Consider the following 56172-nt stretch of genomic DNA (forward strand, 5'->3'; position numbering starts at 1 on the left):
GCACCGCCGCCCTGCGGCTTCATGCAGTTCCAGAAGAAGGTGTGGTTCCAGATCTGCGCGGCGTTGTTGTAGATGCCGCCGCTGGCCTTCTTGACGATCTCTTCCAGCGTCAGGGCTTCGAACTCGGTGCCTTTTTGCAGGTTGTTGAGATTCACGACGTAAGCGTTGTGGTGCTTGCCGTAGTGGTACTCGAGGGTTTCCTTCGAATACTCGGGTGCCAGTGCGTCGAGCGCATACGGCAGGGGTGGGAGCACATGTTCCATGGTTTTCTCGTGGTTTGGTTGTGGGGAAACAGGGATTCTAGGAATTAATCATCGAGACCGCGTCGGACGCTTTCCCGTTGCGTCGCCCGGCGTGACGGTCAGACCGACCTCGCCGTCGGCAAGCCGAGCAGTGACAGCGTCACCCGGCGCCAGCTGCCCCGCGCTGACGATCGCTCGACCGTCCGTATCTGTGAGCCAAGCGTAGCCGCGCTGCAGGACCAATGCAGGATCGAGCAGGCGCAGGCGCGAAGCCACGCGCTCGAGGCGCTCGCGACGCTGCGTCAGTGCGCGTTCGAACTTCAAGGGAAAGTCGGCAGCGATCGAACGCGGCACTTGCGCCAAGCGTTCGCGCCTCGACAGCAGGGCGTACTGAAGACGCTGCGCATGGTGTGCCAGGCGAAGCTGCTGGCGCGCCACTAGGCTCGAGGGGCGGCCAAGACGCGTCGCCGCCTGGTCGAGGCGCTGCCCCAGCGCATCGAGGCGGCCACCCAGCGCATCGCTCAGCCGCTCGTCGAGCAGACCGAGCGCGCCGAGCCACAAGTCACGCGGTGCGCTGACAAGTTCCGCCGCGGCCGTGGGCGTGGGCGCACGCAAGTCGGCACAGAAATCGGCGATCGTGAAGTCAGTCTCGTGCCCGACGCCGCTGATGACAGGCACCGGGCTTTGCACGATGGTGCGCGCCAGGGTCTCGTCGTTGAAGGCCCACAGGTCCTCGATCGAGCCGCCGCCGCGCACCAGCAGGATGACGTCGACGGCGGGCTCCAGGTCATAGAGCGACTGCAGCGCACGCACCAGTTCCGCCGGTGCATTGGCACCCTGCACTGCCGCCGGCGCAACCACGACCGGAATGTGCGGAACCCGCCGCCGCAGCGCCGTTACCACGTCGTGCAGGGCCGCGGCGCCCAGCGAGGTGACGACCCCGACCGCACGCGGCATCGTCGGCAATGCTCGCTTGCGCGCCGGGTCGAACAGCCCTTCGGCCTCGAGCCGTGCCTTGCGCTGCATGAACTGCTCGAACAAGGCGCCCTGCCCGGCACGCCGCAGGCTCTCGACCACCAGTTGCAAGTCGCCGCGCGGCTCGTAGATTGCGAGGCGCCCCCGCACCTCGACCTGGTCGCCGTCACGCGGCGAAAAGTCGAGGAGGCCGGCCGCGCGGCGGAACATCGCGCAGCGCAACTGCCCGGACTCGTCCTTGAGCGAGAAATAACAGTGTCCGCTGGAGGCCCGAGAAAAGCCGGAAATCTCGCCCCGAACCGAGACGGGATTGAAGCGTGCGTCGAGCGCATCACCGACGGCGCGGCACAAGGCGCCGACGGCCCACACGCGCGGTCCGGGCGCGGAATTCACGTCACGCAAGCTCACGCGCGACACGCAGGGCCTGAAGCCACTCTTCCACAACACGCTGCCGGGGAGTTGCACGCGGCCCACACAGCGGAACAGGCGCACGGGTTCTCGTGCAAGCCGTTGATTTCATTGAAAAAAGTGCTGCTCAAAATTCAGTCGTTTCAGCGAAAAGGCCGCCCCATGCGGGTTTGGACGCGTTACGCAGCAGGTTAGTCACAAAGTTATCCACAGAATCTGTGCGTCTCTGCCGACACCCAAACAAGGCACATGCCGATGGTGGGCTCAGTGGATAATCGCCGCGCATTTGCAGTCTACGGACCGGAGGATTTTTCTTGTTTTCCATCATAGTTGCCGCGGGTTGGCCCATCTGGCCATTGCTCGCCTGTTCAGTCATTGCGCTCGCGCTGGTTATAGAACGTTTCACGAGTCTGAAGACCGTGAGGGTGTTTCCGCCCAAGCTGCTGGACGAAACCATCACCGTGTCGCACACCGCCATTCCGGGACCTGAGGTGGTGACCAAGCTGGAACGCAACTCGATGCTCGGCCAGGTCCTGGCCGCCGGACTGCGCGCGCTCAACGCCAACCCGCGTTGCTCCGAAGACGACCTGCGCGCCGCCATGGAAGCCGCGGGCCGCACCGTGGCGCACAAGCTGGAACGCTACCTCCCTGCCCTGGCCACCATCGCCTCGGCAGCGCCGCTGCTGGGCCTGCTGGGCACGGTGATCGGCATGATCGAGATCTTCGGCTCGCAATCGCCGGGCAGTGGCGCCGTCGGCGCGGGCAACCCAGCGCAACTGGCGCACGGCATCTCGATTGCGCTGTACAACACGGCCTTCGGCCTGATGGTGGCCATTCCGACGTTGATCTTCTGGCGCTACTTCCGCAGCCGCGTCGACGGTTACCTGCTGAACCTCGAGCTTTCCGGCGAGCGCTTCGCGCGGCATCTGAACGCCCTGCGCAAATGACGACCTCGACGCTTGCCACTGCGTGTGCTGCGCGCTCCCCCGCGGGGGCAGCCGCCTCCTCGGGGCAACACGCCGGAGGCTTTTCATGACCCGCGGCCGCATGCAGTTCCGCCACGGCGCGCGCGACGAGCCGGAGATCAACCTGATCCCGTTCATCGACGTGCTGCTGGTGATTCTGATCTTTCTGATGCTGTCGACCACCTACAGCAAGTTCACCGAGATGCAACTGCGGCTGCCGACTGCGGACGTCGACGCGCAGCGCGACTACCCCAAGGAAGTGATCGTGGCGGTCTCGGCCGACGGCCGTTACTCGATCAACAAGACCGCCTTGCCCGACCGCAGCGTGGAGACGGTGGCCGCAGCGCTCGCGGCCGCGGCCACCGGCGGCAAGGACAGTGTGGTGATCATCAGCGCCGACGCCACAAGCCCGCACCAGGCCGTGGTCACCGTCATGGAGGCCGCGCGTCGCGCCGGCCTGATGCAGATCACCTTCGCCGCCCAGTCGACGGCGCAAGCCGGGCGCTGAGTGCATCCTTCCGAAGGCAGCAGCGGCGCAGCGCCAGCCTCGCGGCTGCAAAGTGCGTGGCTGCGGCGCGGGCCCTTGGCATGCCTGCTGTGGCCGCTGTCGCAGCTGTATGCAGCGCTCTTCGCCGTTCGAGGCTGGATGTATCGCTTCGGTTGGCTGCCGACCGAGCGCGTGCCGGTGCCGGTGATCGTGGTCGGCAACGTGATCGCCGGCGGCGCGGGCAAGACGCCGGTGGTGATGGCCGTGGTGGAGCACCTTCGCGCGCTCGGGCTGCAGGTGGGCGTGGTGTCGCGCGGCTACGGCCGGCGCACGGACGACTGCCGTGAAGTGCTCGCCGACAGCGACCCGCTGGACGTCGGCGACGAACCCGCGCTGATTCACCACGCGACCCAGGCGCCTGTGTTCGTGGCACGCAGGCGTGTCGAGGCAGCACGCGCACTGCTCGCCCGGCACCCCGCCACGCAGGTGATCGTCAGCGACGACGGCCTGCAGCACCTGGCGCTGGCACGCGACATCGAAATCTGCGTGTTCGACGACCGGGGCATCGGAAACGGCTGGCGCTTGCCCGCCGGCCCCTTGCGCGAAGCCTGGCCGCGCGCCTGCGACTTGGTGCTCCACAGCGGCGCACACCCTGCCTTCGCCGGGGGCTACACCGCCACGCGCCGCCTCGCGCAGGACGCCCTGACCCATGACGGCAAGCGCGTGCCATTGGGCACGCTCGTCGGCTGGCCATTGATTGCCACAGCGGCGATTGCACGGCCGGAGTCCTTTTTCGACATGCTGCGCGCGCGCGGCCTCACGCTTGCCAAGACCGTGCCGCTGCCGGATCACTACGACTTCGAAAATTGGCAACGGCCGGACGCAGCCGAACGAACGCTGGTCTGCACCGAAAAAGACGCCGTGAAGCTGTGGCGCAAAGCCCCCGATGCCCTGGCGGTGCCGCTGGAGTTCACGCCCTCCGCAGAATTCTTCACCGCACTCGACGCAAAGCTATCATCGCTCGATGGATACCAAGCTGCTTGAACTGCTCGTCTGCCCCGTCACCAAAGGTCCGCTGACCTGGAACCCCGAGAAGCAGGAGCTCTGCTCGCGCAGCGCACGCCTCGCCTACCCGGTGCGCGACGGCATTCCGGTGCTGCTGGAGAACGAAGCTCGCACGCTGTCTGACGAAGAGCTCGGGCTGTGAGCTTCACCGTCCTGGTGCCGGCGCGCCTGGCGTCCACGCGGCTTCCCAACAAACCCCTGGCCGACATCGCCGGCGTGCCCATGGTGGTGCGCGTGGCCCGGCGTGCCAGCGAATCCGGCGCCTCGCGCGTGGTGGTCGCCGGCGACGACCCCTCCATCGTTTCGGCATGCAAGGCGCATGGCGTCGAGGCCATCCTGACCCGCCAGGACCATCCCAGCGGCACCGACCGGCTGGCCGAAGCCTGCGAGCAACTGGGACTGGACGGCGACGATATCGTGGTGAACGTCCAGGGCGACGAACCGCTGATCGACCCTGCGCTGATCGATGCCGTGGCGTCCACGCTGGCCAGCCACGCCGAAGCCGACATGAGCACCGCGGCCCACGCGATCGATTCGATCTCCGATTTCATGAACCCGAACGTGGTGAAGGCCGTGCTCGATGCGCAAGGCAACGCCATGTACTTCAGCCGCGCGCCCGTTCCATGGTGGCGCGACGGCTCCGCCAGCGGCGCAGCGCCGAGCGTGGTGCCCACCCCGGCGCCATTGCGGCACATCGGCATCTACGGCTACCGCGCGGCCTTCGTGCGCAAGTTTCCGTTGCTTGCGCCCGCGCCCGTCGAGGCGACCGAGGCGCTGGAGCAACTGCGCGCGCTGTGGCACGGTCACCGCATTGCGGTGCATGTGAGCGATGTCGCGCCCGGTCCGGGCATCGACACGCCCGAAGACCTGGCGCGGGTCCGTGCCGTGTTTGCCGCAGGCCCCACCGCCTGAGAAAACCGCCGCCCCGGTGGGAAACGCGGGGATTTCTAGAGGGGCACGCATGCTATCCTCGAAGCAATTCCGCCTTGCCAAGCCCTCGGGCCGACGCTTGGTGCGACACAAAATCTAAGAACCGTCCGAGGACACCATGAGACTAATTTTGCTGGGCGCGCCCGGGGCGGGCAAAGGCACGCAGGCGGCCTTCATTTGCCAGAAATACAGCATTCCCCAAATCTCGACTGGCGACATGCTGCGCGCCGCCGTCAAGGCAGGCACGCCGCTGGGGCAACAGGCCAAGGCCATCATGGATGCGGGCGCACTGGTCAGCGACGACCTGATCATCAATCTGGTGAAGGAACGCATTGCCCAAGACGACTGCGCCAGCGGATTCCTGTTCGACGGCTTCCCGCGCACCATTCCTCAGGCCGACGCCATGAAGGCAGCCGGCGTCAAGCTTGACTACGTGCTTGAGATCGACGTGCCCTTCAGCGACATCATCGAACGCATGAGCGGCCGTCGCTCGCACCCGGCATCGGGGCGCACCTACCACGTCAAATTCAACCCGCCCAAGGTGGAAGGCAAGGACGACGTGACGGGAGAAGACCTGATCCAGCGCGAAGACGACAAGGAAGAAACCGTGGGCAAGCGACTGGACGTGTACAGCCAGCAGACGCGCCCCCTGGTGGACTACTACTCGGCCTGGGCCAAGGCCGACCCCGCCGCCGCGCCGAAGTATCGCGCCATCAAGGGCGTGGGCACGGTCGATGAAATCACCCAGCGTGCGCTGGCCGCACTGAGCAGCTGATTTCGCAGCCGCCCCCGGCCATTTGCACGGGGCGGCTTTCTCTCTTACCCGAGCAGTTCGAGCATCAGCGCGATGCGCGCCTTCACCGGCGTCAACGCGCCTGCGTCGCGGAGTTGATCGCCTGCTTTCGGCAGGATGCGTCCGTTCACGCATCGCGTGGCACGAATCACCGCCACACCTTCGGCCTGAGCCTTCAGCGCGGCGTGTTCGAGCGAGTGGTGCAGCGTGCCGTTGCCGGTTGCCGCGAGCACCAGTCCTCGCAGCGGCTCAGCACCGTTCGACTGGACAAGCGCATCGATCAGCGCGCCACTGGCACCTGCATAGCTCATGACGATCTCGACGCGAGGCCACCGCAAGCCGCTGGCGTCGAAGATCTTCGCCCTGCGAGACACAGCCGCTTCGGGCCATGCCCGGACCAGGCGCACTTCCCCTTCCTCCACATAGCCCACCGGCCCGGCATCGCCTGACGCAAAGGCTTCCAGCCGGTAGGTGTGGGTCTTCTGGATGTCCAGACCGCTGTGGATGGTTCCAGCGCACACCGCCGTCACACCCCGCGCGCCTGCAGTGACAGCAACGCCGAGGGCGTCCCTGACGTTCTGGGGTCCATCGGGCGCCAGCGCGGTCGCGGGTCGCATCGCGCAAGTCAGCACGATCGGCTTGGTCGCCGCCAGCACACTGTGCAGGAAGAAGGCCGTTTCCTCGAGCGTGTCCGTGCCGTGCGTGATCACAATGCCCGCCACGTCCGGTTGCGCGAGCCAATGCGCGCAGCGCTGAGCCAGCTTCTGCCAGACCTCGAACGACATGTCCTTGCTGTCGAGTTGCGCCACCTGCTCTGCGACCAGCGTCACTCCTGCGGGTGGCTCGATGCCGCCCAGCAGGTCGGCCACGCCCACCTGCCCTGCGGTGTAGCCGATGTTGTCACCGCTGCTGGCAGCCTTGCCAGCGATGGTGCCGCCGGTACCCAGCACCACCACGCGGCGCACGTCAGGCAAAGGGGAATTGACCATGACTTGTCAACTTTTAAAAACTGGTTAAAAATACAGCTACTGGATATCTACCCAGTGCCGCAAGGAACCACATATGCAGTTCGCCGTGAAGCTTACAGCCCGCCAGCAGCAGATCCTGGACTTGATCCAGAGTGCCATCGCACGCACCGGTGCGCCACCCACGCGCGCCGAAATCGCCAATGAGCTGGGGTTCAAGTCGGCCAATGCCGCCGAAGAACACCTCCAGGCGCTGGCCCGCAAGGGCGTGATCGAACTCGTCAGCGGCACCTCGCGCGGCATTCGCCTCAAGGGCGACGCCCTGCGCTCGCTCAACGAAACGCGCCACCGCGAAGGCGGCCAGTTCTCGCTCTCGCTGCCTGGCATGGCCCAGCTGGCGCTGCCGCTCATCGGCCGTGTCGCAGCCGGCTCTCCCATCCTGGCGCAAGAGCATGTCGACCAGACCTACTACGTCGAGAACACGCTGTTCCAGCGCCAGCCCGACTACCTGCTGAAGGTGCGCGGCATGTCGATGCGCGACGCCGGCATCATGGACGGCGACCTGCTCGCCGTGCAGGCCACCAAGGAAGCGCGCAACGGGCAAATCGTGGTTGCGCGGCTGGGCGAAGAAGTGACCGTCAAGCGCCTCAAGCGCAACAAGCAGGTCATCGAGCTGCACGCCGAAAATCCCGACTACCCGACCATCATCGTGCAGCCGGGCGAGCCCTTCGAAATAGAAGGACTCGCGGTCGGGCTCATCCGCAACACCATGCTCATGTAGGCCCATGGCCTGCTGGCAACAGCACCTCATCCGGCCGCGACAGGTGGCGGGCGTATGGCGCGAAGTCGCCATCACCCTGTCGCGGCCGATTCAAGAAATCCTGCCTGTGTTCAACCTCATACTTTTTTGGAGTTCACATGGGAATCGCCCTCCTCGCCATCGCTGATTTCTGGATGCCGCTGCAATCGCTGGCCAACCGCCTGATTCCGGCGCGCCGCCCCCACGCCAGGGATCGGCTCGACGCCAACGACACGTCCGCCGGATTGCGCTACGTGGCCGTGCGCCCCGCTTGCACCACCCGCGTCGGCGGCAACGCCACGGCGCCCGAGGTCGCCACGGCCCCTGCACGTCCCCTGCGCGTGGTTCGCGTGGTCGACGGCAAAGGCCAGCAGCGCAACAACCGCGTCGTGATCTCCGGGCGCATGGCCGACGTGTGCGACGAGCTCGACCGGCTGGCCGCGCTCGAAGCCGCAGAAACCCTGGCCACGGTCCACCGCTCGACGCGGCTGCACTGACGCAAAACGCCCCTGCGGAGGGGCCCGGAAGCCGCCGCGGGCCGGGTATCCAAACGTTCACTGGTGCGACATGCCAATGCTGCGAGGCACAATGGCACGCCATGAACATTGTGATCCTCGACGACTACCAGGACGCGGTGCGCAAATTGCGCTGCGCCGCCAAGCTGGACGCGTACGCGGCCAAGGTCTACACCAACACGGTGAAAGGCATCGGGCAACTGTCGGTTCGCCTCAAGGACGCCGATGTGATCGTGCTGATTCGCGAGCGCTCCCAGATTTCTCGCCAGCTCATCGAAAAGCTGCCCAAGCTCAAGCTCATTTCGCAGACCGGGCGCGTCGCCGGCCACATCGACGTCGCGGCATGTACCGAGCGCGGCGTGGCAGTGGCCGAGGGTTCCGGCTCTCCGCAAGCGCCTGCCGAACTCACCTGGGCACTCATCATGGCCGCCATGCGCCGGCTGCCGCAGTACATCAGCAACCTCAAGCACGGCGCGTGGCAGCAATCCGGGCTCAAGTCGGCGTCGATGCCACCCAATTTCGGACTCGGCTCCGTGCTCAAGGGCAAGACGCTGTGCATCTGGGGCTATGGCCGCATCGGCCAACTCGTGGCGCGCTACGGGCAGGCGTTCGGCATGCAGGTCGTGATCTGGGGGCGTGAAGCCAGCTGCGCCAAGGCCCGATCCGACGGCTTCCAGGTCGCACAGAATCGCCATGAATTCTTCGCCGCCGCCGACGTGCTGTCGGTGCATCTGCGGCTCAACGAAGAGACCAACGGCCTCATCACGCTGGAAGACCTCTCCCGCATGAAGCCGACGGCGCTGTTCGTCAACACCTCGCGCGCCGAACTGGTCGAAGCCGACGCCCTGCTCGCCGCGCTCAACCGCGGCCGCCCGGGACTGGCCGCCATCGACGTGTTCGAGAGCGAGCCGCCGCTGCAGGGCCACGCGCTGCTTCGGCTGGAGAACTGCATCTGCACGCCGCACATCGGCTACGTGGAGCAGGAAAGCTACGAGAGCTACTTCGGCCAGGCGTTCGACAACGTCGTGAGCTACATCAACGGCAATCCCACCAACATCGTGAATCCGGGCGCGCTGCAGGTCCGCCGGTGAGTCCGGTCGCGCCGCAGCGCACGTCGCAACGTGCGCTCTGGGCGCTGCTCGCCGGCAACTTCGTGATCGGCACCGGCGTGATGGTGGTGCCGGGCACGCTCAATGAAATCAGCACGTCGCTGTCGGTCGGCGTTGCCACCGCCGGGCAACTGATCACGGCCGCCGCGGTGGTGATGTGCATCGGCGCGCCGCTGCTGGCCGCCGCGGTCGCGGGCTGGGACCGGCGCCAGCTGCTGGCCCTCACCATGCTCTGGTACGCCGCCGGGCACCTGCTCGCGGCCTGGATGCCGAGCTTCGGCGCCCTCCTGCCGGTACGCATGCTCACGGTCATTGCGCCGGCCATCTTCACCCCGCAGGCCGCGGCGTGCGTTGGCATGCTGGTGCCGGCGGAGCAGCGCGGGCGCGCCGTGACCTTCGTCTTTCTGGGCTGGTCCATGGCCTCGGTGCTGGGCCTGCCCATCGGCGCGTTGATCGGCGGACATCTGGGCTGGCGCATGGCATTCACGGCCATCGCCGCCCTCAGCGTCGCGAGCGCCGCATCGATCTGGCTGACCTTGCCGAACGGCATTCGTCCCGCCGTGCTGACGGCGGCGGCCTGGTCGCGTGTGCTGCGCAGCCCGGTGCTGATGGGCATCGTCTCGGTCACGGCGCTGCAGGGCGCGGGCCAGTTCGTGCTGTCCAGCTATTTCGGCCCGATCCTCAAGCAGAGCTACGGCGCCGATGCGACCGCGCTCAGCGTGATATGGGCACTGTTCGGCATCTTCGGCCTGATCGGCAACATGGTGGTCAGCCGGTACATCGACCGTGTCGGCGCCGGGCGCATGGTGCTCATCACCAGCGCATTGATCGCCGTGAGCCTGCTGCTGTGGCCGCTGGCTTCCACGCTCGCCTGGCTGGCCGTGGTGCTGGTGCCCTGGGGGTTGGGCTGCTTTGCGACCAATTCGGCCCAGCAAGCGCGCCTGGTGGGCCTTGCACCTGCCCTCGCGCCGGGCTCGGTGGCGCTGAACAGCTCGGGCATCTACACGGGCCAGGCGGTGGGCGCCGCGCTCGGCGGCTGGCTGCTGGCCAACGACGCAGGGGCCTGGATGAGCTGGCTCGGCCTCGCCGTGCTGGTGCTGGCCATGGCGCTGAGCGTGGCCATCGACCGAAGCGGCCGGCCGGCCTGACTGTTCGAAGGCCTGCCCGCAGAAAAAGGCCTCCGCGTAAAACCCGTCACGTCACTTGCGCGCGGCGCTGCAAAATCGGAGCCTTCGACAGCGCGCCCGCGGCAACTGCCCCATCGCCTGCGCGGCGGGCCCGGAACCCATCCAACCATTGAAGACTTCCAGCAAATGACAGTGAACTACACCCGAATCGGCGTCGTCGGCGCCGGGGCCATGGGTCGCGGCATCGCGCAGATTGCCGCCCAGGCAGGCAGCGACGTGCTGCTGCTCGACAGCTTCGCCGGCGCCGCCGAGCGCGGGCGCGAAGCCCTGGTCGCCCAGTGGAACAAGCTGCACGAGAAAAACAAGATCGACGCCGCCACGCGCGATGCCTACATCGCCCGTGTGAAGGCCGTCGATGCGCTGCAGGCGCTGGCCGACTGCGACCTGGTGGTCGAGGCGGTGATCGAAGACCTCGAGGTCAAGCGCAAGCTTTTCCGCGAGCTCGAGGGCGTGGTCGCCGACACCGCCACGCTGGTCACCAACACCTCTTCGCTCTCCGTGACGGCCATCGCGGCCGGGCTCCAGCGCCCTGAGCGCTTCGCGGGCTTCCACTTCTTCAACCCCGTGCCGCTGATGAAGGTGGTCGAGGTGGTGGCCGGCTTCAAGACCGCGGCCGGGGTGTGCACGCAACTGGCGGGGTATGCCAGGCAGATGGGCCACAGCGCAGTGCAGGCGCAGGACACGCCCGGCTTCATCGTGAACCACGCCGGCCGCGGCTACGGCACTGAGGCGCTGCGCATCGTGGGCGAAGGTGTGGCCGACTTCGCGACGATCGACCGCATCCTGAAGGACCAGGCCGGCTTTCGCCTCGGCCCGTTCGAGCTGCTGGACCTGACCGCGCTCGACGTGTCGCACCCGGTGATGGAGTCGATCTACCACCAGTACTTCGAGGAACCGCGCTTCCGCCCGAGCGTGATCACCGCACAGCGCCTGGCTGCGGGCGTGCTCGGCCGCAAGACCGGCGAAGGCTTCTACCGCTACACCGACGGCGTGATGCAGCAGACGCCCGAGGCCGCCCCCCCGGTGGCCGAAGGCACGCCCTCGGTGTGGGTGTCGCCGCGCGCCGCGCGGCGCGCCGAGCTGCTGCGCCTGGTGAACACGCTGGGCGCGCAGATCGACAGCGGCGCCGCGCCTGCCGCGCATTCGCTGATCCTGGTGGCGCCGCTGGGCTTCGACGTGACCACGGTGGCCGCGGTCGAGCGCCTGGATGCCACGCGCACCGTCGGCATCGACATGCTGATCGACGACGCCGCCACCAAGCGCCGCGTGCTCGCCACCAACCCGGCCACGCGCCGCGACATGCGCGACACCGCGCACGCCCTGTTCGCGCGAGACGGCAAGGCCGTGAGCGTGATCCGCGACAGCGGCGGCTTCGTCACGCAGCGCGTGGTCGGCGCCATCGTCAACATCGCGGCCGACATGTGCCAGCAGCGCGTGTGCACGCCGGCCGACCTCGAAACCGCCGTGCAGCTGGGCCTGGGCTACCCGCGCGGCCCGCTCGCCATGGGCAACCTCTACGGCCCGACCAACATGCTCGAGGTGCTGTTCAACCTGCAGACCGTGTACGGCGACCCGCGCTATCGCCCGAGCCCGTGGCTGCGCCGCCGCGGCGCGCTGGGCCTGAGCCTGCTGCACGAAGAAGAATAAAAAGCCGGAGACACGCAATGACCGCCGAACTCAAGAGCACGAGCGAAGGCAGCACCATGGTGCTGACGATCGCCAACCCCGCCCAGCGCAACGCCCTGGGCCCAGAGATCTACGCCGCGGGCATCGAGGCGCTCAACGGCGCCGAGGGCAGCGCGGAGATCCGCAGCGTGGTCATCGTGGGCGAAGGCGCCTGGTTCTGCGCCGGCGGCTCGCTGCAGCGGCTGCTGACCAACCGCCAGCTCGACCGCTCGGTGCAGGCAGAGAGCATCGAGGGCCTGCACAACTGGATCGATTCGATCCGCACCTTCCCCAAGCCGATCATCGCGGCGGTCGAAGGGGCGGCCGCCGGCGCGGGCTTCTCGCTCGCGCTGGCCTGCGACTTCGTGGTGGCGGCACGCGACGCGGTGTTCGCGGCCTCGTACAGCAACGTGGCGCTGTCGCCCGACGGCGGCCTGAGCTGGCATCTGGGGCGGCAGTTGCCACGGCAACTGGCGAGCGAATGGCTCATGAACGGCGAGCGCATCGACGCGGCGCGCCTGCATGCGCATGGCCTCGTCAACGAACTCACGGAAAGCGGACAGGCGCTCGCAGGCGCACTGGCCCTGGCCACCAGGCTCAATGCACGCGCGCCGAACTCGCTGGCCAGCATCAAGGAGCTGCTGAGCGATGCGCGCGGCGCCACGCTCGCGTCGCAGCTCTCGCAGGAGCGCGACCACTTCGTGCGCAACCTCCACCATGCGAACGCGGGCATCGGCATTGCCGCGTTCCTCGACAAGAAACCGCCCCGGTACGAGTGACGCAGCGCTGCGTCGCTCCCGTGACACCCCCCGCCTTTTCAGTCGCCGAGAGGACAGACCAATGGACGACCCCATTCTTACTATCGAAGAACGTGAAGCGATCAACAGTGGTCGCTGGTTTTCTTCCCTATCTCCATCGCTACGGCACGACATCCTCCGATGTGCTTTCGTCAAACGCTACAAGGACGGCGACCTGATCGCCGCCCGCGGCGACCCGCCCGAACACTGGATTGCCTGCGCCAAGGGCGCAGTGCGCGTGAGTTCGACGGCTGTCTCCGGCAAGCAGGTGACGCTGACCTACGTGGAGCCGGGCATCTGGTTCGGCGACGTGGCGATGTTCGACGGGGACCGGCGCACGCACGACGCCTATGCGCATGGGGACAGCACCATCCTGTGCGTGGCGCGGGCCGACTTCCAGAAGATCCTGACCGCGCACGTGGAACTGTACGAAGCGCTGATGCGGCTGCAGGCGCGCCGCATCCGCACGCTGTTCGGGCTGGTGGAAGACTTGAACACCCTGCCCCTGCGCGCCCGGCTGGCCAAGCAGCTGGTTCACCTGGTGCGCAGCTACGGCGTACCGAACCTGGACGACGGCAGCCAGATGCGCATCGGCCTGCAACTGGCGCAGGAGGAGCTGGCGCAGCTGCTGGGCGCCTCGCGCCAGCGGGTCAACCAGGAGCTCAAGACCATGGAGCGCGAGGGCACCATCCGCATCGAGACCAGCGGCCTCGTGATCCTGGACCGCGCGGCATTGATGCGCGTCTCGGAAGCCGAAAACTAGAACGCAAGACACAACCGACATGAGCCAGGACTTCTCCAACTTCATCGGCACCCGTGCCGTCTCGCAACAGCATGCCTTCGACGTCGATGCGCTTGCGGCCTGGCTCGAGAAAAACCTCGAGGGGTTCAAGGGTCCGCTCACGGTCGAGATGTTCAAGGGCGGCCAGTCGAACCCGACCTACAAACTCCTCACGCCGTCGCAGAGCTATGTGATGCGCGCCAAGCCGGGCCCGGTCGCCAAGCTGCTGCCCTCGGCCCATGCGGTGGAACGCGAGTTCAAGGTCATGCGCGGCCTCGCGGGCACCGACGTGCCGGTGCCGCGCATGCACTGCCTGTGCGAAGACGAAGCCATCATCGGCCGCGCCTTCTACGTCATGGAATTCATGCAGGGCCGCGTGCTCTGGGATCAGTCGCTGCCGGGCTTCAGCAACGCCGAGCGGGCCGCCTACTACGACGAGATGAACCGCGTGATCGCAGCGCTGCACACGGTCGATTTCGCCGCCCGCGGCCTGGCCGACTACGGCAAGCCCGGCAACTACTTCGAACGCCAGATCGGCCGCTGGAGCAAGCAGTACAAGGCTTCGGCGGACGGCGCGGGCGAACTCTCGCAGCCGATCGAGGCCATGGAGCGGCTGATCGACTGGCTGCCCGCCCACATGCCGGCAAGCGCACGCGACGAGAGCAAGGTGTCGATCGTCCATGGCGACTACCGCCTGGACAACGTCATGTTCCACCCCACCGAGCCGCGCATCATCGCGGTGCTCGACTGGGAGCTTTCCACGTTGGGCCATCCGCTGGCCGACTTCAGCTACCACTGCATGTCGTGGCACATGCCCCCCACCACGGGACGCGGCATCGGCGGCGTGGACCTTGTCTCGCTGGGCATCCCGACCGAGAGCGAGTACATCCGCCGGTACTGCGAACGTACCCGCATCAGCACGCCCGAGGCGCTGGCGCCCGACTGGAACTTCTACCAGGCCTACAACCTGTTCCGCATGGCCGCGATCCTGCAAGGCATTGCCAAGCGGGTCGAGGCCGGCACGGCATCGAGTGAACAAGCCGTGGCTTCGGCCCGCGGCGCGCGCCCCATGGCCGAAATGGCCTGGCAGTTTGCCCAAAAGGCGTAACCCGCCCCTACACCCACCAGGAGACGAAGATGGATTTCGAATATTCGGCCAAGACCAAGGATCTGCAGAAGCGCGTCAAGGCGTTCATGGACGAGAACATCTACCCGGCCGAAGCCGAGTACAGCGCCGAGCTTGCCGCCAACACGGTCGCCGGCAAGCGCTGGAGCGCGCTGAAGACGGTCGAGAAGGTCAAGGACAAGGCCAAGGCCCAGGGCCTGTGGAACCTGTTCCTGCCGGTCGACAGCGCCTCTGCCTCCGGCTACGCGGGCGCCGGCCTGACCAACCAGGAATACGCACCCCTGGCCGAGATCATGGGCGCGGTGCCGTGGGCGAGCGAGGCGTTCAACTGCTCGGCGCCCGACACCGGCAACATGGAAACCATCGCGCGCTACGGCTCGGAAGAAATCAAGGCCCGCTGGCTCAAGCCGCTGCTCGAAGGCGAAATTCGCTCGGCCTTCGCCATGACCGAGCCCGACGTGGCCTCCAGCGACGCCACCAACATTGCGACGCGCATCGAACGCCAGGGCGACGAGTACGTGATCAACGGCCACAAGTGGTGGATTTCCGGCGCGGCCGATCCGCGCTGCGCGGTGTTCATCACCATGGGCAAGACCGACCCCGACGCACCCCGCCATTCGCAGCAGAGCATGGTCATCGTGCCGGCGGACGCCAAGGGCATCCGCATCGTGCGCCCGCTCAACGTGATGGGCTACGACGATGCGCCGCACGGCCACGTCGAGATGTACTTCGAGAACGTCCGCGTGCCGGTGGGCAACATCCTGCTCGGCGAAGGCCGCGGCTTCGAGATCGCCCAAGGCCGCCTCGGCCCGGGACGCATCCACCACTGCATGCGCCTGATCGGCCTGGCCGAGCGCGCGCTCGAGCTGATGTGCAAGCGCGCCTCGTCGCGCGTGGCCTTCGGCAAGACCGTGGCGTCGCAGACCGTGACGCAGGAACGCATCGCCGAAGCGCGCTGCAAGATCGACATGGCGCGCCTGCTCACGCTCAAGGCCGCCTGGCTGATGGACGTGGCCGGCAACAAGGTCGCCAAGAACGAGATCGCCATGATCAAGGTGGTCGCGCCCACCATGGCCTGCCAGGTGATCGACTGGGCCATGCAGGTGCACGGCGGCGGCGGCATGTGCGACGACTTCCCACTCGCCAACGCCTATGCGCATGCGCGCACGCTGCGCTTCGCGGACGGCCCGGACGAAGTGCACCGCAACGCGATCGCCAAGTGGGAACTGGGCAAGTACGCGCCGAACAAGGCCGACGCCGACATGCCGGTGACGCGCTTCTGATGTGACCTGCGCCCTCTCTCCTTGGGGAGAGGGCCGCGGCAAGGGCCGGGGCGACGAATTCGCCTTGGCCCTTTTTCTTTTCAGAGTTTCTTGTGCAGGAAGATGGCGTGGCCGAAGGCCGGGTCGAGCTGATAGCCCTCGAACCCTTCGCGCTCGTACGCGCGCAGGGCCGGCGCATTGCCCGACAGCACTTCGAGCGTGAGCTTGCAGGCGCCGCGCCGGCGCGCCTCCTGCTCCACCAGCGCGAACATCTTCTGCGCCACGCGCTGGCCGCGATGGCTGGCCAGCACCGCCATGTCGTGCACATTGACCAGCGGCTTGCAGGCGAAAGTCGAAAAGCCTTCCATGCAATTGACCAAGCCCACAGGCTGCGCGCCGTCGTACGCCAGCACGCTGAAAGCCTGGGGACGCGCAGCCAGCGCCGCGGGCAGGCCCTTGCGCACCGCCGCGTCGAGCGGCGTGCCACCGCCCGCCGGGTCGCTGGCATAGGTGTCGAGCAGGTCGACCAACGCCGCGGCCTGCACCGCGTCGCGGTAGTCGACCATGCGGACTTCGATCCGCGTCGTCATTGGCCGGGCTCCAGCGTGGCCGCGAGGCGTTTCGCGCACGACTCTGCCTGCGCCGCATCGCGCGCCTCGACCATCACGCGCACCAGCGGCTCGGTGCCGCTTGCACGGATCAGCACGCGGCCTGCATCGCCAAGCTCGGCCTCGATGCGCTCGGTTTCGCTGGCCAGCGCCTGGTTGTCCTTCCAGTTCTGGTCAGGCGAGATGCGCACGTTGATGAGCGTCTGCGGGAACAGCACGACGCCTTCCAGCAATTGCGCCACGGTCTTGCCGCTGCGCACGCAGGCCTGCAGCACCTGCAACGCACTCACGATGCCGTCACCGGTGGTGTGGCGGTCGAGTGCCAGCAGGTGGCCGGAGCCCTCGCCGCCCAGGATCCAGCCGCGCTTGTCGAGCTCCTCGAGCACGTAGCGGTCGCCGACCTTCGCGCGCACGAACTCGATGCCCTGCTTGCGCAGCGCCACTTCCACGGCCTTGTTGGTCATGAGCGTGCCGACCACGCCCACCGGCTTCTCGCCGCGCTCGATGCGCTCGGCCACCATCAGGTAGAGCAGCTCGTCGCCGTTGAACAGCCGCCCGCTGGCATCGACCAGCTGCAACCGGTCGGCGTCGCCGTCGAGGGCGATGCCGTAGTCGGCCTTCTGCGCCGTCACTGCGGCGACCAGCGCCTGGGGATGCGTGGCACCGACGTCCTTGTTGATGTTCAGGCCGTCCGGCGATACACCGATGCTGGTCACTTCCGCGCCAAGTTCATGGAACACGTTGGGCGCCACTTGGTAGGCCGCGCCATGCGCAGCGTCGACCACCAGCTTCATGTTGCGCAACGTCAGGTCGTTGGCAAAGGTGCTCTTGCAGAACTCGATGTAGCGCCCGGGCGCATCGTTGAGCCGGCGTGCCTTGCCGAGGTTGACCGAATCGACCCACACCGGGGCTTCTTCGAGCGCGGCTTCCACCGCCAGTTCCCACGCGTCGTCGAGCTTGGTGCCCTGGGCGCTGAAGAACTTGATACCGTTGTCCGGATAGGCGTTGTGGCTGGCGCTGATCACCACACCGAGGCTGGCGCGCTGCGCGCGCGTGAGGTACGCCACGCCGGGCGTGGGCAGCGGGCCGAGCAGCACCACGTCGACACCGGCCGAATTGAAGCCTGATTCCAGCGCCGACTCGAGCATGTAGCCCGAAATGCGGGTGTCCTTGCCGATCAGCACCGTGGGGCGGGCCTGGGTCTTCTTGAGCACGCGGCCCACGGCATGTGCGAGGCGCAGCACGAAGTCAGGGGTGATGGGGGCTTGGCCGACGGTGCCGCGGATGCCGTCGGTACCGAAATATTTGCGGGTCATGGTTGTTGCTTCTGTTCTTGTGTTTGTGTTGTGGGGTCGGGTTCCTGTTCGCGCATGGCGCGCCATACGGCGAGCGCCGCCACGGTGTCGCGCACGTCGTGCACGCGCACCACGGCAGCACCACGGTCGACCGCCAGCACCGCCGCAGCAACACTGGGCACGATGCGTTCGCCGGCCGCCTCGATGCCCGTGACCGCCCCGATCGACGACTTGCGCGACCAGCCCAGCAGCAGCGGGAGCCCGCCTGCGAGGAGTTCGTGCTGGCGCGCCAGCAGGGCGAAATTCTGCGCCACGGTCTTGCCGAAACCAACGCCGGGGTCGAGCGTGATCCGGGACAAATCCACGCCCAGCGCCTGCAGAAGCTGCAGTTGTGCCGCCAGGAAGGACAGCACGTCGGGAATCACGTCGCCCGCCATCGGCACGGCCTGCATGGTCTGCGGGTCGCGATGCATGTGCATCAGGCAGACGCCGCACGTGGGGTGCGCCGCCACCGCGTCGCGCGCGCCGGGTTGGCGCAGCGCCCAGATGTCGTTGACGATGTCCGCACCCAGCCCGAGCACCGCGCGCATCACCTCGGGCTTGTAGGTGTCGACAGAGATCGGCACGCCGAGCTTTACCGCTTCGCGCACCACGGGCAGCACGCGTGCCAACTCGTCCTCGAGCGGCACCGCAGGGCTGCCGGGGCGGGTCGATTCGCCGCCGATGTCGAGGATGTCGGCGCCCTCTTTCAGCAATTGCTCGCAGTGCTTCAGTGCCATGCTGGCTGACGCATGCGCACCGCCATCGGAAAAAGAGTCTGGCGTGACATTGACGATGCCCATCACGCGCGGCTGCGAGAGATCGATCCTGAAGCGCGAGGTCTGCCACACCGTGCTGGGCACGGCGCCATGAAAAACGGGGCCAGAGGCCCCGTTGTTGCTTGATTGCAAGCCCACCTCAAGCGGCGGTCGGCGCCGGGTCGGTATTCACGGCCGGCGTGCCGCCACTGCCACCGCTGCCCGAGGGAGGGGTGCGCGGCGTCCAGTCCTTGGGCGGACGCGGTGCGCGGCCGGCCATGATGTCGTCGAGCTGCTCGGAGTCGATGGTTTCCCATTCGAGCAGCGCCTTCGCCATGGCGTGCATCTTGTCGCTGTTCGCCTCGATCAGGCCACGCGCCAGGGCGTATTGCTCGTCGATGATGCGGCGCACCTCGCCGTCGACCTTTTCCATGGTCTGCTCGCTCATGTTGGTCGTCTTGGTGACCGAGCGGCCCAGGAACACTTCGCCTTCGTTCTCGGCGTAGACCATCGGGCCCAGCGCATCGGTCATGCCGTAGCGCGTGACCATGTCGCGGGCGATGGAGGTCGCGCGCTCGAAGTCGTTGCTGGCACCGGTGGTCATCTGGTGCATGAACACTTCTTCGGCGATACGGCCACCGAAGAGCATGCTGATCTGGTTCAGCATGTATTCGCGGTCATAGCTGTAACGGTCTTGCGCCGGCAGGCTCATGGTCACGCCCAGGGCGCGGCCACGCGGAATGATCGTGACCTTGTGGACCGGGTCGCACTTGGGCAGCAGCTTGCCGATGAGGGCGTGGCCGGACTCGTGGTAGGCCGTGTTGCGGCGCTCTTCCTCGGGCATGACCATGCTCTTGCGCTCGGGGCCCATGAAGATCTTGTCCTTGGCCTTCTCGAAGTCCTGCATCTCGACCACGCGCGCATTGCGGCGGGCAGCCATCAGGGCGGCTTCGTTGCACAGGTTGGCGAGGTCGGCACCGGACATGCCGGGAGTGCCGCGGGCGATCACGCTCGGGTTCACGTCCTGGCCCAGCGGGACCTTGCGCATGTGCACACCGAGAATTTGTTCGCGGCCGCGGATGTCCGGCAGCGTGACGTACACCTGGCGGTCGAAACGACCCGGGCGCAGCAAGGCGGCGTCAAGGATGTCAGGGCGGTTGGTGGCAGCCACCACGATCACGCCGAGGTTGGTTTCGAAACCGTCCATCTCGACCAGCATCTGGTTCAAGGTCTGTTCGCGTTCGTCGTTGCCGCCACCGAGACCGGCGCCGCGCTGACGACCCACGGCATCGATTTCGTCGATGAAGATGATGCAGGGTGCGTTCTTCTTGGCGTTCTCGAACATGTCGCGCACACGGGCCGCACCCACGCCGACGAACATTTCAACGAAATCGGAACCCGAAATCGAGAAGAAAGGGACCTTGGCTTCGCCAGCGATCGACTTGGCCAGAAGGGTCTTGCCGGTGCCCGGAGGGCCGACCAGCAACAGGCCGCGCGGAATACGGCCGCCGAGCTTCTGGAAGCGCTGCGGGTCTTTCAGGAAGTCGACGACTTCACGGACTTCTTCCTTGGCCTCGTCGCAGCCCGCAACGTCGGCGAAGGTGACCGTGTTGTTGTTCTCGTCCATCATGCGGGCCTTGCTCTTGCCGAAGCTGAACGCCCCGCCCTTGCCGCCGCCCTGCATCTGGCGCATGAAGTAGATCCAGACACCGATCAGCAGCAGCATCGGGCCCCAGCTGACCAGCAGCGTCATGAGGAGGGACCCCTCTTCGCGCGGCTTGACGTCGAACTTGACGTTGTGGTCGATCAGGTCGCCCACGAGGCCGCGGTCGAGGACCGTGGCAGTCGTGCGGATCTTGCGATCGTCGTTGGTGACGGCGATGATCTCGCCGCCGCCGGCACCTTCGGGGATGACGGCACTCTTGACCTGGTTATTCCGGACCTGGTCCAGAAACTCGGAGTAGCTGACTGCTCCCGAGCCGACGCCACCGCGGGTGTCGAACTGCTTGAACACAGTGAACAACACCATGGCAATGACGAGCCATACGGCAACTTTGGAAAACCACTGATTGTTCAAACGAAGCTCCAGTCGAAAGCGCGTGACGAGGATATGAAAAAACGCGCTATGGGTACGCAATTGCGCCCCATTTTAGGCTTTTCAAGCTGCGAAAAGCGGGCATTTCCCTAATGCAGCCATAGGCTGACAGGGGTTTGCGCCTTGAACGCACCCTTTGCCGACGTTCTTCGGCAAGGTATCAAGGCGTATCCAGGGCCTTCAGGCCCATGCCGACAAGGAATGTCTCGGACGATTTGTCGCGCGAAGCCTTGGGCTTGAAGGGCTTCACGGTGCGGAAATTCGCCTTGAAGAGCTTGACCAGTTCGTCGTAACCACTGCCGTGGAACACCTTGGCCACCAGAGCCCCCTCGGGTTTGAGGTGGTGTTGCGAAAAATCGATGGCCAGTTCGATCAGGTGCGCCACACGGGCGGCATCCGCCGAATGGATGCCCGACAGGTTGGGCGCCATGTCCGACACCACCAGGTCGGCCTTGCGACCGGCCAGCACCCCCAGCAACTGTTGCAGAAGCGCGTCTTCGCGGAAATCCCCCTGCAGGAAGGTCACGCCTTCGATGGGATCCATGGCCAGCATGTCGAGCGCGACGATGGTGCCGTTCAGCGAGCCAGCCGCAGCGCCGTCGGGGGACATGCGCCGGCGCAGGTATTGGCTCCAGGCACCGGGCGTGGAGCCCAGGTCCACCACCAGCTGGCCTGGTTTGACAAGCCCGAACGACTCGTCGATTTCCTTGAGTTTGTAGGCGGCGCGCGCCCGGTAACCCTCCCGCGTGGCGAGTTTCACGTAGGGGTCGTTGATATGGTCGTGAAGCCACGCTTTATTGACTTTTTTGCTTTTGGCTTTAGTGCTCATGAGGGTCTTCGTGTACGCGTCGATAATACGGGGATGCCCGCCATTCAACTTACCCCTGCCGAGCGCAAGGTGCACCGCGCCGAAGCTCACCACCTGGATCCGATCGTCATGGTCGGTGGAGACGGGCTCACCCCTGCCGTAAAAAAAGAGGCCGACGCGGCGCTCAAGGCCCATGGCCTGATCAAGGTTCGCGTTTTCTCCGACGACCGCCTCGCCCGCGACGCCATGCTGCGAGAACTGTCCGACGAACTGAACGCCGCCCCGATCCAGCACATCGGCAAGCTGCTGGTGCTCTGGCGCCCGATCCCCGAAAAGGAACGCACGGTCGATGAAGACCGCATGCCCGGCCCGCGCGACGTGAAGATCGTCAAGTACAGCAAGCGCGGCGGCCAGCGCCCCGAAATCAAGACCCTGCGCGTCCTGGGCAACCAGCGCCTGACCCCCGGCGGCAACATCAAGCGCGCCAAGGCGAAGCGGCCGCTCTCGGCCAAGAAGCGCAACCAGGCGGATTGAGCTTGGCGCCAGCGCAAGGCGCCCAGCGCCATATCCTCTGCATGAAGTGGGGCACGAAATATGGCCCCGAATACGTCAACCGGCTCTACGCGATGGTGCGCCGCAACCTCAGCGGCGACTTCAAGTTCGTCTGCATGACGGACGACGGCAACGGCATCCGCCCCGAAGTGACGTGCCTGCCGATCCCTCCGCTCAACCTGCAATTGGCTCCCGGCCAGCGCGACGGCGCCTGGAAGAAGCTCACGACCTTCGAGCAGGACCTGCACGGCCTGCGCGGCACCGCCCTCTTCCTCGACCTCGATGTCGTGGTGGTGGGCCCGCTGGACGCCTTCTTCGAGCAACCCGGCGAGTTCCTGATCATTCACGACTACGCCCGCCCCTGGCGGCGCGAGCGCATCACCGGGAATTCGTCGGTCTATCGTTTCGAGCTGGGCGCCCATGCCGACGTGCTGGCGTACTTTCGCGCCAACATGGACAAGGTGCAGGCGGAGTACCGCAACGAGCAGGCCTACCTGTCGGACGTGCTCCACCAGCAGGGCAAGCTGGCGTACTGGCCCGAGGCCTGGTGCCCGAGCTTCAAGTACCACGGCATTCCGACCTGGCCGGCCAACTACTGGGAAGAGCCCTTCGTGCCCGAGGGCGCACGCATCATGGTGTTCCATGGCGAGTGCAACCCGCCGGACGCATTGGCGGGCCGCCGCAACCGCGCCTTCCGGTACATCCGTCCGGCGCGCTGGGTCGCGAAATACTGGAAAGAGTAAGGGCGAGGCGGCCGTTGCCGCCTCTGCCGTTCAGCCCGGCTTGCGGGCGCCCATGCGCCACAGCAGCACGCCGGCGCAAATCCACTGCACAAGATACATGCCGCTTCCCACGGCATGCCATAACTTGAGGTTTTCGCGCGCCAGGATGTGCGGCGCCACGGCGTACTGCTGCAGCAACGCCAGCAGCAGCGCGGCCAGGATCAGGAACATGGACGTCATGACCGGCCCATCCATGCGCTCGTCCGCCTTGGTCCTGAAATGGATCAGCAGGATCAGCCCGCAGGCGATTGCAATCCAGCTCTGCGCCTCGAACAGCTGACCGGCAAAGTTGCCCGCCACCGACGGATTGCCGAGCCTGGCGAACAGCATCGGCACCACCAGAAAGCCGATCGTGGTGAGGCTGCCCCACCAGAAGGCAGCCAGCATCAGCGCCACGCGGTCTTTCATCGAACGGACGATCAGATGTAGTGGACGGCGACGATCTCGTAGCGCTTCAGGCCGCCCGGAGCCTGCACTTCGGCGGTGTCGCCCTCTTCCTTGCCGATCAACGCGCGCGCGATGGGGCTGGAGATGTTGATCAGGCCGAGCTTCAGGTCGGCTTCGTCTTCGCCGACGATCTGGTACTTCACGGCCTCGCCCGACTCTTCTTCCTCGAGATCGACGGTCGAGCCGAACACCACCTTGCCGCCGGCATCGAGCTCGCTAGGGTCGATGATCTGGGCAGCCGACAGCTTGCCTTCGACTTCCTGGATGCGGCCTTCGATGAAGCCCTGGCGGTCCTTGGCGACCTCGTACTCGGCGTTCTCGCTCAGGTCGCCCTGGGCACGCGCTTCGGAAATCGCATTGATGACCCAGGGACGGTCCACCGTCTTGAGTTGATGCAGTTCGGCGCGCAGTTTTTCAGCGCCGCGCTTGGTGACTGGTACGGTTGCCATGTTGTGGGTTCTCCATAAAGCGAAACCGCCGAACGCTGCCGTTCGGCGGTCGAGTGAGGACAGGATCAGACGAGTGTGCGTCCGGTCAGCCGGCTCAGGATGGCGAGCGGGCTCGACCCGGGATTGTATTGCTTCGATGCGGCCAGATGAAGGGTCTGCTCGAGCATGTACTGGCCGGCCATCACGGCGTGCGAGGTCTGGTCGGAGAAGCACACCCACACCGAACCCGGCGGGAACTTGGCGGTTTCCTGCGGCGAGCTTTCCTGGTACGCCATGTCCGACTTCATGCCGTCGTGCAGCTGCAGCATCAGGTGGTCGTACTCGCTGCGGAACGACTTGGTCACGTGCAGCGCCTGCAGCAGCCTGGCCTGCCAGCGAGCATAGGGCTTCGCACGTGGCAGGAAGCGTTTGGCGATGTCCTCGAAAGGCTCGCCGACACGCCACACGCGCGGCGCGCCTTCGGGGTTGACGTTGGTGAACACGCGCAGGATGCGCTCGCCGTAGTTGGGCCGCGACGGGAACGCATCGACGTGCAGGCGCCGGTCGTCCGCACGCCATGACTGCACGCGCGTCTCGACCTGGGCCGGCCGGTAGCTGGTGGGCGCCAGCCGCAGGGCCGGCGTGTAGTGCGGCAGCAGCCCGTGAATGAGCTGCTGCGACTGCGCGCGAAAGCGCCCCACCATCGCGGCCGCCGTGCGTTGCACCGCCTCGTCGCCGACGACGCCCTTGAGCTTGCCGTTGGCGTCGAGGCTGATGTTGCGCACGTCGGGCGACAGCAGGCTGGGCGTCAGCAGGCTGCGTTCTTCAGGCAGCAGCTCGAAGCCCAGGCGCGGAAAGTACAACACCTTGCCCGCTTCGAGCGCCGCGATCCACGCCTCGTTGGGCGTGGCCGCGTTCCAGTCCGCCAGGCCGAGTTCGACGAGCTGCGTGTCCATGGCGCCCAGGCTCAGGCCAACGCCGTCAGTTGCGCGTGCATTTCCTGCACCGAGATCACGCCCAGCTCGTCCATGAAGCCCATGCCCTCGACAGCGGCTTCGGCGCCGAAGATCGTGGTGAACGTGGTCACGCGCGCCAGCAGCGCCGAGGTGCGGATCTGCCGCGAATCGGTGATTGCGTTGCGACGCTCTTCCACCGTGTTGATGACCAGCGCAATCTCGTTGTTCTTGATCATGTCCACGATGTGCGGACGGCCTTCGGTCACCTTGTTCACCGTGGCGCACTCGATGCCCGCGGCGCTGATGGCGGCGGCCGTGCCCTTGGTGGCCGTCAGCACGAAGCCGAGCTTCACCAGGCCGCGCGCCACTTCCACGGCACGCGCCTTGTCGTTGTTCTTCACCGAGATGAAGACCTTGCCCGACTTCGGCAGCAGCGTGCCTGCGCCCAGCTGCGACTTCACGAAGGCTTCGCCGAAGGTCTTGCCCACGCCCATCACTTCGCCGGTCGACTTCATCTCGGGGCCGAGGATGGTGTCCACGCCCGGGAACTTGACGAACGGGAACACGGCCTCCTTCACGCTGAAATACGGCGGCGTGACTTCCTTGGTCACGCCCTGCGACGCCAGCGACTGGCCGGCCATGCAGCGTGCCGCCACCTTGGCGAGCTGGATGCCGGTGGCCTTGCTCACGTACGGCACGGTGCGCGATGCACGCGGGTTCACTTCGAGCACGTAGATGACGTCCTTGCCGTCCTTCTGCTGGATGGCGAACTGCACGTTCATCAGGCCGACCACGTTCAGGGCCTTGGCCATCGCGGCGCTCTGGCGCTTCAGTTCGGCGATGGTGTCGGCGTTCAGGCTGTAGGGCGGCAGCGAGCAGGCGGAGTCGCCCGAATGCACGCCGGCCTGTTCGATGTGCTCCATCACGCCGCCGATCAGCGTGCCGCCTTCGGCGTCGCGGATGCAGTCGACGTCGCACTCGACGGCGTCGTTCAGGAAGCGGTCGAGCAGCACCGGCGAGTCGTTGCTCACCTTGACCGCTTCGCGCATGTAGCGCTCGAGGTCGCGCTGCTCATGCACGATTTCCATCGCGCGGCCGCCGAGCACGTAGCTCGGGCGCACCACCAGCGGATAGCCGAGGGCCGCGGCCTTTTCAAGCGCTTCGGGTTCGGTGCGCGCGGTGGCGTTCGGCGGCTGGCGCAGGCCCAGTTCGTGCAGCAGCTTCTGGAAGCGCTCGCGGTCTTCGGCCGCGTCGATCATGTCGGGCGAGGTGCCGATGATCGGCACGCCGTTCGCTTCGAGGTCGAGTGCAAGCTTGAGCGGCGTCTGGCCGCCGTACTGCACGATCACGCCGAGGGGCTTTTCCTTGTCGACGATTTCCAGCACGTCTTCGAGCGTCAGCGGCTCGAAGTACAGGCGGTCGGACGTGTCGTAGTCGGTCGACACGGTCTCGGGGTTGCAGTTGACCATGATGGTCTCGTAGCCGTCCTCGCGCATGGCGAGCGCGGCGTGCACGCAGCAGTAGTCGAACTCGATGCCCTGGCCGATGCGGTTGGGACCGCCACCGAGCACCATGATCTTCTTCTTGTCCGTCGGGTCGGCTTCGCACTCGTCTTCATACGTCGAGTACATGTAGGCCGTGTTGGTCGCGAACTCGGCCGCGCAGGTGTCCACGCGCTTATAGACCGGGCGCACGCCCAGGGCGCGGCGCTTCTCGCGGATCGCGGTGTCGGTGGTCTTGAGCTGCTTGGCGAGGCGACGGTCGGAGAAGCCTTTTTTCTTCAGCGCGAGCAGCGTGTCCTTGTCGATCTCGTCCAGCGACTTGGTTTCCAGCTCGAGCTCGATCTTCACGATCTCCTCGATCTGCACCAGGAACCACGGATCGATCTTGGTCAGCGCGAACACTTCTTCCACGCTCAGGCCCATGGCGAAGGCATCGCCCACGTACCAGATGCGCTCGGGGCCGGGCTCGCCCAGTTCCTTCTCGAGCACTTCGCGGTCCTGCGTCTTCTCGTTCAGGCCGTCGACGCCCACTTCGAGGCCGCGCAACGCCTTCTGGAACGATTCCTGGAAGGTGCGGCCCATGGCCATCACCTCGCCCACCGACTTCATCTGCGTGGTCAGGCGCGAGTCGGCCTGCGGGAATTTCTCGAAGGCGAAACGCGGGATCTTGGTGACCACGTAGTCGATCGACGGTTCGAACGACGCGGGCGTGGCACCGCCGGTGATTTCGTTGCGCAGTTCGTCGAGCGTGTAGCCCACCGCCAGCTTGGCCGCGACCTTGGCGATCGGGAAGCCCGTGGCCTTGGAGGCCAGCGCCGAGGAGCGCGACACGCGCGGGTTCATCTCGATGACGACCATGCGGCCGTCCTTCGGGTTGATGGAGAACTGCACGTTCGAGCCACCGGTGTCCACGCCGATTTCGCGCAGCACGGCCAGCGAGGCATTGCGCAGGATCTGGTATTCCTTGTCGGAGAGCGTTTGCGCCGGAGCCACGGTGATCGAGTCGCCGGTGTGCACGCCCATGGGGTCGAGGTTTTCGATCGAGCAGACGATGATGCAGTTGTCGGCCTTGTCGCGCACGACTTCCATCTCGTACTCTTTCCAGCCGAGCAGCGATTCTTCGATCAGCAGCTCGTTGGTGGGCGAGGCTTCGATGCCGCGCTTGCAGATGGTCTCGAACTCGTCGGGGTTGTAGGCGATGCCGCCGCCGGTGCCGCCCAGCGTGAAGCTGGGGCGGATCACGGTCGGGAAGCCGAGCGTCTTCTGCACGGCCCAGGCTTCGTCCATCGTGTGCGCGATGCCCGAGCGCGCCGAACCGAGACCGATCTTGGTCATCGCGTCCTTGAACTTCAGGCGGTCCTCGGCCTTGTCGATCGCTTCGGGCGTGGCGCCGATGAGCTCAACCGGCTTGTTGGTGGACGCGCCCGTGTACTTGTCGAGCACGCCGTTGCGCCAGAGGTCGAGCGCGCAGTTCAGCGCGGTCTGGCCACCCATGGTGGGAAGGATCGCGTCGGGGCGTTCCTTGGCGATGATCTTTTCGACCGTCTGCCAGGTGATGGGCTCGATGTAGGTGACGTCGGCCGTGGCCGGGTCGGTCATGATCGTCGCGGGATTGCTGTTGATCAGGATGACCTTGTAGCCCTCTTCGCGCAGCGCCTTGCAGGCCTGCACGCCGGAGTAGTCGAACTCGCAGGCCTGGCCGATGATGATCGGGCCGGCGCCGATGATGAGGATCGATTTGAGGTCTGTGCGCTTAGGCATTCTTGCTCTCCGTCTTTTCCGTCTTGTGCTTTTCCATGAGTGCCGTGAAGCGATCGAACAGGTAGCCGATGTCGTGCGGGCCGGGCGAGGCTTCAGGGTGGCCCTGGAAGCAGAACGCGGGCTTGTCGGTGCGGGCCAGGCCCTGCAGCGTGTTGTCGAACAGGCTGATGTGGGTGGGACGCAGGTTGGCCGGCAGCGACTTCTCGTCGACCGCGAAGCCGTGGTTCTGGCTGGTGATGCTCACGCGGCCGTTGTCGAGGTCCTTCACCGGATGGTTCGCGCCGTGGTGGCCGAACTTCATCTTGAAGGTCTTCGCACCCGAGGCCAGCGCCATGATCTGGTGGCCGAGGCAGATGCCGAAGGTGGGAATGCCGGTCTCGATCAGTTCCTTGACGGCGCTGATGGCGTAGTCGCAAGGCTCCGGGTCGCCCGGGCCGTTGGCCAGGAAGATGCCGTCGGGCTTCAGCTTGAGCACATCGGCCGCGGGCGTTTGCGCCGGCACCACGGTGATGCGCGCGCCGCGCTGGGCGATCATGCGCAGGATGTTCTTCTTCACACCGTAGTCGAACGCGACGACATGGAATCGGGGCGTGATCTGCACGCCGTAGCCCGGTTTGCCGTTCAGGTTGACGAGCTTCCACTCGGTCTCGGTCCACTCGTAGGTCTGCGTGACCGACACCACTTTGGCGAGGTCGAGGCCAGCCATGCTGGGCGCGGCCTTGGCGGCGGCGATGGCCTTGTCGATCAGCGCCTGCGTCACGGCTTCGCCCGCAGCCAGGCCCAGGATGCAGCCGTTCTGCGCGCCGTGGCTGCGCAGGTGACGCGTGAGCTTGCGGGTGTCGATGTTGGCGATGGCCACCGTCTTGCCGGCCACGAGGTATTCGCTCAGCGTGGCGGTCTGGCGGAAGTTGGAGGCGACGAGGGGCAGGTCCTTGATGATCAGGCCCGCGGCATGGATCTTGTCGGCTTCGATGTCTTCCCCGTTGACGCCGTAGTTGCCGATGTGCGGATACGTGAGCGTCACGATCTGCTGGCAGTAGCTCGGGTCGGTGAGGATTTCCTGGTAACCGGTCATGGCGGTGTTGAACACCACCTCACCGGTCGTGGAGCCGGCGGCTCCGATCGAGTTGCCTTGAAAGACCGTGCCGTCTGCGAGCGCCAGGATGGCGGGCGGGAAGTTTCCCTTGAGAGACAAAAGCACTGGGTTCTCCGAATGGTTACGGTCGCCCGGAGCCCCAGGCGCGTTGCCTGCGGACTGCTGCTTAAGGGGATTTTGGCGTTGTAGGCGGCCGGGCGACGCTATTGCGAGTAAGCCCCCGATTGTAGCTCGGACTGGGTGTGCTATTGAGCCTGAAGGGCCGCCCCGCTGGCGTGCAGGCAAATCGCGGCGGCAGCCGCCACGTTGAGCGACTCTTCGCCGCCGGGCTGCGCAATGCGGATGTGGTGCGTGGCCCTCGCCTCCAGCGCGGGCGACACGCCCTGCCCTTCATGCCCCATCAACCACGCGCAGGGATGCGGCAGTTCGGCCTTGTGCAACCAGTCGCCGTGGTGCGAGCTCGTGGCGACCAGCGGCACCCGCAGGCTGTCGAGCGCGTCGGCGTCCACGCCTTCGATCAGCCGCAGGCCGAAATGGGCCCCCATGCCCGCGCGCAGCACCTTCGGCGCCCACAGTGCAGCCGTGCCCTTCAGCGCGATCACCTGGGTGAAGCCGAAGGCGGCGGCGCTGCGCAGGATGGAGCCCGCGTTGCCCGCGTCCTGCAGGCGGTCGAGCACGACGCTGGGGGCGTCGGGAATCAGTTCGGGGCGGGACGGCAGCTCGAGCACGAAACCCATGGGCGCCGGCGATTCGAGCCCGCTGACACCGCGCAGCAGGTCATCGGCGACGACTACCGTTTTGATAGCACCATTCGTCCATTCGACGGGCGCATTGGGCCAAAAAGACTCTGAAAACACAGCGATGGCCGGCTTCACGCCGCGCGCCAGTGCCGCACGGCACAGGTGGTCGCCCTCGAGCCAGATCCGGCCCAGCTTGCGGTAGGCGCCCGGGTCTTGCGCGAGCTTGCGCAGGTCCTTGAGCAGCGGGTTGTCGCGCGAGCTGATGTGGCTGGCGCCGGTGTCGGAGGTCATGAGGGAGGGTTCAGGGCGCGGGGCGCAGGTCCAGGCGCACGGTCTCGGCGACACCGATGACCATCGCAGGCTGCTCGGCGTCCACGGGCAGCACCACGTTCATGACACCGCCGGTGCGGGCCAGCGCAGCAGCCACCGGGCTGAACGACCTGCGGTGGTGCACGCAGGCGCCGTGGCGCTGCAAGGCTTCGAGGTGCTCCGGCGTGCCGTAGCCCTTGTGGCCGGCAAAGCCGTAGTGCGGGAATTCGGCGTGCAACTGCTCGCAGAGCCGATCTCTGTGCACCTTCGCCAGGATCGACGCGGCAGAAATCGCCTTGACCCGGGAATCGCCCTTGACGATGGCCTCGGCCAGCACGTCGAGCGTCGGCAGGCGGTTGCCGTCGACCAGCACCTTCACGGGCTTCAGGCGCAGCCCTTCGACCGCGCGCCGCATCGCGATCATGGTGGCCTGCAGGATGTTGTGGGTGTCGATCTCTTCCACCGTGGCCTGCGCGATCGAGCAGCACAGCGCCTGGGCCAGGATCTGGTCATGCAAGCGCTCCCTTTGCAGGGCCGTGAGCGTCTTGGAGTCCGCGAGGCCGCGGATCGGGCGCAGGTCGTCCAGGATCACCGCGGCCGCGACCACGGGGCCGGCCAGCGGCCCGCGGCCCGCCTCGTCGACGCCCGCCATCAGGCCCGGTGCGTCCCACACCAGCGGCGCCTGCTCAGCCTTCAAGAACTTTCTGGATCGCATCGGCGCAAAGTGTCGGCGTATCGCGCTGCAATTGCACATGCAGCTCTGAAAATTTGTGTTGCAGGGCCTGCGTTTTCTCCGGCGCATCGAGCCATTCCAGCGTAGCCCGGGCCAGCGCCTCGGGCGTGGCGGCCTCCTGCAGCAACTCGGGCACCACGAAATCGCGGCACAGGATGTTGGGCAGGCCCACCCAGGGCTGCAACTGCTTGCGCTGCATGAGGCGCCACGACAGCGCATTCATGTTGTAGGCGATGACCATCGGGCGCTTGAACAGCGCCGCCTCGAGCGTGGCAGTGCCGCTGGCGATCAGCGTGGCGTCGCAGGCGGCGAGCGCGGCGTGCGACTGCCCATCGAGCAGCTTCACGCGGCCGGTCATGCCGCTGGCCTGCAGCAGGCCCTCGACCTCGGCGCGCAGGCCGGGCAGGATCGGGGCCACGAACTGGATGCCGGGCCGCTGCTTGTGCATCAGCGCGGCGGCGGCGAAGAAGCGGGCGGCCAGGTAGCGCACTTCCGATCGGCGGCTACCGGGCAGCAAGGCGACGACCTGTGCGTCGGGCGCCAGGCCCAGCGCGGCGCGGGCGCCGACGCGATCGGGTGTCATCGGGATCACATTGGCCAGCGGGTGGCCCACGTAGCTGCCCGAGACGCCGTGCTCCGCCAGCAACGCCGGCTCGAACGGGAAGATGCACAGCACGTGGTCGGCCGCGGCCCGGACCTTCTCGATGCGCTCCGGCCGCCAGGCCCAGATCGACGGGCAGATGAAATGCACCGTCTTCATGCCGCGGCTGCGCAAGCCGGCTTCGAGATCGAGATTGAAATCGGGCGCGTCGACGCCAATGAACAACTCCGCCCATTCCCGCAGCAGCCTAGCCTTGAGCTGGCGGCGAATGCCGGCGATTTCGGCATAGTGCCGCAGCACCTCGACATAGCCGCGCACCGCGAGTTTTTCCTGCGGCCACCAGCTCTGCAGGCCATGGGCCAGCATGCGCGGACCGCCGATGCCGACGGTCTCGAGGCCGGGCCAGCGGGCCTGAAGCCCGTCGAGCAGCAGGCCGGCGAGCAGGTCGCCGGAAGCTTCGCCCGCGACCAGCGCGAAACGCCGCTGCCCGTCCTTCTGCATTGCTGTCACGTCAGCGCGCGATGCCGCGCGTCGAACTGGAGAGGAAGGCTTCCATCAGCGCGACGTCGTCGGCCGCTTCCGGCATTTCCGCGGCAAGCGCGGCGATGCCGGCGCGCGCCTCGTCGAGCGTCTTGCCCTGGCGGTACAGCAGCCGGTGCATCTGCTTCACGGCTGCGATCCGCTGTGCGGAAAAGTCGCGCCGGCGCAGGCCGACGACGTTGAAACCGCGCACTGCCAGCGGATTGCCGTCGACCAGCATGAAAGGCGGCACGTCCTGCGTCACAGCGCTGGCGAAACCGAGCATGGCGTGGGCACCTACCGACACGAACTGGTGGATGCCGGTCAGGCCGCCGACCGTGACCCAATCGGCCAGGTGCACATGCCCGGCCAGCGTGGTGTTGTTCGACAGCGTGGTGTGGTTGTCGACACGGCAGTCGTGCGCGATGTGCGTGTACGCCATGATCCAGTTGTCGCTGCCTACGCGCGTCACGCCCCCTGCCCCCGGCACGCCGAGGTTGAAGGTGCAGAACTCGCGAATCACGTTGCGGTCGCCGATGACGAGTTCGGTCGGCTCGCCGGCGTACTTCTTGTCCTGCGGCACCGCGCCGAGGGACGAGAACTGGAAGATCCTGTTGTCGCACCCGATGGTCGTACGCCCTTCGATCACGCAATGCGCGCCGATGGTCGTGCCCGCGCCTACCCGCACATGCGGGCCGATCACGGTATAGGGACCGACCGACACCGAGGCGTCGAGTTGAGCCTGGGGGTCGACGAGCGCTGTCGAATGAACCTGGGTCATGCCTTGTAGTGAGTGCGGCCGGATCAGTTGATCTGGCGCATCGCGCACATCAAAGTCGCTTCGCACGCGAGTTCACTGCCAACCAGGGCTCGGCCCTTGAACTTCGAGATGCCCGCCTTCATGCGTTCGATTTCCACTTCGAGCGTCAGTTGGTCGCCGGGTTCCACCGGCCGCTTGAAACGTGCGCCGTCGATGGCGGCAAAGTAGTAGACCGTGTTGTCGTCCGGCACGATGTCCAGCGAGTGGAACGACAGCAGCGCCGCGGCCTGTGCCATCGCTTCGAGCATCAGCACACCCGGCATCACCGGACGATGGGGGAAGTGACCGTTGAAGAACGGCTCGTTCATCGTCACATTCTTCAGCGCCGTGATGCGCTTGCCCTTTTCCATGTCGAGCACGCGGTCCACCAGCAGGAACGGGTAGCGGTGGGGCAGCAGCTTGAGGATTTGGTGGATATCGAGCGCTATCGCTGGCTTTGTCATGATGTTCTGTTCCTGCATCGTCGTCATTTTTTCGAGGGGGCCTTCTCCAGCGCCTTCAGTCGTTCGCGCAGGCTGTGCAACTGCTTGAGCGTTGCCGCATTCTTTTCCCAGCTCCCATTGTCATCGATGGGAAACATGCCGGTGTACTGGCCGGCCTTGTGGATCGAACGGGTAACCGTCGTGGCGGCGGACACGTGCACGCCGTCGGCCACAGTCAGGTGTCCCAGCACGATGGCGCCGCCACCGAAGGTGCAGTTGGCACCGATCACGGCGCTCCCGGCCACGCCCACGCACCCCGCCATCGCGGTGTTCTTGCCAACGCGCACGTTGTGGCCGATCTGGATCAGGTTGTCGAGCTTCACGCCGTCTTCGATCACCGTGTCGTCGAGCGCGCCGCGGTCGATGCAGGTGTTGGCGCCGATCTCGACATCGTTGCCGATGCGCACCGCCCCCAGTTGCTCGATCTTGACCCACTGCCCCGCGTGCAGCGCCAGGCCGAAGCCGTCCGCACCGATGACCACGCCGGGATGCAGCAGGCAACGCTCGCCGACGGTGCAGTCCTCGCTCACAGTCACGCGCGACTTCAGCACGGTGCCCGCGCCGATGCGTGCACCCCGTTCGACCACGCACAGCGCACCGATGCGTGCAGTGGCATCGACATGGGCTTCGGCGTGGATCACCGCGCTCGGGTGCACCAAATCGGCGTCCGGACGCGCGTGATGCGCCTTCCAGAGCTGCGTCAACCGGGCAAAGTAGAAATAGGGATCGGGCGTCAAGATGAACGCCCCGCGCGCCTCGGCAGCCTCGCGCATGGCAGGCGACACGATCACACAGGCCGCCCTCGAGGCCGCCAATTCCTGCTGGTATTTGGGATGGCTCAGGAAACTGAGCGCATCGGGCTGTGCATTCTGCAGCGGCGCGAGCCGCTCGATGGACAGCGTTGCATCGCCATGAAGCTCGCCCCCCAGGGCGTCAACGATGGCTCCAAGCTGCAATGACACGCCGGCTCCCGGCGTTACTTGCCGGCCGCAGGCGCAGAAGAGCTGACCGACGCGTTCAGTGCCTTGATCACCTTGTCGGTGATGTCGTGCTTCGGATTGATGTAGATCGCTTCCTGCAGGATGGCATCGTACTTTTCAGATTCGGCCACCTGCTTCACCACGCGGTTGGCGCGCTCGTAGACCTGCTGCAGCTCTTCGTTCTTGCGTGCGTTCAGGTCTTCCTGGAACTCACGGCGCTTGCGCTGGAAGTCGCGGTCCTGGTCGACCAACCCACGCTGGCGGGAGACTCGCTGGCTTTCCGACAGGGTCGGCGCTTCGCGCTCGAACTTCTCGGAAGCCGCTTTCAGTGCATCGCCCTGGACGGTCAGGTCTTTCTCGCGTTTCAGGAACTCGGCCTCGAGCTTCGCCTGAGCGGCCTTGGCCGGTTGCGCCTCTCGCAGCACACGGTCAGGGTTCACGAAACCGATGCGAAATGTTTCCTGTGCTTGCGCCGGCGCAGCGGCGAACACAAGAGCGGGAATCAACAACGCGCCGGCCGCGGCACGAATCAAATGCTTCATTTAGAAAGACGTTCCGATCTGGAATTGGAGGCGCTGAATTCTATCCTTCGGGATCGTGATGAATCCGGTCTTGGGATCCGTCACTTCCTTCTGGGACATGACGGGGAATGCATAAGCCAGGCGCAGCGGGCCCAGCGGCGAGATCCAGCTGACACCCAGGCCCACCGAGGCGCGCAGCTTCTTCTCGGCCTTCCACTGTTCGTCTGTCAGGCCCGCGGAGCGCGAACCGAACACATTGCCGATGTCGAAGAAGCCGTACAGACGCAGCGTGCGGTCATTGCCGGCACCCGGAAACGGCGTGCTCAGCTCTGCATTGAAGATCGCCTTCTTGGTGCCGCCGAGGGCTGCGCCTTCGGTCTGGCCGAACAGCGGCACGTCGCGCGGGCCCAGCGAGTTCTGCTCGAAACCACGGATCGAGCCCAGGCCGCCCGCGTAGAAGTTCTTGAAGATCGGATAGACCTTTCCGCCCAGCGCCTTGGCATAGCCGACTTCGCCGTTGATCGAGAAGGTGTACTGCTTGTTGATCGCGAAGAACTGCTGGTACTGGTAGTTCGTCTTGACGTACTTCATATCGCCGGCCGCGCCCACTTCGAGGTTGGCGCGTTGCAGGCGGCCGGTGGTCGGAATCAGCGCGCTATCGCGGTTGTCACGGCCCCAGCCAACGCTCAGCGGAACACCCCAGACGCTCTTCTGGTCGCAGCCGATCACGAGGATCCCGGTGGGATCCTTCTTGCACTGGAAGTAGTTCAGGTAGGACGGCGGCGTGGTCAAGCCGGAGAACGCCGTCGAGCTGTTCGCGTCAAACGCATAACGCTCCAGACCAATGCCGAAGAACACCGTGTCGATTTCGCTGAACGGCACGCCGAAACGAATGGACGCACCCTGGTTCACCAGCTTGTAGTCACCGTCGATCGACGACGAATACGGACGCGTGGTGGTGTGATACAGACTGATCGAACGCGAGATGCCGTCCTGCGTGAAGTACGGATCGGTCGTAGTCACCGACAGCGTGCGGTTGTACTTGCTGGTATTGACCTGCACGCCCAGGAAGTTGCCCGAGCCAAACACGTTTTCCTGCGAGATGCCGAAAGTCAGCGCGACCTTCTCGGCACTCGAGTAGCCGGCGCCGAGTTGCAGGCTGCCGGTCGGTTTTTCGGTCACGTTGACGGTCAGGTCCACCTGGTCGGGCGAACCGGCCACTTCCTGCGTATCGACGGTCACTTCGGTGAAGAAGCCCAGGCGGTCGACGCGGTCTCGCGAGAGCTTGATCTTGTCGCCGTCGTACCAGGAGGCTTCGAACTGGCGGAACTCGCGGCGGATGACTTCGTCGCGGGTCTTGTTGTTGCCGCCGACGGAAACCTTGCGCACATAGACGCGGCGCGCGGGTTCGGCCTGCAGCGTGAGCGCCACGCGGTTGTTGACGCGGTCGATGTCAGGGCGCGCCTGCACGCGCGCAAACGCATAGCCGAAGGTGCCGAAATAGTCGTTGAAAGCCTTGGTGGTCTCGGTGACCTGCTCGCCGTTGTAGGGCTCGCCCGGCTTGATCGTGATGAGCGACTTGAACTCGTCGTCGCGGCCGAGGTAGTTGCCGTCGAGCTTGACGCTCGACACCACGAACTTCTCGCCTTCCGTGATGTTGACGGTGACCGTCAGGTCCTTGCGGTCCGGCGAAATGGCGACCTGGGTCGAATCGATGCGGAACTCGAGATAGCCGCGCGTGATGTAGTACGAGCGAAGGGTTTCGAGGTCGGCATTGAGCTTGGCGCGCGAGTACTGGTTCGACTTCGTGTACCAGCTCATGAAGCCGCCGCTGTCCTGGTCGAACAGGCTCAGCAACGTCGACTCGCTGAATGCCTTGTTGCCGACCACATGCACTTCGCGGATGCGCGCCGATTCGCCTTCGGTCACGGTGAAGGTCAGGTTGACGCGGTTGCGCTCGATGGGCGTGACGGTGGTCACGACCTGCGCGTTGTAGAGGCTGCGGCTCACATACTGGCGCTTGAGCTCCTGCTCGGCGCGATCGGCCAGCGCCTTGTCGTAGGGCCGGCCGTCGGTCAGGCCGACTTCGCGCAACGCCTTCTGCAGCGCGGCCTTGTCGAATTCCTTGGTGCCGACGAAGTCGACGTCCGCGATGGTGGGCCGCTCTTCGACGATCACCACCAGCACATTGCCGTTCACATCAATGCGAACATCCTTGAACAATCCCAGGTCGAACAGTGCACGGATCGCCGCGGAGCCGCGATCGTCGCTGTAGGTGTCACCCACGCGCAAGGGCAGCGAGGCGAAGATCGTGCCGGCTTCGACGCGTTGCAGTCCTTCGACGCGGATATCGCGCACCGTGAAAGGCTCGACGGCCCAGGCTGCCGTGGCCGCGAGCGCGCTGGCAACCACCGCGGCAACGCTACGCAGGCGAAAGCGACTGAAGTTTTTGTTCATCTGTGAATTGAGCCGGCTCGGAAAAGGCCGGCAGAAAGTTAACCAAAGAGCCGCGTGACGTCGTTGAAGAGTGCGACCGACATCATGACCAGCAGCAGGGCGACACCCCCGCGCTGAAGCCGTTCCATCCAGGCGTCAGAGACGCTCTTGCCGGTCAGGCCCTCCCAAAGATAATACATCAGGTGCCCCCCATCGAGGACCGGGAGCGGCATGAGATTGAGCACGCCCAGGCTCACGCTGATGAGCGCCAGGAAGACCAGGTACTGCGTGAAACCGAGGCTCGCGGACTTGCCCGCGTAGTCCGCGATCGTGAGCGGACCGCTCAGGTTCTTGAGCGATGCCTCGCCGATGACCATCTTGCCCATCATGCGAACGGTCATTGCGGACACCTCCCAGGTGCGCACCACGCCGCGCCAGATGCCGTCGACCACGCCCTGGCGCACCATCACCATCTCAGGCGCCGTGCCCACGTAGGCGCCGATGCGCCCGACCTTCACGCCGCCCTCCTCCCGCACTTCGGGCTTCACGTCGATGGTGAGCGGCTGGCCCGCGCGCTCGAGCTGCCAGGCCTGGGTGCGCGGCTGGTCGCCGTCGACCGACGCGCGGATCACCTCGCGCAGTTGCTGGCCGTCGACGATGGCGGTGGCTCCGATGGTGCGAACCACGTCGCCGCTGCGCAGGCCGGAACGTTCGGCGGCGCTGCCGGCCATCACTTCTCCGATTTCGGGCCGGGTCAGTGGCGCCAGCACGCCGATCTTGCGGAACATCTGCGGATCGGCGTCCTTGGTCTCCATGCGGCTCAGCGGGAGCACCAACTGGCGGGCGGGTTGGCCGGCCGCGCCTGCGATTTCGAGCGTCAGGTCGTGGCCGTCGAGCGCGCCGCGCGTCATGCGCCAGCGCAGGTCCTCGAAGGACTGCACGGGCGACAGGTCGCCGTCGAAGCCCGCTTGCGTGATGTGCTCGCCGCCGCGAAGGCCCGCGGCCTCGGCCAGCGAGGCCGCCACCGGCCGCGCGAGCTTGGCCACCGGCTCCTGCACGCCGATCCAGTTGACCGCGGTGTAGAGCGCAACAGCCAGCAGCAGGTTGGCGATCGGGCCCGCGGCGACGATGGCCGCGCGCGAACGCAGGGGCTGGGTGTTGAAGGCGCGATGACGCTCTTCGGGCGCCACCGGTCCTTCACGCTCGTCGAGCATCTTCACGTACCCGCCGAGCGGGAAGGCACCGATGACGAATTCGGTCGATTGACCCGGATGCTGGCGCTTCGGCCGCCAACGCAACAGCGCCTTGCCGAAACCGACCGAGAAACGCTCCACCTTGACGCCGCAAGCCACGGCCACACGGTAGTGGCCATATTCGTGCACCGCGATCAGGACGCCAAGTGCGACCACAAAGGCCATGACAGTGAGCAGCATCGGAGTCCTTGATTTCTGGGAGCGTCAGGCCGCGAAACGCCGCGCCGCCACATTGGCCGCCGCACGCGCACTGGCATCGAGCGCCAGCAGGTCGGCGAGCGATGCCGGCTTGGAGGGCGAGACCGCCTCCAAAGTTTCCACGTTGACCGCATGAATGCGGTCGAAACTCAGGCGGCGGTCCAGGAAAGCTTCCACTGCGACCTCGTTCGCCGCATTGAGCACGGCCGTGGTGCCCGACGCGGCGCGCATTGCATGCCAGGCCAGGCCCAGGCCAGGGAACAGCGCGGCATCCGGCGCGTCGAAGCTCAGCGCCGACATCTGGCGGAAATCGAGCCGCGCCGCACCACTTTCGATGCGCTCCGGCCAAGCCAACCCGACCGCGATCGGCACCCGCATGTCGGGCGTGCCGAGCTGAGCGATGACCGAGGCGTCAGTGAACTGAACCATCGAGTGCACCACGCTCTGCGGATGAATGACCACCTCGATCTGCTCCGGCAACACGCCGAACAGATGGCGCGCCTCGATCACCTCGAGCGCCTTGTTCATCATGGTGGCCGAGTCGACGGAGATCTTGCGGCCCATCACCCAGTTCGGATGGGCACACGCCTGCTCGGGCGTGACGGCACCCAGCCTGTCGGGCGCCCAGGTGCGGAACGGGCCGCCCGAAGCGGTCAGGATGATCTTGTCGATGCGCCGCGCCCACGTGGACGGGTCTTCGGGCAACGACTGGAAGATGGCCGAATGCTCGCTGTCGATCGGCAACAGCGTGGCACCGCCCTCGCGCACCGTGCGCATGAACAGCTCGCCGCCGACGACCAGCGCCTCCTTGTTGGCCAGCAACAGCCGCTTGCCGGCCCGCGCGGCAGCCAGGCAGGGACCGAGGCCCGCGGCGCCGACGATGGCGGCCATGACGGCGTCGACATCCTCGTGCGACGCTATCGTTTCAAGAGCATCAGGTCCAGTCAATACGACCGTGTCCAGGCTGTTTTGCTTGATCTTCTCGGCCAGCAACGCGGCATGCGGAGCGCTGGCCATGACGGCGAAACGCGGCGAGAACCGCGCGCATTGCGCCAGCAATTCATCGACCTTGGTGGCCGCGGAGAGCGCGAACACCTCGAAGCGCCCAGGGTGCCGTGCGATGACGTCGAGCGTACTCACGCCGACCGAACCGGTCGAGCCAAGCACCGTGACGCGTTGCGGGGGAGTTTTCACAGGAAGGCCAGCATCATGGCAATGGGAAGCGCCGGCAAGAGCGCATCCACGCGATCGAGGATGCCGCCGTGGCCGGGCAGCAGCCGGCTGCTGTCCTTGGCGCCGGCACTGCGCTTGATGAGGGATTCGACGAGGTCGCCCACGACGCTCATCGCCGCGAGGAACAGCGCACCAAGCAGCAGGAGCCACCAGCCGCGCTCACTGAGACGGGTGTAGAGGCTGGCGACCGTCGCGCCGGTTGCCTTGTCGGCCCAGACCCAGGCAAAGGCCAGCACCACCACGCCGATCATCCCGCCCCATACGCCTTCCCAGCTCTTGCCGGGACTGATCGCGGGCGCGAGCTTGTTGCGGGTGAACTTGAGACCGAAGGCGCGGCCGGCGAAATAGGCGAACACGTCCGCCACCCACACCAGCACCAGAATCGACAACAGGAAGTTGATGCCGATCATTCGCGCCTGCACCGCGGCCAACCAGGCCACCCAAAGTGCCAGCAAGCCGCCCACCAGCCGCAGACCGCGCGGAATGCGCGGCCAGCCCGGCACCGCCACCCGCAGCAGCGCGGCGCCGCCCAACACCCAAGCCGCGCTGGCCAGGGTCCACATCAAGACGAGCGGCTGCTCCAGCAGGCCCAGCCACCACGACAGCGCGCACAGCACCACCGTCTCGATGCCGAGGAACACCGAAAGCCGCTGGCCGTATCCGTTCAAACGCCCCCATTCCCAGGCGCCCGCGCCGATCAGCACCAGCATGACGCAGGCGAAGGGGATGTGGTTTCGGTAGAACAGCGCTGGCAGCAGGATCGCGAGCAGCACGATCGCTGTGAGGATGCGTTGTTTGAGCATGCGGGGGATTGTCAGGCCGTCAGGCCATGGGGTGCCGAGACCTGCGCCGAGGTCTGACCGAAGCGACGCTCGCGCCCCTGGAACGCAGCGATGGCCTCGTCCAGCGCGGCCTCGTCGAATTCGGGCCACAGCCTGTCGCTGAAGAAAAGCTCTGCGTAGGCACTCTGCCAAAGCAGGAAATTGGACAACCGCTGCTCGCCGCCGGTGCGGATGAACAGGTCGGGGTCGGGCACGTGGGCCAGCGCCATGGCGCGGTCGAGGCTGATCTCGGTGATGGCCTCGCCCTGCGCCGCCAACCTGGCCGCGGCCTTCGCGATGTCCCAGCGCCCCCCGTAGTTGAAGCACACGTTGAGTTGCATGCGGGTGTTGTGCGCGGTGGCCGCTTCGGCGTCCATCAGCCCCTTCACCATCTTCGGCGACAGGCCCGCTCGCTCACCGACGAAGTGCAGCCGCACGCCGTCCGCGCTGAGCCGGGGCACTTCGCGGGCGAGTGCGCCGACCATCAGCTCCATGAGTCCGGAGACTTCCTCGACAGGACGGCTCCAGTTCTCCGAGGAGAACGCGAACACCGTGAGCACGCCCACGCCGCGGTCTGCGCATGCCTTGACGCAGCGGCGCAGCGACTCCACGCCCTGCTTGTGTCCCGCGACGCGTGGCAAAAACCGCCGCGTCGCCCAACGGCCGTTGCCGTCCATGACGATGGCAACGTGGTGAGGAATGCGCGGCGATGTAGGAGCCATGGCAGGCCTCAAACGGCCATGATCTCCGCTTCCTTGGCCGTCACGAGGCGGTCGATTTCCGCGATATGGCGGTCGGTGACCTTCTGGATGTCGGCTTCGGCGCGCTTCTGGTCATCTTCCGACGCCAGCTTGTCCTTCACCAGCTTCTTGACCGACTCGTTCGCGTCGCGGCGCAGGTTGCGCGTGGCGATCTTGGCGCTTTCGCCCTCGTTGCGAACCAGCTTGGTCATTTCCTTGCGGCGCTCTTCGCTCATGGCCGGCAGCGGCACGCGGATCAGGTCGCCCATCGACGCCGGGTTCAGGCCCAGGTCGCTTTCGCGGATGGCCTTTTCGATCTTGGCGCCCATGCCCTTTTCCCAGGGCTGGACGCTGATGGTGCGCGAGTCGAGCACCGACACGTTGGCCACCTGGCTCAGCGGAACCTGCGAACCGTAGTAGTCCACGTGGATCGAGTCGAGCAGGGCCGAGTTGGCACGGCCGGTACGGATCTTGGTGAGGTTGTTCTGGAAGGCGGCGAGCGACTGATTCATCTTCAGGTCGGTCGCACTGCGGATGTCTGCAATGGTCATCTCAAATACTCCTAGGCATGCACCAGCGTGCCCTCGTCCTCGCCCATCACGACGCGCTTGAACGCACCGTTCTTGAGGATCGAGAACACCTTGATCGGCAGCTTCTGGTCGCGGCACAGCGCGAAGGCCGTGGCGTCCATGATGCCGAGATTCTGCGCAATCGCCTCGTCGAAAGTGAGCGAGGTGTAGCGCGTTGCATTGGGGTTGGTCTTGGGGTCGGCGGTGTACACGCCGTCGACCTTGGTCGCCTTGAGCACCAGCTCGGCGCCGATTTCGGCACCGCGCAGCGCTGCCGCGGTGTCGGTCGTGAAGAACGGGTTGCCCGTGCCGGCCGCGAACACCACGACCTTGCCCTCTTCGAGGTATTGCAGGGCCTTGGGGCGCACATAGGGCTCGACCACCTGCTCGATGGCGATGGCGGACATCACACGGGCCACCAGTCCCTGCTTGTCCATGGCGTCGGCCAGGGCCAGCGAATTCATGACGGTGGCCAACATGCCCATGTAGTCGGCGGTGGCGCGGTCCATGCCGACCGAGCCGCCAGCGACGCCGCGGAAAATATTGCCGCCGCCGATCACGACCGCCACCTGGACGCCCATGTTCACGACCTCGGCCACCTCCTGGACCATCCGCACGATGGTGGCGCGGTTGATGCCGAAGGCGTCATCGCCCATCAGAGCCTCTCCCGACAGCTTCAACAAGATTCGCTTGTGGGCTGGGCGGGGATCAGACATGGGCAATTTCCTTGAGTTGGCGGGGGCGAGTGTAAAACGTGGCGGTGAAAAAGCGGCGGCACGCGTTCGCGCACCGCCGCTTCAGTGGCTGCGAGATCAGGCGGCAGCCTTGGCGGCGGCGACTTGCGCGGCCACTTCGGCGGCAAAGTCGTCGACCTTCTTCTCGATCCCTTCACCAACCACGTACAGGGTGAAACCCTTGATCGAGGTGTCGGCAGCCTTGAGCATCTGCTCGACGGTCTGCTTGTCGTTCTTCACGAACGGCTGGTTGTGCAGCGAAACTTCCTTGAGGAACTTCTGCACGCCGCCTTCGATGCGCTTGGCGACGATGTCGGCCGGCTGGGGCTTCTTGCCTTCGGCTTCGGCCGTCTTGCGGTCTTCTTCCGCCTTGCCGGCCGCCACTGCGCGCTCTTTTTCGATCAGCTCGGCAGGCACGTCCGATGCCTGGATCGCCACCGGCTTCATGGCTGCGATGTGCATGGCCACGTCCTTGGCCGACGTGTCGTCGCCTTCGAACTCGACCATCACGCCGATGCGCGTGCCGTGCAGGTACGAAGCCAGCTTGCCGTTGCCGTTGAAGTGCTTGAAGCGGCGGAAGCTCATGTTTTCGCCGATCTTGCCGATCAAGCCCTTGCGCACGTCTTCGAGCGTGGGGCCGAAACCGTCCTGGGCATATGCCAGCGCGCCCAACGCGGCGATGTCCGCGGGGTTGTGCTTCGCGACCAGCATGGCGGCGGCATTGGCCAGGGCCAGGAAGCTGTCGTTCTTGGTGACGAAGTCGGTTTCGCAGTTGATTTCGATCATGCCGCCGGCAGCGCCGTCGACAAAAGCCGTCACCACGCCTTCGGCGGTGATGCGACCCGACGCCTTGCCTGCCTTGTTGCCGAGCTTGATGCGCAGCAGCTCTTCGGCCTTTTCCATGTTGCCCTCGGCCTCGGTCAGGGCCTTCTTGCATTCCATCATGGGCGCGTCGGTCTTAGCGCGCAGTTCGCCGACCATGCTTGCGGTGATTGCAGCCATTTGTGTATCTCCGTAAATCCAAAAATCAGGTTAAAAAAAAGGGGCACCAAAGCCCCTTCTTCAGGCTCGCGAGCGTGCCAATCAGGCCGAAGCGCCTTCTTCGACTTCGACGAATTCGTCGCTGCCTTCGGCAACGGCCTTGACCACGTCGCCGGCGGCGTTGTTGCGGCCTTCGATGATGGCGTCGGCGATGCCACGGGCGTACAGCGCGACGGCCTTCGACGAGTCGTCGTTACCAGGAATCACGTAGTCGATGCCTTCGGGCGAGTGGTTGGAGTCCACCACACCGATCAGGGGAATGCCGAGCTTCTTGGCTTCGGCCACGGCGATCTTGTGGAAGCCCACGTCGATCACGAAGATGGCATCGGGCAGCGCGGTCATGTCCTGGATGCCGCCGATGTCCTTTTCGAGCTTCTCGATTTCGCGCGAGAAGGTCAGTTGCTCCTTCTTGCTCAGCGAGTCGAGGCCGGCTTCCTGCTGAGCCTTCATGTCCTTCAGACGCTTGATCGAGGTCTTGACGGTCTTGAAGTTGGTCAGCATGCCGCCGAGCCAGCGGGTGTCGACGAAAGGCACGCCAGCGCGGCGAGCTTCCGAAGCGACGATTTCACGGGCCTGGCGCTTCGTGCCGACCATCAGGATCGTGCCGCGGTTGGCCGTGAGTTGCTTGGCGTACTTCATCGCGTCCTGGAACATCGGGAGCGACTTTTCCAGGTTGATGATGTGAATCTTGTTGCGGTGACCGAAGATGAACGGAGCCATCTTGGGGTTCCAGAAGCGGGTTTGGTGACCGAAGTGGACACCGGCTTCCAGCATTTCGCGCATGGTGGTAGACATTAGAAATTACTCCAAAGGTTGGGTCTAAAATCCAGCCCGTTTTGCGCTCTTTTGAACAGAGTCACAACACCTTGAATGGGCCGGTTTGCGGATGTGTTTGACTGGGCGCAACGGGAGCCGTTGCCTGACAGCGAAACCCAAAGAGTATAGCACGGCCGCAGCCCCCTCCTTCCCGAATCCGAGCCGACACGGCACCCGCAGTTTCACCCATGAACGACCTCCACGCCACCCGTCTCCTCCTTCTGGCAGGTGGCTCCGATGCACGCACCGAAATGGAGCGCGCCATCGGCATCGCCCAGTCCCCGGCCTGCGCCCACGTCTTCACCCGCACGCTGTTCGACGAGGCCCGCCATGGCGCCGCCGCGTCGACCCCGGATAGCCGGCTGTCGGGACTGGCCTTCACCGCCAAGGACCTGTTCGACATCGAAGGCCAGCCGACGCCCGCCGGCTCCGTGGTCCTGGCCCATGCCCCGGCAGCCCGGGCCGACGCCTTGGCCGTCGCCCGGCTGCGCGCAGCGGGCGGGGTGTTGACCGGGCGCACCAACATGACCGAATTCGCTTTCTCGGGCGTCGGCGTCAACCCGCACCATGGCACCCCGGCCAATGCGAGCGATGCCGTCACGCCGCGCATTCCGGGCGGCTCCTCGTCCGGCGCCGCGGTCTCGGTGGCCAGAGGCGCGGCCTTCATCGGCCTGGGCTCGGACACCGGCGGCTCGATCCGCATTCCGGCAGCGCTGAACGGCATCGTCGGCTTCAAGAACACCGCTCGCCTCACCCCCGCCCAGGGCGCGCTGCCGCTGTCGACCACGCTGGACACGGTCTGCGCCATGACGCGCTCCGTGCGCGACGCCATCACCGTGCACGAAATCCTCTCGGCGCGCCGCGTGACCGCCGGCAACGCCCCGCTGGCCGCCTACAAGGTGGCCGTGGTGAAGAACGTATTTTTCGACGGCATCGAACCCGCCGTGGCCACGGCCTTCGAGCGCTCGCTTCAGACGCTGCGCGCCGCCGGTGCCCGCATCCGGGAAATCGAGCTGCCCGAGCTCGCCGAGCTGGCCACGATCAACGCCACCGGCGGCTTCTCGGCCGCCGAGGCTCATGCCTGGCACCGCCAGCTGCTGGAGCGCAGCGGCGCCGGCTACGACCCCCGCGTGGCCCAGCGCATCCTGCGCGGCGCCACCATGAAGGCCCACGAATACATCGACCTCGTCAATGCCCGCCGCGACTGGATCGCCCGCTTGGAGTCCGCGTTGGCGCCCTTCGACGCCGTGCTGTCCCCAACCGTGCCGATCACCGCACCGACCATCGCCAGCGTGGCGCCGGGCGCCGAGCGCGACGACGCGTTCTTCCGCGTCAACGCGCTGCTGCTGCGCAATCCGTCGATCGTCAACATGCTCGACGGCTGCGCCATCTCGCTGCCCTGCCACACTGCCGGCGAACTGCCGGTCGGCCTGATGCTCTGGCATGCCGCGCTGCACGACGACGCCGTGCTCGCGGTGGCGCTTCAAGCCGAGCAAGCGCTACAAAAACAATAGCTACACACGCCCGTTCGACGGACGTAGCCGCCTCTTTTATCTAGAACATTCAATGAAAATCGCGATCGTGGGCGCCGGCATCATCGGCGTCACCACCGCCTGGGAACTGGTTTCCGACGGCCATGAAGTGACCGTGTTCGAGCGCCGCGGCGCCGCCGCAGAAGAAGCCAGCTTCGCCAACGCGGGCGTGGTCGCACCGGGGTACGTCACACCCTGGGCGGCGCCCGGCATGCGCGGCAAGGTGCTGCGCTCGCTGCTGTCCTCGCACGGCGCCATCAAGCTGCGCTGGCCGCTCAGTTCGCGAGACATCGGCTGGATGTCGCGCTGGCAGAAGGCCTGCAAGCTCGAGACCTACCTGGCCAACCGTGCCCGCATGCAGCGACTGGCTTTCTACAGCCGCACCCGGCTGCATGAGGTGACCGAGGCGCGCGAGCTCAGCTACGAGCGCAGCGACGGCTACCTGGTGCTGCTTCGCTCCAAGCACGATAAAAAGATGGTTCAGCCCGGACTCGACGTGCTGCGCTCGGCCGGCAGCGTGTTCCGCGAGGTCGACGCCGACGAGGCACGCCTGCTGGAGCCGGCGCTCAACCCCGACACACCGCTCGCAGGCGCGATCTACCTGCCCGAAGACGAGGTGGCCAATTGCCGCCAGTTCGCGCTGCTGCTCAAGTGGGAAGCCGAGGCGTTCGGCGCGCAGTTTCATTTCAACTGCGACATCGCCCCCCTGAGCCGCGCGGCGCCCACCTCGCTCTCGCTGGCCGGCGGCTCCGACCCGGTTCGCTACGACGCGGTCGTGGTGTGCGCGGGCCTGGCCTCGGCCTCGCTGTTGCGCCCGCTCGGCCTGCGCATCCCGATGACACCCGTCTATGGCCACTCGGTCAGCGCGCCGATCCGCGAACCGCTCAACGCCCCGCGCAGCGCGGTGATGGACGAACGCTACAAGGTCGCCATCTCGCGCCTGGGCCAGCGCGTGCGCGTGGCCGGCAGCGCCGAGATCGGTGGCTCGCTGGACACCATGAGTCCGGCAGCCATCCAGACGCTCTACAAGGTGCTGCACGACTGGTTCCCGGGCGCGGCCACGCTGCAATCGGGCGTTCAGCAATGGAAAGGCGCGCGGCCGATGCTGCCGGACGGGCCGCCGGTGCTGGGCGCCAGCGGCATTCCCGGCGTATGGCTCAACCTGGGGCACGGCTCGAGCGGCTGGGCGCTGTCGTGCGGCAGCGCGCGCGTGCTGGGCGACCTGATCGGCGGACAGGACCCGGGTGTCGATCTCGAAGGCCTGGGCGTCGAGCGGCTCAGTCTCTAGGACCCCACCGGCGCAGGCGCTCCGGGCTGGCCGGCGTTTCCACCGGCAGCTCGGGCTCGGGCGGTGGCATCCACTTGCCGGCGATCCACGCCAGCAAGGCCGGCGCGATCAGCGCGAAGAACACGAGGCACAGCAGGTCGGCGCCGAGCACGAGCCAGCGCATTGCGCCCGAGCCGGCCTCGGCAGGCGCGTCGAGCCAGCGAATCACCCCGAAGCCATAGCCGACGCCCGCGGCCCACGCGATATCGCGCAACGGCACGCGGCGCCAAGTCACGGCCAGCAGGAACAGGCCCCACACGACGGCCAGCAAACCCAGCGCCCAACCCGCGCCGCCGATCAGCGCCATGGCCATCCCGGCGAAGCCGGCGAACCACGCCAGCAGAAGGACCAGCAGCCAGCCAAGGGTCTTGAGCGTCATCGCTCGATGATAGGAGGCACGGCGTCACAATGGCCCGATGCACCGCATCACGTCCGCCACAGCCGCCGATCTGTTCGACATCGCCGCCACGCGCCGCATCGAGCAGGCAGCCGCCGCCGCCCTGCCCGGCCACGCGCTGATGCAGCGCGCAGGCCTTGCGGTGGCGCGGCTGGCGATGGCGCTGGCGCCACATGCTCGCACCGTCTGGGTGGCTTGCGGCCCGGGCAACAACGGGGGCGACGGCTTCGAGGCCGCGGCGCAGTTGCGGCATCGGGGCTTCTATCCTGTGGTCACCTTTGTCGGCGATGAACACCGCTTGCCGCCGGACGCCAAGACGTCGCTGCAGCGTGCCCGCGATGCGGGCGTCACTTTTGCATCGACGCCGCCGTCGACCTATGACCTCGCCATCGACGCGTTGCTCGGCATCGGATCGACGCGGCCGCCCGAAGGCACGATGGCCGAATGGCTGGCGACGATGCATGCCGGCCCGCAGCCGGTGCTCAGCGTGGACGTGCCCTCGGGCCTGAACGCGGACACCGGCACGCTGCTTCCCGGCGCCGGCCACGCGCCCAGGTCGCCCCGCACCTGCCTCACATTCCTCACGCTGAAGCCCGGCCTGTTCACCGCGCAAGGCCGCGACGCGGCAGGCACCGTGTGGTTCGACGACCTGGGCTGCAGCGCATTCAAGGACACCCCTTCAGCCCGTCTCGCCGGCACGCCGCAAGCGCAGCAACGCACCCACGCCTCGCACAAGGGCAGCTACGGCGACGTCGCGGTGGTGGGCGGTGCATCCGGCATGGCCGGCGCGGCGCTACTCGCCGGCTCGGCGGCGCTGCACGCCGGCGCGGGGCGCGTGTTCGTCGGGCTCCTCGACGTGAGCGCCGCGTCGGTCGACACTTCGCAACCCGAACTGATGCTGCGCGACGCGCATGCACTGGACCTGTCGGCCATGACGGCCGTGTGCGGTTGCGGTGGTGGAGAGGCCGTGCGCGAACTGCTGCCGCGCGTGCTGTCGACGGCAGCGGCACTTGTGATCGATGCCGATGCGCTCAATGCCATCGCTTCCGATGACGCGCTGCAGGCGCAGTTGGTGTCACGAGGACGAAGCGGATCGCCCACCGTGATCACGCCGCATCCGCTGGAAGCCGCACGGCTGTTGGGTTGCAGCGCGGCCGAAATTCAGGCCGACAGGCTGGCAGCCGCACGCCGGCTCGCGGCGCGCTTCGGCGTCGTGGCAGTGCTCAAGGGGTCGGGAACCGTGATTGCCGCCGCGGGCACTGTGCCGCCAGTCATCAACATGACCGGCAATGCCCGCCTTGCGACAGCGGGCACCGGGGACGTGCTGGCCGGCATGATCGGCGCGGCGCTGGCCATGCGCAGGCCGGCGTTCGACGCGGCCTGCGAGGCCGTCTGGCAGCACGGCCACATCGCCGACACATGGCCGGCCGATGCAGCCCCGCTCACGGCCGGCACGCTGGCCCGCCGCGCGCCTGTCTGACAGCGCCTAGCCGCGACCGACGAAAGGCATCTTCGTCGCCATGATGGTGTGGAACAGCACGTTGGCTTCCAGCGGCAAGTTGGCCATGTAGAGCACCGACTGGCCCACGATCTTGACGTCGATCAGCGGCTCGATCGCGAGCTCGCCGTTGGCCTGCGGCACGCCCTTGGCCATGCGCGAGGCCAGTTCGGTCATGGCATTGCCCACGTCCACCTGCCCCACTGCGATGTCGTACTTGCGCCCGTCGAGCGACGCGGTCTTGGTCAGGCCTTCGACCGCATGCTTGGTCGACGTGTAGGCCGCCGAGTTGGGCCGCGGCGCGGTGGCCGAGATGGAGCCGTTGTTGATGATGCGCCCGCCCTGCGGTGTCTGCGCCTTCATCGTGCGGAACGCCTGCTGAATGCAGAAGAACATGCCCGTGAGGTTGATGTCGACCACGCCTTGCCATTGCTCCGGCGTCCAGTCCTCGAACGGACCCGGCGGGTTGCCCACGCCGGCGTTGTTGAACAGCAGGTCGACGCGGCCGAAGCGTTCGACCGTGGCGGCGAAAAGCGCCTGAACCGACTCGGCCTTGGCCACGTCGGTGGGCACCGCGAAGGCGCGCGCGCCGGCGCCCGATTCTTCCGCCACCTGCTCCAGCGGCTCCAGCCGGCGCCCGGCCAGCACCACGCGCCAGCCGTCGCCCAGCAACGCCAGCGCGGCGGCGCGGCCAATGCCCGAGCCCGCTCCCGTGACGATGGCGATGCGGCCCTTGTTGTCTTCAGCGCTCATGCTCTGTGTCTCTTTCTTTGTCTTCGGTAGGTCGATGGTTCATGCGGTACGGCATCAGCGGCGCGGCTTGCGCCCCTTCATCTTGTTGGCGGCCTTCTTGACCGCCGACTTGAAGGCCTGCATCGCCGACTGCGGGCCGACCGCGGCCGAACCGCCATGGTCCACGCGCTCGACGCGTTCCGCCCGCTCACCGCGCGGCTCGACGCCGCCGGCCTCGCCCTTGTGGCGCGAACCGCGCTTGGCCGACGCCTTGACCGGCGCGCCCGACGATGCGGCACCCTTGTCCTTCATGGCGCGTGACGTGAGGTCTTCGCCTTCGCGCACGAGGCGGAAGTCGATCTTGCGGCCGTCCAGGTCGACGCGGCTCACCTGCACCCGCACGCGCGTGCCGATGGCATAGCGGATGCCGGTGCGCTCGCCGCGCAGCTCCTGGCGCATTTCGTCGAACTTGAAGTATTCGCCGCCGAGTTCGGTGATGTGCACCAGCCCTTCGACGTACATCGCGTCGAGCGTAACGAAGATGCCGAAGGTGGTGGCCGCCGAGACCACGCCGCCGTATTCCTCGCCCAGGTGCTCGCGCATGTACTTGCACTTGAGCCAGGCCTCGACGTCGCGGCTGGCTTCGTCGGCGCGGCGCTCGTTGGCGCTGCAATGCAGGCCCGCGGCTTCCCAGGCCAGCACTTCCTTGGTGGGCGCGATGGTGGCCTTTTGCGGCTTGGTCGTGGGCGCCTTCACGCGCGACGCCAGGCGCTTGGCCAGCTTGGCATGCGCCTCGCCCGGCGTGGGCAGCATCGGCAGCTGATAGCGCGTCTTGGTCAGGAGGGCCTTGATCACCCGGTGCACCAGCAAGTCCGGATAGCGCCGGATCGGGCTCGTGAAGTGCGTGTAGGCCTCGTACGCCAGGCCGAAGTGGCCGCTGTTGAACGGCGTGTAGATCGCCTGCTGCATGGAACGCAACAGCATGGTGTGGATCTGCTGCGCGTCGGGGCGGTCCTTGGTGGCCGCGGCGATCGCCTGGAACTCGCCCGGCTTGGGGTCGTCGGTGATGCTCAGGCCGACACCCATGGCCTTCAGGTAGCCGCGCAGGATTTCCTTCTTCTCGGCGGTCGGTCCTTCGTGCACGCGGAACAGGCCCGGGTGCTTGCCTTCGGCGATGAAGTCGGCGCTGCAGACGTTGGCCGCGAGCATCGCTTCTTCGATGACTCGGTGCGCTTCGTTGCGCGTTCGCGGCACGATCTTCTCGATGCGGCCCGCGTCGTCGCAGATGATCTGCGTCTCGGTGGTCTCGAAGTCGACCGCGCCGCGCTTGCCGCGCTGCTTGAGCAGCGCCTTGTAGACGTCGGCGAGATTGAGCAGGTCCTTCACGCGGTCTTTGCGCTTGGCCGCTTCAGGCCCGCGCGTGTTGCCGAGGATGGCCGCCACTTCGGCGTACGTGAAGCGCGCGTGGCTGAACATCACGGCGGGGTAGAACTGGTAGGCGTAGATCTCGCCATCGGCTGCCACCAGCATGTCGCACACCATGCACAGGCGTTCGACCTCGGGGTTCAGCGAGCACAGCCCGTTGGACAGCTTCTCCGGCAGCATCGGAATGACGCGGCGCGGAAAGTAGACGCTGGTGGCGCGGTCGTACGCATCGATGTCGATGCCCGAACCGGTCTGCACATAGGCGCTGACGTCGGCAATGGCCACCAGCAGGCGCCAGCCCTTGCCACGGCCGACCTTCGCGGGCTCGCAGTACACGGCGTCGTCGAAGTCGCGCGCATCTTCGCCGTCGATGGTGACGAGCGGGATGTCGGTGAGGTCGACGCGTCCCTTCTTGTCGGCGGGACGGACCTTCTCGGGCAGAGCCTTGGCCTCGGCCAGGCACTCCGCGGAAAACTCATGCGGCACGCCGTACTTGCGCACGGCGATTTCGATTTCCATGCCGGGGTCGTCGATCTCGCCCAGCACCTCTTTCACGCGGCCCACGGGCTGGCCGAACAAGGCCGGCGGCTCGGTGAGCTGCACCACGACAACCTGTCCCACCTTGGCGGGGCCGGTCGCGCCCTTCGGAATCAGAACGTCTTGTCCGTAGCGCTTGTCCTCGGGAGCAACGAGCCAGATCCCGCCTTCATGCAGCAGGCGGCCGATGATCGGTTGCTCCGGACGATCGACGATTTCGACCACGCGTCCCTCGGGGCGACCACGGCGGTCCTGTCGCACGACACGCGCCTTGACGCGGTCCTTGTGAAGCACGGCACGCATTTCGTTCGGCGGCAGATAGATGTCTGCCTCACCGTCGTCGCGCTGCACGAAACCGTGGCCGTCGCGATGACCTTGAACGGTTCCTTCGAATTCATCCAGCACGCCGCTGGAAGTGACATTATTTTTGATATGATCTCCTTCTTTCCTGAAATTCAAAACATAACTGCTTCGGCAGTTCTGTGGGCCCAGATGGCGGAATTGGTAGACGCACTAGTTTCAGGTACTAGCGAGTAACATCGTGGAGGTTCGAGTCCTCTTCTGGGCACCAAGTTTAAACAGACCTTTACCAGGTCATTCGATTCAAGCCACCGGTCTCCGGTGGCTTTTTTCATGGCCGTTTGAATCAGCATCAAACGGGCAACGCGGCCGAGCTTCGACACGCAAGGCGCAATGATGCACAAACGACCGAACTCGACAGCCAAAAGGCCGCAAAAAGTTTGGTATGATCGCAGTCTTTGCTGAGAAGCAAAAAAACATGACTGCTTCGGCAGGCATGAAGCCCAGATGGCGGAATTGGTAGACGCACTAGTTTCAGGTACTAGCGAGTAACATCGTGGAGGTTCGAGTCCTCTTCTGGGCACCAAATTCAAGCTGACCCCCGCCAGGTCATTCGAAACAAGCCACCGGTCTCCGGTGGCTTTTTTCTTGTCCATTCGAATCTGCATCAAATGGGCAATGCGATCAGGTCGTGCCCCTCGGCGCCCACGATGCGCGCGCGAGTGAACTCACCGACCTTCAGCGTCTTGCTGATCTTCTCGGGCGGCAGCAGGCGGACCGTGCCGTCGATTTCCGGTGCATCGGCGTAGGTACGCCCCACACCGCCCTTGCGGCCCATGCCTGGCGCCGAATCGACCAGCACCTGCATCGTCGCGCCAATTCTTTTTTGCAGCTTCGCGATCGACACGGCTTCGGCCACTTCCATGAAACGCGCGCGACGCGCTTCGCGTTCGGCCTCGGGCAGCATGCCCGGAATGTCGTTGGCAGTTGCGCCTTCGACCGGGCTGTAGGCAAAGCAACCGGCGCGGTCGATTTCAGCTTCACGAATGAAGTCGAGCAGATGCTCGAACTCCTGCTCCGTCTCGCCCGGGAAGCCGGCAATGAAGGTGCTGCGGATCACGAGTTCCGGGCACACCTCGCGCCAACGCGCCAGCCGCTCCAGGTTCTTTTCGCCGCTGGCGGGGCGCTTCATGCGCTTGAGCACATCGGGGTGGCTGTGCTGCAGCGGCACATCGAGGTACGGAAGGACCGAACCACTGGCCATCAACGGAATGATCTCGTCGACGCTGGGATACGGATACACGTAGTGCAGGCGAACCCACGCACCAAAAGGCTCGGCGATCTCGCCCAACGTACGCACCAGTTCGAGCATGCGCGTCTTGACCGGCTTGCCGTCCCAGAACCCGGTGCGGTACTTCACGTCGACGCCGTAGGCCGAAGTGTCCTGGCTGATCACCAACAGTTCTTTCACGCCGCCTTCGAACAGGGCCTTGGCCTCGCTCAACACGTCGCCAACCGGGCGCGACACAAGGTCGCCGCGCATCGAGGGAATGATGCAGAAGGTGCAGCGGTGATTGCAGCCTTCGCTGATCTTCAGATAGGCGTAGTGGCGCGGCGTCAGCTTCAGGCCCGCCACGCCAAAGGCGTTCGGCACCAGGTCGATGAACGGATCGTGCGGCTTGGGCAGGTTCGCGTGCACTGCATCCATCACCTCTTGCGTGGCGTGCGGACCGGTGACGGCCAGCACGCTCGGGTGCATCTGGCGCACGAGATTGCCGCCCTGGTCGCCGGTCTTGGCGCCGAGGCAGCCGGTGACAATCACGCGGCCGTTCTCGGCCAGCGCTTCACCGATGGTGTCCAGGCTTTCCCGCACGGCATCGTCGATGAAGCCGCAGGTGTTGACGATCACCAGATCGGCACCTTCGAAAGTCTTGGAGGTTTGATAGCCCTCGGCACTCAGCCGGGTCAGGATCAATTCGGAATCGGTCAGGGCCTTGGGGCAGCCAAGGCTCACAAAGCCGACCTTGGGGGTGGTCGACTTGGTCGTACGTTCGGGGGAGGCAACTTCGCTCATATGCCTCTATTGTCCCAGCTATCGGCAACAACGGGGACACCATTGGACAACCTCCACCCCCGGCCGCGGGGTAAGCGCTTTCGGCCAGCCGAACGGCGCTCAGGGACGCTTGATGCCAAAGGCCCCCAATACCTGCTCTGCGTTTTTCTGCATCTGCTCCTGCATTTGCACAAGAACCGTCTTCGACTGCTCGACATAGTTACCCATGAGCCCCTGAAGCATGGGCGACTGCATGCTCATGAAGCGCGACCACATCTCGGGCGTCAGACCCTCCGCCTTGTCGGCCAGCTGGGCCTGCACCTCGGTCATGGCCTGGATGTTCTTCTCCAGGTAAGGCCCCATGTAGCCCTGCATCGCCTGCCCATAGAAGCGGATGATGTGCGAGAGCACCTGTTCGGTGAACATCGGCGCGCCGCCCGCTTCTTCTTCCAGGATGATCTGCAAAAGAATGCTGCGCGTGAGGTCGTCGCCGGTCTTGGCATCACGCACCACGAACTGGGCGCTCTGGATGACCAGCTGCTTCACCTCGGCGAGCGTGATGTACGTGGATGTCTCGGTGTCGTAGAGCCTTCGGTTCGGGTACTTCTTGATCACACGCTGTACCGGTTTGACCCCGGACTTCTTGCTCTGCACTGCGGACTCCTTCACATGGACGCCCATGTCATCGGATGATTCTAGGGAGCGGTTTTGCTGCGCCGCGACAAGGTTTACCCTGACCGCGCGCTGCTCTTTCAGTCCTGCGATGCCGCGTACTCCGCACCGCACGAGTGGCAGGACGCGGTCTCGGCCCGATCTTGCGTGGCTTCGCGAAAATGAAGCGGGGTTTTCTGCCCATAGACCACCCAGCAACGCGGGCAGTGCTCTTGACCCACCGTCGGCAAGTAGGCGCGGGCACGCTGTTCGGCGCGCTCCTCCGTCAGCGGCACACCCAGACGTTGGGCGCGCGCCACTTCACGCGCAGCCATGGTTTCGGTGCGGCCGGCTGCATGGTCGTTGATGCCGTAGACGGCACGCGCAAACTCAAGGGGAGCCTGCCTCAACAATGCAGCAAGGCGCTTGTCGGCATGAGCCCGATCAACCAGCGTTGATCGCGTATTCATCTGATCGCTTATCAAGAAATTTGGAAATGGGTTGCAATGTGATCAAGGTAGCACAACAAGATGTACCAAGGTCTTTTCTGCATCACCACTGAGGACGATAAAGACACCGGGGAACCCGGTGTCTGCTCTGTTCGATGGATCCGGTGGTTGGCCGGTATCGAACAGAAATTGGTAGGCGCGATTGGACTCGAACCAACGACCCCCACCATGTCAAGGTGGTGCTCTAACCAGCTGAGCTACGCGCCTAAGGATGTGTCCGAGAAGCGTTTATTGTAGCAGGAGAAATCACGCTTTTCAGCGGCGACGCGCAGATCGCACACCAATCACTGCAGTGACCACGCCAAGAACCTGCGCAAGCCTCGCGGCATCGGCGATTTCAACCGTGAAGGTCATCCATGCCGTTCCCTTGATCGACTGCGTCTGCACGCCGATCACGTTCATCTTCTCTCGTGCGAACACGTCGGAGATATCGCGCAGCAGCCCCTGGCGGTCGGCCGCTTCCACAG

General features: G+C 65.9%; 55 protein-coding genes, 3 tRNA genes and 1 pseudogene (1 of these 59 only partly in view). 22 read left to right on the forward strand and 37 right to left on the reverse strand.

Going from position 1 to position 56172, the window contains the following annotated elements; all coding sequences use genetic code 11:
* Window positions 1-263, reverse strand: a pseudogene (locus AC1DJH_RS00005) (superoxide dismutase [Fe]); the annotation flags it as partial.
* Window positions 264-311: 48 nt separating this feature from the next.
* A complete protein-coding gene (gene xseA / locus AC1DJH_RS00010; protein ID WP_478184978.1) occupies window positions 312-1625 on the reverse strand; it encodes an exodeoxyribonuclease VII large subunit in 1314 nt (437 codons plus the stop codon).
* A 314-nt stretch (window positions 1626-1939) separates the two neighbouring features.
* Between xseA and AC1DJH_RS00015 the strand changes: the two genes are divergently transcribed.
* The 6 genes from AC1DJH_RS00015 to adk all read left to right on the forward strand — a co-directional run bounded on the left by AC1DJH_RS00015 (window position 1940) and on the right by adk (window position 5847).
* Entirely contained in the window at window positions 1940-2572 is a 633-nt protein-coding gene (locus tag AC1DJH_RS00015; RefSeq protein ID WP_472112549.1) for a MotA/TolQ/ExbB proton channel family protein, read from the forward strand.
* A gap of 100 nt (window positions 2573-2672) precedes the next feature.
* Window positions 2673-3098 carry an ExbD/TolR family protein gene (locus tag AC1DJH_RS00020; protein WP_435483738.1) on the forward strand — a complete coding sequence of 142 codons (426 nt, stop codon included), beginning with the start codon at window positions 2673-2675 and terminating at the stop codon, window positions 3096-3098.
* Complete coding sequence (gene lpxK, locus AC1DJH_RS00025; protein ID WP_478184284.1) at window positions 3099-4121, forward strand: tetraacyldisaccharide 4'-kinase; 1023 nt, start codon at window positions 3099-3101, stop codon at window positions 4119-4121.
* A complete protein-coding gene (locus AC1DJH_RS00030) occupies window positions 4102-4284 on the forward strand; it encodes a Trm112 family protein (RefSeq protein ID WP_007836935.1) in 183 nt (60 codons plus the stop codon). The genes lpxK and AC1DJH_RS00030 overlap by 20 nt, the downstream gene beginning before the upstream one ends.
* A complete protein-coding gene (gene kdsB, locus AC1DJH_RS00035) occupies window positions 4281-5054 on the forward strand; it encodes a 3-deoxy-manno-octulosonate cytidylyltransferase (protein ID WP_472112556.1) in 774 nt (257 codons plus the stop codon). Before AC1DJH_RS00030 ends, kdsB begins: the two co-directional genes overlap by 4 nt.
* A 136-nt stretch (window positions 5055-5190) precedes the next feature.
* Window positions 5191-5847, forward strand: a complete 657-nt coding sequence (adk, locus tag AC1DJH_RS00040) for an adenylate kinase (protein ID WP_478184285.1) — start codon at window positions 5191-5193, stop codon at window positions 5845-5847.
* A 44-nt stretch (window positions 5848-5891) separates the two neighbouring features.
* On the opposite strand, the gene AC1DJH_RS00045 is transcribed toward adk, so the two are convergent.
* Window positions 5892-6854: an asparaginase gene (locus AC1DJH_RS00045; protein WP_478184286.1), complete on the reverse strand. Its 963-nt coding sequence runs from the start codon at window positions 6852-6854 to the stop codon at window positions 5892-5894.
* 73 nt (window positions 6855-6927) lie between these two features.
* Here AC1DJH_RS00045 and lexA point away from each other — a divergent pair, with 73 nt between their 5' ends.
* The 9 genes from lexA to AC1DJH_RS00090 all read left to right on the forward strand — a co-directional run bounded on the left by lexA (window position 6928) and on the right by AC1DJH_RS00090 (window position 16092).
* A complete protein-coding gene (gene lexA / locus AC1DJH_RS00050; RefSeq protein WP_435436004.1) occupies window positions 6928-7611 on the forward strand; it encodes a transcriptional repressor LexA in 684 nt (227 codons plus the stop codon).
* A 137-nt stretch (window positions 7612-7748) separates the two neighbouring features.
* Entirely contained in the window at window positions 7749-8126 is a 378-nt protein-coding gene (locus AC1DJH_RS00055) for a hypothetical protein (protein WP_478184287.1), read from the forward strand.
* Between the two features lie 101 nt (window positions 8127-8227).
* Window positions 8228-9235: a D-2-hydroxyacid dehydrogenase family protein gene (locus AC1DJH_RS00060; RefSeq protein ID WP_435444051.1), complete on the forward strand. Its 1008-nt coding sequence runs from the start codon at window positions 8228-8230 to the stop codon at window positions 9233-9235.
* Window positions 9232-10401, forward strand: coding sequence for an MFS transporter (locus AC1DJH_RS00065; RefSeq protein WP_478184288.1), 1170 nt, complete (start codon window positions 9232-9234; stop codon window positions 10399-10401). The genes AC1DJH_RS00060 and AC1DJH_RS00065 overlap by 4 nt, the downstream gene beginning before the upstream one ends.
* A gap of 165 nt (window positions 10402-10566) precedes the next feature.
* Entirely contained in the window at window positions 10567-12087 is a 1521-nt protein-coding gene (locus AC1DJH_RS00070; protein WP_478184289.1) for a 3-hydroxyacyl-CoA dehydrogenase, read from the forward strand.
* A 17-nt stretch (window positions 12088-12104) separates the two neighbouring features.
* Window positions 12105-12884 (forward strand): oxepin-CoA hydrolase, alternative type, encoded by a 780-nt coding sequence (locus AC1DJH_RS00075; RefSeq protein ID WP_435483692.1) that lies wholly within the window; start codon window positions 12105-12107, stop codon window positions 12882-12884.
* A gap of 61 nt (window positions 12885-12945) precedes the next feature.
* A complete protein-coding gene (locus AC1DJH_RS00080; RefSeq protein ID WP_478184290.1) occupies window positions 12946-13665 on the forward strand; it encodes a Crp/Fnr family transcriptional regulator in 720 nt (239 codons plus the stop codon).
* Between the two features lie 19 nt (window positions 13666-13684).
* Window positions 13685-14791, forward strand: a complete 1107-nt coding sequence (locus AC1DJH_RS00085; protein WP_435483691.1) for a phosphotransferase — start codon at window positions 13685-13687, stop codon at window positions 14789-14791.
* 29 nt (window positions 14792-14820) lie between these two features.
* Window positions 14821-16092, forward strand: a complete 1272-nt coding sequence (locus tag AC1DJH_RS00090) for an acyl-CoA dehydrogenase family protein (RefSeq protein ID WP_472112572.1) — start codon at window positions 14821-14823, stop codon at window positions 16090-16092.
* An 80-nt stretch (window positions 16093-16172) separates the two neighbouring features.
* On the opposite strand, the gene AC1DJH_RS00095 is transcribed toward AC1DJH_RS00090, so the two are convergent.
* The 5 genes from AC1DJH_RS00095 to AC1DJH_RS00115 all read right to left on the reverse strand — a co-directional run bounded on the left by AC1DJH_RS00095 (window position 16173) and on the right by AC1DJH_RS00115 (window position 21695).
* The gene (locus tag AC1DJH_RS00095) at window positions 16173-16661 is read right to left on the reverse strand and encodes a GNAT family N-acetyltransferase (RefSeq protein ID WP_472112574.1); all 489 of its coding nucleotides are present in this window, start codon (window positions 16659-16661) and stop codon (window positions 16173-16175) included.
* Window positions 16658-17995 carry a phosphoglucosamine mutase gene (gene glmM, locus AC1DJH_RS00100; RefSeq protein WP_472112577.1) on the reverse strand — a complete coding sequence of 446 codons (1338 nt, stop codon included), beginning with the start codon at window positions 17993-17995 and terminating at the stop codon, window positions 16658-16660. Before glmM ends, AC1DJH_RS00095 begins: the two co-directional genes overlap by 4 nt.
* Window positions 17992-18816 (reverse strand): dihydropteroate synthase, encoded by an 825-nt coding sequence (gene folP / locus AC1DJH_RS00105; RefSeq protein WP_478184979.1) that lies wholly within the window; start codon window positions 18814-18816, stop codon window positions 17992-17994. Before folP ends, glmM begins: the two co-directional genes overlap by 4 nt.
* 115 nt (window positions 18817-18931) lie before the next feature.
* The gene (ftsH, locus tag AC1DJH_RS00110; RefSeq protein WP_435483687.1) at window positions 18932-20848 is read right to left on the reverse strand and encodes an ATP-dependent zinc metalloprotease FtsH; all 1917 of its coding nucleotides are present in this window, start codon (window positions 20846-20848) and stop codon (window positions 18932-18934) included.
* Between the two features lie 178 nt (window positions 20849-21026).
* Window positions 21027-21695, reverse strand: coding sequence for an RlmE family RNA methyltransferase (locus tag AC1DJH_RS00115; protein ID WP_435483686.1), 669 nt, complete (start codon window positions 21693-21695; stop codon window positions 21027-21029).
* Window positions 21696-21728: 33 nt separating this feature from the next.
* Between AC1DJH_RS00115 and AC1DJH_RS00120 the strand changes: the two genes are divergently transcribed.
* Window positions 21729-22208 (forward strand): YhbY family RNA-binding protein, encoded by a 480-nt coding sequence (locus AC1DJH_RS00120; RefSeq protein ID WP_435436043.1) that lies wholly within the window; start codon window positions 21729-21731, stop codon window positions 22206-22208.
* A 2-nt stretch (window positions 22209-22210) separates the two neighbouring features.
* Entirely contained in the window at window positions 22211-22969 is a 759-nt protein-coding gene (locus AC1DJH_RS00125; RefSeq protein WP_478184291.1) for a glycosyltransferase, read from the forward strand.
* Between the two features lie 30 nt (window positions 22970-22999).
* Here the strand turns inward: AC1DJH_RS00125 and AC1DJH_RS00130 are convergent, their stop codons facing one another.
* The 21 genes from AC1DJH_RS00130 to rpsB all read right to left on the reverse strand — a co-directional run bounded on the left by AC1DJH_RS00130 (window position 23000) and on the right by rpsB (window position 44723).
* Window positions 23000-23416, reverse strand: a complete 417-nt coding sequence (locus AC1DJH_RS00130) for a DUF4149 domain-containing protein (protein WP_435435990.1) — start codon at window positions 23414-23416, stop codon at window positions 23000-23002.
* An 11-nt stretch (window positions 23417-23427) separates the two neighbouring features.
* Entirely contained in the window at window positions 23428-23904 is a 477-nt protein-coding gene (gene greA / locus AC1DJH_RS00135; RefSeq protein ID WP_478184292.1) for a transcription elongation factor GreA, read from the reverse strand.
* A 65-nt stretch (window positions 23905-23969) separates the two neighbouring features.
* Window positions 23970-24839, reverse strand: a complete 870-nt coding sequence (locus AC1DJH_RS00140; RefSeq protein WP_478184293.1) for a Kdo hydroxylase family protein — start codon at window positions 24837-24839, stop codon at window positions 23970-23972.
* 11 nt (window positions 24840-24850) lie between these two features.
* Window positions 24851-28102 (reverse strand): carbamoyl-phosphate synthase large subunit, encoded by a 3252-nt coding sequence (gene carB, locus AC1DJH_RS00145; RefSeq protein ID WP_472112586.1) that lies wholly within the window; start codon window positions 28100-28102, stop codon window positions 24851-24853.
* On the reverse strand, window positions 28095-29303 hold the full coding sequence (gene carA, locus AC1DJH_RS00150) for a glutamine-hydrolyzing carbamoyl-phosphate synthase small subunit (protein ID WP_478184294.1): 1209 nt from the start codon (window positions 29301-29303) through the stop codon (window positions 28095-28097). Before carA ends, carB begins: the two co-directional genes overlap by 8 nt.
* 140 nt (window positions 29304-29443) lie before the next feature.
* Window positions 29444-30229, reverse strand: a complete 786-nt coding sequence (locus tag AC1DJH_RS00155) for a TrmH family RNA methyltransferase (RefSeq protein ID WP_478184295.1) — start codon at window positions 30227-30229, stop codon at window positions 29444-29446.
* Window positions 30230-30239: 10 nt separating this feature from the next.
* On the reverse strand, window positions 30240-30962 hold the full coding sequence (gene rnhB / locus AC1DJH_RS00160) for a ribonuclease HII (RefSeq protein WP_478184296.1): 723 nt from the start codon (window positions 30960-30962) through the stop codon (window positions 30240-30242).
* Window positions 30934-32082 (reverse strand): lipid-A-disaccharide synthase, encoded by a 1149-nt coding sequence (gene lpxB, locus AC1DJH_RS00165; RefSeq protein WP_478184980.1) that lies wholly within the window; start codon window positions 32080-32082, stop codon window positions 30934-30936. The genes rnhB and lpxB overlap by 29 nt, the downstream gene beginning before the upstream one ends.
* 10 nt (window positions 32083-32092) lie before the next feature.
* Entirely contained in the window at window positions 32093-32881 is a 789-nt protein-coding gene (gene lpxA, locus AC1DJH_RS00170) for an acyl-ACP--UDP-N-acetylglucosamine O-acyltransferase (RefSeq protein ID WP_478184297.1), read from the reverse strand.
* A gap of 23 nt (window positions 32882-32904) precedes the next feature.
* The gene (gene fabZ, locus AC1DJH_RS00175) at window positions 32905-33390 is read right to left on the reverse strand and encodes a 3-hydroxyacyl-ACP dehydratase FabZ (RefSeq protein ID WP_177206549.1); all 486 of its coding nucleotides are present in this window, start codon (window positions 33388-33390) and stop codon (window positions 32905-32907) included.
* Complete coding sequence (lpxD, locus tag AC1DJH_RS00180) at window positions 33387-34364, reverse strand: UDP-3-O-(3-hydroxymyristoyl)glucosamine N-acyltransferase (RefSeq protein ID WP_478184298.1); 978 nt, start codon at window positions 34362-34364, stop codon at window positions 33387-33389. Before lpxD ends, fabZ begins: the two co-directional genes overlap by 4 nt.
* 14 nt (window positions 34365-34378) lie before the next feature.
* Complete coding sequence (locus AC1DJH_RS00185; RefSeq protein WP_472112600.1) at window positions 34379-34924, reverse strand: OmpH/Skp family outer membrane protein; 546 nt, start codon at window positions 34922-34924, stop codon at window positions 34379-34381.
* Window positions 34925-37360 carry an outer membrane protein assembly factor BamA gene (bamA, locus tag AC1DJH_RS00190; RefSeq protein ID WP_472112603.1) on the reverse strand — a complete coding sequence of 812 codons (2436 nt, stop codon included), beginning with the start codon at window positions 37358-37360 and terminating at the stop codon, window positions 34925-34927.
* Between the two features lie 38 nt (window positions 37361-37398).
* Window positions 37399-38772 (reverse strand): RIP metalloprotease RseP, encoded by a 1374-nt coding sequence (gene rseP, locus AC1DJH_RS00195; RefSeq protein ID WP_478184299.1) that lies wholly within the window; start codon window positions 38770-38772, stop codon window positions 37399-37401.
* Window positions 38773-38796: 24 nt separating this feature from the next.
* Complete coding sequence (ispC, locus tag AC1DJH_RS00200) at window positions 38797-39984, reverse strand: 1-deoxy-D-xylulose-5-phosphate reductoisomerase (RefSeq protein ID WP_478184300.1); 1188 nt, start codon at window positions 39982-39984, stop codon at window positions 38797-38799.
* Window positions 39981-40826, reverse strand: a complete 846-nt coding sequence (locus AC1DJH_RS00205; RefSeq protein ID WP_478184301.1) for a phosphatidate cytidylyltransferase — start codon at window positions 40824-40826, stop codon at window positions 39981-39983. The genes ispC and AC1DJH_RS00205 overlap by 4 nt, the downstream gene beginning before the upstream one ends.
* Window positions 40827-40837: 11 nt before the next feature.
* Window positions 40838-41566 (reverse strand): polyprenyl diphosphate synthase, encoded by a 729-nt coding sequence (gene uppS, locus AC1DJH_RS00210; RefSeq protein ID WP_472112615.1) that lies wholly within the window; start codon window positions 41564-41566, stop codon window positions 40838-40840.
* An 8-nt stretch (window positions 41567-41574) separates the two neighbouring features.
* Window positions 41575-42135, reverse strand: coding sequence for a ribosome recycling factor (gene frr, locus AC1DJH_RS00215; RefSeq protein ID WP_435435974.1), 561 nt, complete (start codon window positions 42133-42135; stop codon window positions 41575-41577).
* A gap of 11 nt (window positions 42136-42146) precedes the next feature.
* Window positions 42147-42869 (reverse strand): UMP kinase, encoded by a 723-nt coding sequence (pyrH, locus tag AC1DJH_RS00220; RefSeq protein WP_435435973.1) that lies wholly within the window; start codon window positions 42867-42869, stop codon window positions 42147-42149.
* A 96-nt stretch (window positions 42870-42965) separates the two neighbouring features.
* Window positions 42966-43889, reverse strand: a complete 924-nt coding sequence (gene tsf, locus AC1DJH_RS00225; protein WP_472112618.1) for a translation elongation factor Ts — start codon at window positions 43887-43889, stop codon at window positions 42966-42968.
* A gap of 81 nt (window positions 43890-43970) precedes the next feature.
* Window positions 43971-44723, reverse strand: a complete 753-nt coding sequence (rpsB, locus tag AC1DJH_RS00230; protein ID WP_435435971.1) for a 30S ribosomal protein S2 — start codon at window positions 44721-44723, stop codon at window positions 43971-43973.
* 209 nt (window positions 44724-44932) lie between these two features.
* On the opposite strand from rpsB, the gene AC1DJH_RS00235 reads away from it, so the two are divergent.
* On the forward strand, window positions 44933-46258 hold the full coding sequence (locus AC1DJH_RS00235) for an amidase (RefSeq protein WP_478184302.1): 1326 nt from the start codon (window positions 44933-44935) through the stop codon (window positions 46256-46258).
* A 52-nt stretch (window positions 46259-46310) separates the two neighbouring features.
* Window positions 46311-47564: a D-amino acid dehydrogenase gene (locus AC1DJH_RS00240; protein ID WP_478184303.1), complete on the forward strand. Its 1254-nt coding sequence runs from the start codon at window positions 46311-46313 to the stop codon at window positions 47562-47564.
* Here AC1DJH_RS00240 and AC1DJH_RS00245 read toward each other — a convergent pair.
* A complete protein-coding gene (locus AC1DJH_RS00245; protein ID WP_478184304.1) occupies window positions 47554-47982 on the reverse strand; it encodes a hypothetical protein in 429 nt (142 codons plus the stop codon). The genes AC1DJH_RS00240 and AC1DJH_RS00245 overlap by 11 nt on opposite strands.
* Window positions 47983-48019: 37 nt before the next feature.
* Here AC1DJH_RS00245 and AC1DJH_RS00250 point away from each other — a divergent pair, with 37 nt between their 5' ends.
* On the forward strand, window positions 48020-49480 hold the full coding sequence (locus tag AC1DJH_RS00250; RefSeq protein ID WP_478184305.1) for an NAD(P)H-hydrate dehydratase: 1461 nt from the start codon (window positions 48020-48022) through the stop codon (window positions 49478-49480).
* 6 nt (window positions 49481-49486) lie between these two features.
* Here the strand turns inward: AC1DJH_RS00250 and AC1DJH_RS00255 are convergent, their stop codons facing one another.
* Both AC1DJH_RS00255 and rnr read right to left on the reverse strand, forming a co-directional pair.
* Complete coding sequence (locus tag AC1DJH_RS00255) at window positions 49487-50251, reverse strand: SDR family oxidoreductase (RefSeq protein WP_435435966.1); 765 nt, start codon at window positions 50249-50251, stop codon at window positions 49487-49489.
* A gap of 54 nt (window positions 50252-50305) precedes the next feature.
* Window positions 50306-52597, reverse strand: a complete 2292-nt coding sequence (rnr, locus tag AC1DJH_RS00260; protein ID WP_478184306.1) for a ribonuclease R — start codon at window positions 52595-52597, stop codon at window positions 50306-50308.
* An 81-nt stretch (window positions 52598-52678) separates the two neighbouring features.
* Between rnr and AC1DJH_RS00265 the strand changes: the two genes are divergently transcribed.
* Both AC1DJH_RS00265 and AC1DJH_RS00270 read left to right on the forward strand, forming a co-directional pair.
* A tRNA-Leu gene (locus AC1DJH_RS00265) sits at window positions 52679-52763 on the forward strand.
* Window positions 52764-52993: 230 nt separating this feature from the next.
* Window positions 52994-53078, forward strand: a tRNA-Leu gene (locus AC1DJH_RS00270).
* 81 nt (window positions 53079-53159) lie between these two features.
* On the opposite strand, the gene rimO is transcribed toward AC1DJH_RS00270, so the two are convergent.
* The 5 genes from rimO to AC1DJH_RS00295 all read right to left on the reverse strand — a co-directional run.
* On the reverse strand, window positions 53160-54566 hold the full coding sequence (gene rimO, locus AC1DJH_RS00275; protein WP_478184307.1) for a 30S ribosomal protein S12 methylthiotransferase RimO: 1407 nt from the start codon (window positions 54564-54566) through the stop codon (window positions 53160-53162).
* Between the two features lie 99 nt (window positions 54567-54665).
* A complete protein-coding gene (phaR, locus tag AC1DJH_RS00280) occupies window positions 54666-55226 on the reverse strand; it encodes a polyhydroxyalkanoate synthesis repressor PhaR (protein WP_478184308.1) in 561 nt (186 codons plus the stop codon).
* 71 nt (window positions 55227-55297) lie between these two features.
* Window positions 55298-55666, reverse strand: coding sequence for a hypothetical protein (locus AC1DJH_RS00285; protein ID WP_435483665.1), 369 nt, complete (start codon window positions 55664-55666; stop codon window positions 55298-55300).
* 169 nt (window positions 55667-55835) lie between these two features.
* Window positions 55836-55912 (reverse strand) — tRNA-Val (locus tag AC1DJH_RS00290).
* 48 nt (window positions 55913-55960) lie between these two features.
* On the reverse strand, window positions 55961-56172 hold the final stretch of the coding sequence (locus AC1DJH_RS00295) for a RelA/SpoT family protein (protein WP_435436040.1). It continues 1978 nt past the right edge of the window; the window shows 212 of its 2190 coding nt (coding positions 1979-2190); its start codon lies off the right edge, out of view; it ends in the stop codon at window positions 55961-55963.

The organism is Variovorax sp. 10N412, from assembly GCF_056394985.1.

Coding starts and splice junctions, on each gene's coding strand:
- AC1DJH_RS00020 (WP_435483738.1), top strand. CDS start 2,673: ATGCAGTTCCGCCACGGCGCGCGCGACGAGCCGGAGATCAACCTGATC.
- AC1DJH_RS00030 (WP_007836935.1), top strand. CDS start 4,102: ATGGATACCAAGCTGCTTGAACTGCTCGTCTGCCCCGTCACCAAAGGT.
- adk (WP_478184285.1), top strand. CDS start 5,191: ATGAGACTAATTTTGCTGGGCGCGCCCGGGGCGGGCAAAGGCACGCAG.
- AC1DJH_RS00045 (WP_478184286.1), bottom strand. CDS start 6,854: ATGGTCAATTCCCCTTTGCCTGACGTGCGCCGCGTGGTGGTGCTGGGT.
- lexA (WP_435436004.1), top strand. CDS start 6,928: ATGCAGTTCGCCGTGAAGCTTACAGCCCGCCAGCAGCAGATCCTGGAC.
- AC1DJH_RS00055 (WP_478184287.1), top strand. CDS start 7,749: ATGGGAATCGCCCTCCTCGCCATCGCTGATTTCTGGATGCCGCTGCAA.
- AC1DJH_RS00060 (WP_435444051.1), top strand. CDS start 8,228: ATGAACATTGTGATCCTCGACGACTACCAGGACGCGGTGCGCAAATTG.
- AC1DJH_RS00070 (WP_478184289.1), top strand. CDS start 10,567: ATGACAGTGAACTACACCCGAATCGGCGTCGTCGGCGCCGGGGCCATG.
- AC1DJH_RS00075 (WP_435483692.1), top strand. CDS start 12,105: ATGACCGCCGAACTCAAGAGCACGAGCGAAGGCAGCACCATGGTGCTG.
- AC1DJH_RS00080 (WP_478184290.1), top strand. CDS start 12,946: ATGGACGACCCCATTCTTACTATCGAAGAACGTGAAGCGATCAACAGT.
- AC1DJH_RS00085 (WP_435483691.1), top strand. CDS start 13,685: ATGAGCCAGGACTTCTCCAACTTCATCGGCACCCGTGCCGTCTCGCAA.
- AC1DJH_RS00090 (WP_472112572.1), top strand. CDS start 14,821: ATGGATTTCGAATATTCGGCCAAGACCAAGGATCTGCAGAAGCGCGTC.
- AC1DJH_RS00095 (WP_472112574.1), bottom strand. CDS start 16,661: ATGACGACGCGGATCGAAGTCCGCATGGTCGACTACCGCGACGCGGTG.
- glmM (WP_472112577.1), bottom strand. CDS start 17,995: ATGACCCGCAAATATTTCGGTACCGACGGCATCCGCGGCACCGTCGGC.
- folP (WP_478184979.1), bottom strand. CDS start 18,816: ATGGGCATCGTCAATGTCACGCCAGACTCTTTTTCCGATGGCGGTGCG.
- AC1DJH_RS00115 (WP_435483686.1), bottom strand. CDS start 21,695: ATGAGCACTAAAGCCAAAAGCAAAAAAGTCAATAAAGCGTGGCTTCAC.
- AC1DJH_RS00120 (WP_435436043.1), top strand. CDS start 21,729: ATGCCCGCCATTCAACTTACCCCTGCCGAGCGCAAGGTGCACCGCGCC.
- AC1DJH_RS00130 (WP_435435990.1), bottom strand. CDS start 23,416: ATGAAAGACCGCGTGGCGCTGATGCTGGCTGCCTTCTGGTGGGGCAGC.
- greA (WP_478184292.1), bottom strand. CDS start 23,904: ATGGCAACCGTACCAGTCACCAAGCGCGGCGCTGAAAAACTGCGCGCC.
- AC1DJH_RS00140 (WP_478184293.1), bottom strand. CDS start 24,839: ATGGACACGCAGCTCGTCGAACTCGGCCTGGCGGACTGGAACGCGGCC.
- carB (WP_472112586.1), bottom strand. CDS start 28,102: ATGCCTAAGCGCACAGACCTCAAATCGATCCTCATCATCGGCGCCGGC.
- AC1DJH_RS00155 (WP_478184295.1), bottom strand. CDS start 30,229: ATGACCTCCGACACCGGCGCCAGCCACATCAGCTCGCGCGACAACCCG.
- rnhB (WP_478184296.1), bottom strand. CDS start 30,962: ATGCGATCCAGAAAGTTCTTGAAGGCTGAGCAGGCGCCGCTGGTGTGG.
- lpxB (WP_478184980.1), bottom strand. CDS start 32,082: ATGCAGAAGGACGGGCAGCGGCGTTTCGCGCTGGTCGCGGGCGAAGCT.
- lpxA (WP_478184297.1), bottom strand. CDS start 32,881: ATGACCCAGGTTCATTCGACAGCGCTCGTCGACCCCCAGGCTCAACTC.
- fabZ (WP_177206549.1), bottom strand. CDS start 33,390: ATGACGACGATGCAGGAACAGAACATCATGACAAAGCCAGCGATAGCG.
- AC1DJH_RS00185 (WP_472112600.1), bottom strand. CDS start 34,924: ATGAAGCATTTGATTCGTGCCGCGGCCGGCGCGTTGTTGATTCCCGCT.
- bamA (WP_472112603.1), bottom strand. CDS start 37,360: ATGAACAAAAACTTCAGTCGCTTTCGCCTGCGTAGCGTTGCCGCGGTG.
- rseP (WP_478184299.1), bottom strand. CDS start 38,772: ATGCTGCTCACTGTCATGGCCTTTGTGGTCGCACTTGGCGTCCTGATC.
- AC1DJH_RS00205 (WP_478184301.1), bottom strand. CDS start 40,826: ATGCTCAAACAACGCATCCTCACAGCGATCGTGCTGCTCGCGATCCTG.
- uppS (WP_472112615.1), bottom strand. CDS start 41,566: ATGGCTCCTACATCGCCGCGCATTCCTCACCACGTTGCCATCGTCATG.
- frr (WP_435435974.1), bottom strand. CDS start 42,135: ATGACCATTGCAGACATCCGCAGTGCGACCGACCTGAAGATGAATCAG.
- pyrH (WP_435435973.1), bottom strand. CDS start 42,869: ATGTCTGATCCCCGCCCAGCCCACAAGCGAATCTTGTTGAAGCTGTCG.
- tsf (WP_472112618.1), bottom strand. CDS start 43,889: ATGGCTGCAATCACCGCAAGCATGGTCGGCGAACTGCGCGCTAAGACC.
- rpsB (WP_435435971.1), bottom strand. CDS start 44,723: ATGTCTACCACCATGCGCGAAATGCTGGAAGCCGGTGTCCACTTCGGT.
- AC1DJH_RS00235 (WP_478184302.1), top strand. CDS start 44,933: ATGAACGACCTCCACGCCACCCGTCTCCTCCTTCTGGCAGGTGGCTCC.
- AC1DJH_RS00240 (WP_478184303.1), top strand. CDS start 46,311: ATGAAAATCGCGATCGTGGGCGCCGGCATCATCGGCGTCACCACCGCC.
- AC1DJH_RS00245 (WP_478184304.1), bottom strand. CDS start 47,982: ATGACGCTCAAGACCCTTGGCTGGCTGCTGGTCCTTCTGCTGGCGTGG.
- AC1DJH_RS00250 (WP_478184305.1), top strand. CDS start 48,020: ATGCACCGCATCACGTCCGCCACAGCCGCCGATCTGTTCGACATCGCC.
- AC1DJH_RS00255 (WP_435435966.1), bottom strand. CDS start 50,251: ATGAGCGCTGAAGACAACAAGGGCCGCATCGCCATCGTCACGGGAGCG.
- rimO (WP_478184307.1), bottom strand. CDS start 54,566: ATGAGCGAAGTTGCCTCCCCCGAACGTACGACCAAGTCGACCACCCCC.
- phaR (WP_478184308.1), bottom strand. CDS start 55,226: ATGGGCGTCCATGTGAAGGAGTCCGCAGTGCAGAGCAAGAAGTCCGGG.
- AC1DJH_RS00285 (WP_435483665.1), bottom strand. CDS start 55,666: ATGAATACGCGATCAACGCTGGTTGATCGGGCTCATGCCGACAAGCGC.